Annotated in this window: 57 protein-coding genes, 1 tRNA gene and 6 pseudogenes (2 of these 64 cut by a window edge); 35 read left to right on the top strand and 29 right to left on the bottom strand. The window is 61.7% G+C overall.

The annotated features are described in order from the left end of the window. A protein-coding gene (locus NKH60_RS18695; RefSeq protein WP_352872894.1) for a DNA primase family protein crosses the window boundary here: on the top strand, window positions 1–1,627 show its 3' portion. 50 nt of this gene lie to the left of the window's left edge; 1,627 of the gene's 1,677 nt are visible here — the last part of the coding sequence; its start codon lies off the left edge, out of view; it ends in the stop codon at window positions 1,625–1,627. A 133-nt stretch (window positions 1,628–1,760) separates the two neighbouring features. On the opposite strand, the gene NKH60_RS18700 is transcribed toward NKH60_RS18695, so the two are convergent. Then, the gene (locus NKH60_RS18700; protein WP_352872896.1) at window positions 1,761–2,078 is read right to left on the bottom strand and encodes a hypothetical protein; all 318 of its coding nucleotides are present in this window, start codon (window positions 2,076–2,078) and stop codon (window positions 1,761–1,763) included. Window positions 2,079–2,266: 188 nt separating this feature from the next. On the opposite strand from NKH60_RS18700, the gene NKH60_RS18705 reads away from it, so the two are divergent. The 7 genes from NKH60_RS18705 (at window position 2,267) to NKH60_RS18735 (ending at window position 14,112) form a co-directional block, all read left to right on the top strand. Next, window positions 2,267–3,043, top strand: a complete 777-nt coding sequence (locus NKH60_RS18705; RefSeq protein ID WP_352872898.1) for a terminase small subunit — start codon at window positions 2,267–2,269, stop codon at window positions 3,041–3,043. Between the two features lie 15 nt (window positions 3,044–3,058). After that, window positions 3,059–3,319, top strand: a complete 261-nt coding sequence (locus tag NKH60_RS18710) for a hypothetical protein (RefSeq protein ID WP_352872900.1) — start codon at window positions 3,059–3,061, stop codon at window positions 3,317–3,319. Next, entirely contained in the window at window positions 3,320–3,904 is a 585-nt protein-coding gene (locus NKH60_RS18715; protein WP_352872902.1) for a hypothetical protein, read from the top strand. Further along, window positions 3,904–4,587 carry a hypothetical protein gene (locus NKH60_RS18720; RefSeq protein WP_352872904.1) on the top strand — a complete coding sequence of 228 codons (684 nt, stop codon included), beginning with the start codon at window positions 3,904–3,906 and terminating at the stop codon, window positions 4,585–4,587. The genes NKH60_RS18715 and NKH60_RS18720 overlap by 1 nt, the downstream gene beginning before the upstream one ends. Window positions 4,588–4,870: 283 nt before the next feature. Next, window positions 4,871–5,161 (top strand): hypothetical protein, encoded by a 291-nt coding sequence (locus tag NKH60_RS18725; protein ID WP_352872906.1) that lies wholly within the window; start codon window positions 4,871–4,873, stop codon window positions 5,159–5,161. 2 nt (window positions 5,162–5,163) lie between these two features. Further along, window positions 5,164–7,458 (top strand): D-alanyl-D-alanine carboxypeptidase family protein, encoded by a 2,295-nt coding sequence (locus NKH60_RS18730; RefSeq protein WP_352872908.1) that lies wholly within the window; start codon window positions 5,164–5,166, stop codon window positions 7,456–7,458. 63 nt (window positions 7,459–7,521) lie between these two features. Continuing rightward, complete coding sequence (locus NKH60_RS18735; RefSeq protein WP_352872910.1) at window positions 7,522–14,112, top strand: LPD22 domain-containing protein; 6,591 nt, start codon at window positions 7,522–7,524, stop codon at window positions 14,110–14,112. A gap of 45 nt (window positions 14,113–14,157) precedes the next feature. Here the strand turns inward: NKH60_RS18735 and NKH60_RS18740 are convergent, their stop codons facing one another. After that, the gene (locus NKH60_RS18740) at window positions 14,158–14,397 is read right to left on the bottom strand and encodes a helix-turn-helix domain-containing protein (protein ID WP_023720462.1); all 240 of its coding nucleotides are present in this window, start codon (window positions 14,395–14,397) and stop codon (window positions 14,158–14,160) included. A 145-nt stretch (window positions 14,398–14,542) separates the two neighbouring features. Here NKH60_RS18740 and NKH60_RS18745 point away from each other — a divergent pair, with 145 nt between their 5' ends. After that, window positions 14,543–14,830, top strand: a complete 288-nt coding sequence (locus NKH60_RS18745) for a hypothetical protein (RefSeq protein ID WP_352872912.1) — start codon at window positions 14,543–14,545, stop codon at window positions 14,828–14,830. A 143-nt stretch (window positions 14,831–14,973) separates the two neighbouring features. Beyond that, window positions 14,974–15,240 carry a pyocin activator PrtN family protein gene (locus NKH60_RS18750; protein ID WP_352872914.1) on the top strand — a complete coding sequence of 89 codons (267 nt, stop codon included), beginning with the start codon at window positions 14,974–14,976 and terminating at the stop codon, window positions 15,238–15,240. Between the two features lie 174 nt (window positions 15,241–15,414). Here the strand turns inward: NKH60_RS18750 and NKH60_RS18755 are convergent. From NKH60_RS18755 to NKH60_RS18765, 3 genes are all read right to left on the bottom strand, one after another. Continuing rightward, a tRNA-Glu gene (locus NKH60_RS18755) sits at window positions 15,415–15,489 on the bottom strand. A 90-nt stretch (window positions 15,490–15,579) separates the two neighbouring features. Beyond that, the gene (locus NKH60_RS18760; protein ID WP_352817759.1) at window positions 15,580–15,987 is read right to left on the bottom strand and encodes a VOC family protein; all 408 of its coding nucleotides are present in this window, start codon (window positions 15,985–15,987) and stop codon (window positions 15,580–15,582) included. Beyond that, window positions 15,984–16,367 (bottom strand): fimbrial protein, encoded by a 384-nt coding sequence (locus tag NKH60_RS18765; RefSeq protein WP_352540246.1) that lies wholly within the window; start codon window positions 16,365–16,367, stop codon window positions 15,984–15,986. The genes NKH60_RS18760 and NKH60_RS18765 overlap by 4 nt, the downstream gene beginning before the upstream one ends. 26 nt (window positions 16,368–16,393) lie before the next feature. Here NKH60_RS18765 and NKH60_RS18770 point away from each other — a divergent pair, with 26 nt between their 5' ends. From NKH60_RS18770 to NKH60_RS18780, 3 genes are all read left to right on the top strand, one after another. Then, window positions 16,394–17,434 carry an RluA family pseudouridine synthase gene (locus NKH60_RS18770; RefSeq protein ID WP_352540247.1) on the top strand — a complete coding sequence of 347 codons (1,041 nt, stop codon included), beginning with the start codon at window positions 16,394–16,396 and terminating at the stop codon, window positions 17,432–17,434. A 187-nt stretch (window positions 17,435–17,621) separates the two neighbouring features. Beyond that, window positions 17,622–18,533: an RNA polymerase sigma factor RpoH gene (rpoH, locus tag NKH60_RS18775; protein ID WP_023678514.1), complete on the top strand. Its 912-nt coding sequence runs from the start codon at window positions 17,622–17,624 to the stop codon at window positions 18,531–18,533. A gap of 413 nt (window positions 18,534–18,946) precedes the next feature. Then, window positions 18,947–19,480, top strand: a complete 534-nt coding sequence (locus NKH60_RS18780; protein WP_352831394.1) for a hypothetical protein — start codon at window positions 18,947–18,949, stop codon at window positions 19,478–19,480. 182 nt (window positions 19,481–19,662) lie between these two features. Here the strand turns inward: NKH60_RS18780 and NKH60_RS18785 are convergent, their stop codons facing one another. The 4 genes from NKH60_RS18785 to NKH60_RS18800 form a co-directional block, all read right to left on the bottom strand. After that, a complete protein-coding gene (locus NKH60_RS18785) occupies window positions 19,663–20,535 on the bottom strand; it encodes an MBL fold metallo-hydrolase (protein WP_352831393.1) in 873 nt (290 codons plus the stop codon). Window positions 20,536–20,685: 150 nt separating this feature from the next. Continuing rightward, complete coding sequence (locus NKH60_RS18790; protein WP_023678511.1) at window positions 20,686–21,345, bottom strand: peroxiredoxin; 660 nt, start codon at window positions 21,343–21,345, stop codon at window positions 20,686–20,688. Window positions 21,346–21,520: 175 nt separating this feature from the next. After that, complete coding sequence (locus tag NKH60_RS18795) at window positions 21,521–21,886, bottom strand: cell division protein ZapA (protein ID WP_254816554.1); 366 nt, start codon at window positions 21,884–21,886, stop codon at window positions 21,521–21,523. 4 nt (window positions 21,887–21,890) lie between these two features. Then, entirely contained in the window at window positions 21,891–22,163 is a 273-nt protein-coding gene (locus NKH60_RS18800; protein WP_006200774.1) for a DUF4164 domain-containing protein, read from the bottom strand. A gap of 260 nt (window positions 22,164–22,423) precedes the next feature. Here NKH60_RS18800 and tkt point away from each other — a divergent pair, with 260 nt between their 5' ends. From tkt to NKH60_RS18815, 3 genes are all read left to right on the top strand, one after another. Beyond that, the gene (gene tkt / locus NKH60_RS18805) at window positions 22,424–24,415 is read left to right on the top strand and encodes a transketolase (RefSeq protein WP_352613495.1); all 1,992 of its coding nucleotides are present in this window, start codon (window positions 22,424–22,426) and stop codon (window positions 24,413–24,415) included. A 158-nt stretch (window positions 24,416–24,573) separates the two neighbouring features. After that, window positions 24,574–25,584: a type I glyceraldehyde-3-phosphate dehydrogenase gene (gap, locus tag NKH60_RS18810; RefSeq protein ID WP_352831391.1), complete on the top strand. Its 1,011-nt coding sequence runs from the start codon at window positions 24,574–24,576 to the stop codon at window positions 25,582–25,584. Between the two features lie 219 nt (window positions 25,585–25,803). Continuing rightward, window positions 25,804–27,693, top strand: a complete 1,890-nt coding sequence (locus NKH60_RS18815) for a potassium/proton antiporter (RefSeq protein ID WP_352831389.1) — start codon at window positions 25,804–25,806, stop codon at window positions 27,691–27,693. Window positions 27,694–27,862: 169 nt separating this feature from the next. On the opposite strand, the gene NKH60_RS18820 is transcribed toward NKH60_RS18815, so the two are convergent. Beyond that, entirely contained in the window at window positions 27,863–28,780 is a 918-nt protein-coding gene (locus NKH60_RS18820; protein WP_352457948.1) for a polyprenyl synthetase family protein, read from the bottom strand. A 79-nt stretch (window positions 28,781–28,859) separates the two neighbouring features. On the opposite strand from NKH60_RS18820, the gene NKH60_RS18825 reads away from it, so the two are divergent. From NKH60_RS18825 to NKH60_RS18835, 3 genes are all read left to right on the top strand, one after another. After that, on the top strand, window positions 28,860–29,618 hold the full coding sequence (locus tag NKH60_RS18825) for a biosynthetic peptidoglycan transglycosylase (RefSeq protein WP_352817821.1): 759 nt from the start codon (window positions 28,860–28,862) through the stop codon (window positions 29,616–29,618). Window positions 29,619–29,757: 139 nt separating this feature from the next. Next, entirely contained in the window at window positions 29,758–29,940 is a 183-nt protein-coding gene (gene rpmF, locus NKH60_RS18830) for a 50S ribosomal protein L32 (RefSeq protein ID WP_006203806.1), read from the top strand. Between the two features lie 200 nt (window positions 29,941–30,140). Beyond that, window positions 30,141–30,542 carry a hypothetical protein gene (locus NKH60_RS18835; RefSeq protein WP_352500775.1) on the top strand — a complete coding sequence of 134 codons (402 nt, stop codon included), beginning with the start codon at window positions 30,141–30,143 and terminating at the stop codon, window positions 30,540–30,542. Between the two features lie 10 nt (window positions 30,543–30,552). Here the strand turns inward: NKH60_RS18835 and NKH60_RS18840 are convergent. The 3 genes and pseudogenes from NKH60_RS18840 to NKH60_RS18850 all read right to left on the bottom strand — a co-directional run bounded on the left by NKH60_RS18840 (window position 30,553) and on the right by NKH60_RS18850 (window position 31,894). Then, window positions 30,553–30,966: pseudogene (locus tag NKH60_RS18840) on the bottom strand (GlcG/HbpS family heme-binding protein). 97 nt (window positions 30,967–31,063) lie between these two features. Next, on the bottom strand, window positions 31,064–31,294 hold the full coding sequence (locus NKH60_RS18845) for a hypothetical protein (protein WP_023678501.1): 231 nt from the start codon (window positions 31,292–31,294) through the stop codon (window positions 31,064–31,066). Between the two features lie 75 nt (window positions 31,295–31,369). Further along, on the bottom strand, window positions 31,370–31,894 hold the full coding sequence (locus NKH60_RS18850) for a winged helix-turn-helix transcriptional regulator (protein ID WP_352451127.1): 525 nt from the start codon (window positions 31,892–31,894) through the stop codon (window positions 31,370–31,372). A gap of 97 nt (window positions 31,895–31,991) precedes the next feature. Here NKH60_RS18850 and NKH60_RS18855 point away from each other — a divergent pair, with 97 nt between their 5' ends. Further along, window positions 31,992–32,843: an alpha/beta fold hydrolase gene (locus tag NKH60_RS18855; protein WP_352613489.1), complete on the top strand. Its 852-nt coding sequence runs from the start codon at window positions 31,992–31,994 to the stop codon at window positions 32,841–32,843. A 61-nt stretch (window positions 32,844–32,904) separates the two neighbouring features. Continuing rightward, window positions 32,905–33,561: a glutathione S-transferase family protein gene (locus NKH60_RS18860; RefSeq protein ID WP_352613487.1), complete on the top strand. Its 657-nt coding sequence runs from the start codon at window positions 32,905–32,907 to the stop codon at window positions 33,559–33,561. A gap of 127 nt (window positions 33,562–33,688) precedes the next feature. Here NKH60_RS18860 and NKH60_RS18865 read toward each other — a convergent pair whose 3' ends face one another. The 3 genes from NKH60_RS18865 to NKH60_RS18875 all read right to left on the bottom strand — a co-directional run bounded on the left by NKH60_RS18865 (window position 33,689) and on the right by NKH60_RS18875 (window position 35,546). After that, window positions 33,689–33,976: an ArsR/SmtB family transcription factor gene (locus NKH60_RS18865; protein WP_023678497.1), complete on the bottom strand. Its 288-nt coding sequence runs from the start codon at window positions 33,974–33,976 to the stop codon at window positions 33,689–33,691. Window positions 33,977–34,007: 31 nt separating this feature from the next. After that, window positions 34,008–35,255 carry an MFS transporter gene (locus NKH60_RS18870; protein ID WP_352683429.1) on the bottom strand — a complete coding sequence of 416 codons (1,248 nt, stop codon included), beginning with the start codon at window positions 35,253–35,255 and terminating at the stop codon, window positions 34,008–34,010. A 96-nt stretch (window positions 35,256–35,351) separates the two neighbouring features. Continuing rightward, complete coding sequence (locus NKH60_RS18875) at window positions 35,352–35,546, bottom strand: DUF1192 domain-containing protein (RefSeq protein ID WP_023678495.1); 195 nt, start codon at window positions 35,544–35,546, stop codon at window positions 35,352–35,354. A 124-nt stretch (window positions 35,547–35,670) separates the two neighbouring features. Here NKH60_RS18875 and NKH60_RS18880 point away from each other — a divergent pair, with 124 nt between their 5' ends. The 3 genes from NKH60_RS18880 (at window position 35,671) to NKH60_RS18890 (ending at window position 38,004) form a co-directional block, all read left to right on the top strand. Continuing rightward, window positions 35,671–36,681 carry an NAD(P)H-quinone oxidoreductase gene (locus NKH60_RS18880; protein WP_352454845.1) on the top strand — a complete coding sequence of 337 codons (1,011 nt, stop codon included), beginning with the start codon at window positions 35,671–35,673 and terminating at the stop codon, window positions 36,679–36,681. A 132-nt stretch (window positions 36,682–36,813) separates the two neighbouring features. Then, window positions 36,814–36,954 (top strand): DUF1127 domain-containing protein, encoded by a 141-nt coding sequence (locus NKH60_RS18885; protein WP_023678493.1) that lies wholly within the window; start codon window positions 36,814–36,816, stop codon window positions 36,952–36,954. Between the two features lie 354 nt (window positions 36,955–37,308). Further along, window positions 37,309–38,004 carry a DUF1013 domain-containing protein gene (locus NKH60_RS18890; protein WP_023678492.1) on the top strand — a complete coding sequence of 232 codons (696 nt, stop codon included), beginning with the start codon at window positions 37,309–37,311 and terminating at the stop codon, window positions 38,002–38,004. Window positions 38,005–38,063: 59 nt separating this feature from the next. On the opposite strand, the gene NKH60_RS18895 is transcribed toward NKH60_RS18890, so the two are convergent. From NKH60_RS18895 to NKH60_RS18905, 3 genes are all read right to left on the bottom strand, one after another. Next, window positions 38,064–38,783 carry a helix-turn-helix transcriptional regulator gene (locus tag NKH60_RS18895; protein ID WP_023678491.1) on the bottom strand — a complete coding sequence of 240 codons (720 nt, stop codon included), beginning with the start codon at window positions 38,781–38,783 and terminating at the stop codon, window positions 38,064–38,066. A gap of 18 nt (window positions 38,784–38,801) precedes the next feature. Next, window positions 38,802–39,209, bottom strand: coding sequence for a hypothetical protein (locus NKH60_RS18900; RefSeq protein WP_352831387.1), 408 nt, complete (start codon window positions 39,207–39,209; stop codon window positions 38,802–38,804). A 141-nt stretch (window positions 39,210–39,350) separates the two neighbouring features. Next, window positions 39,351–39,518 carry a hypothetical protein gene (locus tag NKH60_RS18905; RefSeq protein ID WP_023678489.1) on the bottom strand — a complete coding sequence of 56 codons (168 nt, stop codon included), beginning with the start codon at window positions 39,516–39,518 and terminating at the stop codon, window positions 39,351–39,353. 202 nt (window positions 39,519–39,720) lie between these two features. Here NKH60_RS18905 and NKH60_RS18910 point away from each other — a divergent pair, with 202 nt between their 5' ends. Then, a complete protein-coding gene (locus tag NKH60_RS18910; protein ID WP_352540257.1) occupies window positions 39,721–39,882 on the top strand; it encodes a hypothetical protein in 162 nt (53 codons plus the stop codon). Window positions 39,883–39,999: 117 nt separating this feature from the next. On the opposite strand, the gene NKH60_RS18915 is transcribed toward NKH60_RS18910, so the two are convergent. The 7 genes from NKH60_RS18915 to NKH60_RS18945 all read right to left on the bottom strand — a co-directional run bounded on the left by NKH60_RS18915 (window position 40,000) and on the right by NKH60_RS18945 (window position 46,722). Beyond that, a complete protein-coding gene (locus tag NKH60_RS18915; protein ID WP_352767667.1) occupies window positions 40,000–40,731 on the bottom strand; it encodes an SGNH/GDSL hydrolase family protein in 732 nt (243 codons plus the stop codon). 82 nt (window positions 40,732–40,813) lie between these two features. Then, the gene (locus NKH60_RS18920; RefSeq protein WP_352831385.1) at window positions 40,814–41,554 is read right to left on the bottom strand and encodes a DUF899 domain-containing protein; all 741 of its coding nucleotides are present in this window, start codon (window positions 41,552–41,554) and stop codon (window positions 40,814–40,816) included. Between the two features lie 150 nt (window positions 41,555–41,704). Continuing rightward, entirely contained in the window at window positions 41,705–42,730 is a 1,026-nt protein-coding gene (locus tag NKH60_RS18925) for a class I fructose-bisphosphate aldolase (RefSeq protein WP_352831383.1), read from the bottom strand. A 140-nt stretch (window positions 42,731–42,870) separates the two neighbouring features. Further along, complete coding sequence (locus tag NKH60_RS18930; RefSeq protein ID WP_352540261.1) at window positions 42,871–44,067, bottom strand: phosphoglycerate kinase; 1,197 nt, start codon at window positions 44,065–44,067, stop codon at window positions 42,871–42,873. Window positions 44,068–44,229: 162 nt separating this feature from the next. Further along, window positions 44,230–45,084: a transglycosylase SLT domain-containing protein gene (locus tag NKH60_RS18935; RefSeq protein ID WP_352831381.1), complete on the bottom strand. Its 855-nt coding sequence runs from the start codon at window positions 45,082–45,084 to the stop codon at window positions 44,230–44,232. Between the two features lie 4 nt (window positions 45,085–45,088). Further along, window positions 45,089–46,342, bottom strand: coding sequence for a flavodoxin-dependent (E)-4-hydroxy-3-methylbut-2-enyl-diphosphate synthase (gene ispG / locus NKH60_RS18940; RefSeq protein ID WP_352831380.1), 1,254 nt, complete (start codon window positions 46,340–46,342; stop codon window positions 45,089–45,091). Between the two features lie 200 nt (window positions 46,343–46,542). After that, window positions 46,543–46,722 (bottom strand): YdcH family protein, encoded by a 180-nt coding sequence (locus NKH60_RS18945; protein ID WP_023678481.1) that lies wholly within the window; start codon window positions 46,720–46,722, stop codon window positions 46,543–46,545. Between the two features lie 240 nt (window positions 46,723–46,962). On the opposite strand from NKH60_RS18945, the gene NKH60_RS18950 reads away from it, so the two are divergent. Further along, window positions 46,963–47,166, top strand: a complete 204-nt coding sequence (locus tag NKH60_RS18950; protein WP_023678480.1) for a YdcH family protein — start codon at window positions 46,963–46,965, stop codon at window positions 47,164–47,166. 51 nt (window positions 47,167–47,217) lie between these two features. Here NKH60_RS18950 and NKH60_RS18955 read toward each other — a convergent pair whose 3' ends face one another. Beyond that, window positions 47,218–48,021, bottom strand: coding sequence for an IclR family transcriptional regulator (locus NKH60_RS18955; protein ID WP_352831378.1), 804 nt, complete (start codon window positions 48,019–48,021; stop codon window positions 47,218–47,220). Between the two features lie 128 nt (window positions 48,022–48,149). Between NKH60_RS18955 and NKH60_RS18960 the strand changes: the two genes are divergently transcribed. From NKH60_RS18960 to NKH60_RS18975, 4 genes and pseudogenes are all read left to right on the top strand, one after another. After that, window positions 48,150–49,031 carry a transporter substrate-binding protein gene (locus NKH60_RS18960; RefSeq protein ID WP_031212143.1) on the top strand — a complete coding sequence of 294 codons (882 nt, stop codon included), beginning with the start codon at window positions 48,150–48,152 and terminating at the stop codon, window positions 49,029–49,031. Between the two features lie 66 nt (window positions 49,032–49,097). Beyond that, on the top strand, window positions 49,098–49,763 hold the full coding sequence (locus tag NKH60_RS18965) for an amino acid ABC transporter permease (RefSeq protein ID WP_023678477.1): 666 nt from the start codon (window positions 49,098–49,100) through the stop codon (window positions 49,761–49,763). 1 nt (window position 49,764) lies between these two features. Further along, window positions 49,765–50,415, top strand: coding sequence for an amino acid ABC transporter permease (locus NKH60_RS18970; protein ID WP_352831376.1), 651 nt, complete (start codon window positions 49,765–49,767; stop codon window positions 50,413–50,415). A gap of 4 nt (window positions 50,416–50,419) precedes the next feature. Then, window positions 50,420–51,079, top strand: a pseudogene (locus NKH60_RS18975) (amino acid ABC transporter ATP-binding protein); the annotation flags it as partial. Here NKH60_RS18975 and NKH60_RS18980 read toward each other — a convergent pair. Further along, window positions 51,059–51,190: pseudogene (locus tag NKH60_RS18980) on the bottom strand (co-chaperone GroES); the annotation flags it as partial. The pseudogenes NKH60_RS18975 and NKH60_RS18980 overlap by 21 nt on opposite strands. A 400-nt stretch (window positions 51,191–51,590) precedes the next feature. Between NKH60_RS18980 and NKH60_RS18985 the strand changes: the two are divergent. The 4 genes and pseudogenes from NKH60_RS18985 to NKH60_RS19000 form a co-directional block, all read left to right on the top strand. After that, window positions 51,591–51,767 (top strand): annotated as a pseudogene (locus NKH60_RS18985) (transposase); the annotation flags it as partial. Window positions 51,768–51,772: 5 nt separating this feature from the next. Next, window positions 51,773–52,041 (top strand): annotated as a pseudogene (locus tag NKH60_RS18990) (hypothetical protein); the annotation flags it as partial. Between the two features lie 43 nt (window positions 52,042–52,084). Beyond that, complete coding sequence (locus NKH60_RS18995; RefSeq protein WP_352872925.1) at window positions 52,085–53,722, top strand: MFS transporter; 1,638 nt, start codon at window positions 52,085–52,087, stop codon at window positions 53,720–53,722. Window positions 53,723–54,095: 373 nt separating this feature from the next. After that, window positions 54,096–54,431, top strand: coding sequence for a PhzF family phenazine biosynthesis protein (locus NKH60_RS19000; RefSeq protein WP_352872932.1), 336 nt, complete (start codon window positions 54,096–54,098; stop codon window positions 54,429–54,431). Window positions 54,432–54,489: 58 nt separating this feature from the next. Here NKH60_RS19000 and NKH60_RS19005 read toward each other — a convergent pair. After that, window positions 54,490–55,033, bottom strand: a pseudogene (locus tag NKH60_RS19005) (sigma-54-dependent Fis family transcriptional regulator); the annotation flags it as partial. A 132-nt stretch (window positions 55,034–55,165) separates the two neighbouring features. On the opposite strand from NKH60_RS19005, the gene NKH60_RS19010 reads away from it, so the two are divergent. Beyond that, window positions 55,166–55,218, top strand: the 5' end (the start) of a protein-coding gene (locus tag NKH60_RS19010) for an IS110 family RNA-guided transposase (protein ID WP_352508243.1). It continues 979 nt past the right edge of the window; the window shows 53 of its 1,032 coding nt (coding positions 1–53); it begins with the start codon at window positions 55,166–55,168; its stop codon lies beyond the right edge, outside the window.

Here is a 55,218-nt window from a genome sequence, read left to right on the forward strand (position 1 = left end):
TAAGCATCCCAAAAAGGGCTGGGATTGCGCCGACGCGGTGGATGACGGCTGGTCGAAAGATCAGCTTGACGCCTTCATGCGCGCGACCGCAAGGCCATGGTCGCCACCGCAACAGAAACCGGCAGGCGAGCCCGCTGAGCGCGTCGAACCTGCCGCCGCTCCTTCGCAGCGCCCGAAGCCGGCATCGCCCGTGGCTGCGGCGCGCACAATCCGCCAAGATGCTGGCAAGGCTCTGATCCTTGATAGACGCGACCCATTGCCGTCCGCGCGCAAATTGTTGACGGCGTGCTATGCTGTAGCGGCTCTGCGCACTCTGCATCACCATCGCGGATCGTTCTACGAATGGAACGGATCGTGCTACCGGGAGGCCGATCATGACGCTATTCACGCTGCGATATGGGCATTTCTGGATCAGGCGCTATGCCACACACCAGAAAAGGAGCTTGGCCCTTTCCAGCCTAATCGCTCACGGGTTGGCGATGTGTTCGCGGCACTGTCGGCTGCATGCAATCTGCCGGCCAGTATCGAGACACCGGCTTGGTTGGCGTCTGGTGACATGCTTCCAGCGGGCGAACTGCTGGCCGTCGAAAATGGGCTGCTGCATCTGCCGACCGGAACGCTCCACGCGCCGACGCCTGCTTATTTCGGCCTGAACGCCGCCGATGTTTCGTTTGACCCGGACGCTCCAGAGCCGACCGAATGGCTGCGCTTCCTGGATCAAATATGGCCCGACGATCGCCAGTCCATCGAGACTCTGCAAGACCTGTTCGGCTATCTGCTTGCGCCCGATACGTCACAACAGAAAATAGCGCTCATCGTCGGGCCGAAGCGATCCGGCAAAGGCACAGTTGCACGTGTCCTCACTGGTTTGCTTGGCCACGGTAGCGTTGCGGCTCCAACATTGGCGAGCCTGGCGACGAATTTTGGCCTCGCACCGCTGATTGGGAAGCCGCTCGGCATCATAGGTGACGCTCGTCTCGGCTCGCGCGCGGATCAAGCCGCCATTGCAGAACGCCTGCTCTCAATCTCGGGCGAGGACAGTTTGACGATTGATCGCAAGTTCTTGCCGGCCTGGACTGGCAGGCTTCCGATCAGGTTCGTCATCATGACCAACGAACTGCCGCGTCTTGCCGATGCTTCGGGCGCGCTGGCCTCGCGGTTCGTCGTCCTGACGATGGAGAACTCGTTCTTCGGAAGGGAGGATCGCGGGCTTGGAAACAGGCTCCTGGGCGAGCTTCCCGGCATCCTCAATTGGGCGCGGGCCGGCTACATCAGACTTCGGCAACGCGGCTATTTCCTCCAGCCCGAGAGCGCGCGGGACGCGATAGACGAGCTTGAAGCGCTCGGCTCTCCTGTCGCGGCGTTCGTGAAACAGCGCTGCACCGTCGCACCCGGTCTGCAATGCCTGCCTGAACGCGTTTTCGAGGAATGGAAGGTTTGGTGCGAGGCAAATGGGAGGAAGGAAGCCGGAACCCTTCAATCGTTCGGGCGCGATCTGCGCGCTGTCGTATCGGGGCTAAAGGTAAGTCGACCGAGGGTCGAGGGTCAGCAAGTCAGGATTTACGAGGGTATCGACATCGCGGGCAGCAAAGCGATTGAACCGAAAGAGAGCATGGCTGATTGGTAGTTGAGACGCGCTGAGACGCGTCTCTGACCATTGCATGCGTGACTTTGGTATAGAGAGTTATAAAGTCGGGGATATAAATGAGTGTAGAGTGCAATGCGTTGAACCGCGTCTCAATGCGGCTCAGCGTGTAATTCTACTGCTCGACGCTGCATGAGCCGTTCAAGCGGCTATAGTGACCAAAGCCGCCAGCGATCTCATTTAGGGCTTTGCAAAGGCATTCGGCCTGGGCGGTCGCAAACTCGGCTCTGCGGCGTTGATCATCTGCTTGTTCGGCAAGGTAGTTCACGCATTCAATCGCCTCGTCAGGCGTCAGGCTTCCCTCGCAATGCGGATGGCCAAATGTCGCGAGTTGCGGACCAAGCTCTGGAACGCGGCATATCGTTTCGGCAATCGCAGAACATGGCGTTAGCGCCATCGCGCATAGCACGCCGATCCAGAACGACTTTGCCATAGAATATACCCCCCCGGATTCGGGCGCATCCTCTGCGCCAACTCGGTTTATGGCAAGGGCTGTCACGTCGCGCCGATCTCTGCCGGTACCTTGTGAGACTATGCCGATCACTGAGTGATGAGGCGAAAAAGTGCTAATTTGTGCAAGGCGGAAACTGCCAGCAACCATGCGCTGATACCCGTTGCCTTATGGCACTCACGCATCGTCAGCGGCGGTTCATTGAAGAGTATCTGGGGTCGGAAACCGCCACAGAAGCCGCGTTGCGCGCTGGGTATGCATCGTCTTCGGCGCATGCAATGGCATCTCGGCTCCTGGACGATCCTGAGATACTGGCTGCGATTGAGCAAGGACAGCAAAAGCGCCTTGATCGCGTCGGGGTCGATGCCGATTTCCTTCTCCGGCGGTTGCACGAGGAAGTCGAGGCCGATCTTGCAGACCTCTACGAGGAGGAGACGGGCAATCTTCTGCCGGTCCACGAATGGCCGGAAGTCTGGCGGCGTGGATTAGTTGCCGGTGTCGAGACTGAGGAATTGTTTGACGGTCGAGGTGAAGACCGGAAGCGGATCGGCGTAGCCAGAAAAGTTAAGCTCTCTGATCGCGTGCGCCGCCTGGAAGCGATTGGGCGGCACGTATCGGTCGCCGCATTCCGCGATACGCTGGAGGTTAAGGGCTTGGACGGCCTTGCCGATCGGCTTGCGCGCTTATCGCGCGCTCAAGCTGTCGATGTGGCGGCGACGACAGCGCCTCCTGCCAATCCCGTTCAAGCGCCAGAACCTACCCCAAAGCCGATGCCCGCGCCGCAGCCAGCAAGGCCAGCGACTTCGCCGACTGTCTCCGCCGATTGGGAAGCACCGAAGTCGCCGGCTTATCAACCGATCCTGCAATACCCGGAGCGGCAGGGCTTTGCTGACACAGACTACGACAACGCTGAGGACGGGTTTCTAAGCGCCCGCCGCAACACCTGAGAGAAAGGGAAAGCTATGGCTGACATAGCCACCAATATTGCGACTATCCAGGCGAAGGCCGCTGAGCTTGACACGCTGATCGGTCAGGTTCGCGCCGCCAAAGCCGTCATCGAAGCCTGTGAGGCCGCAATTAGGAAACAGCGGCTCGCTTCACCATCCCGCGCCTACCAAGAGCGCCTTGCGCTGGTGGCGTTGAACCAGATGGGCAAACCCTCGATCACTGGCGACAAGACCGTGACCGAACTCGCTGCATCGGCCTGGGCAGGAGTGGCATAGATGACCATCATCACGTCATCGCAAATCCTGGAGAAGATCGGCGCACTCGACATCCTTGTTGCTGATCTTGACGCCGAATTCGGCAAAGTTTCGACCGACGCCGTGGCCGGCGCACCCGAAGCTGGCAAGAAGGCCGCCGAGATAAACCAGCGCATCGAACGGTTGGCCGTCGATCGCCTGATACTCAATCGCGCATTGGCACGAGCGCAGCGGGCCGAAGCCGCCGCTCGCGAGGCCAAGGCGGAAGCTGAGCGCCGGAAACACTTCGACGCCGCGAAAGGCCATGCAAAGCGCCTCCTTGCCGCCACCAAGCGCATTGATGCGGCGGTTGCGCTAATAACCGCATCCTTGCCTGAGATCGCAGCCGAAGAACTGCTTATCCGGCAAAACCTGGGACGCGCGCAGGTCAATTTGTCGGTCGGACCCATGGGCCAGATGGGTCTCGCAGTAATGGCGATTGATAAGTTGATCCGCCTGGCTGATGGCCGTGCGCGGCTCTCCGGCCCGGGCAAGTCCGTGACAGAAATCGCGACTTCGGCATGGGTCATTTTGCTCGCAGCCGAAAACGAACAGGAGGCCGCGTGATGGCTGAAATGGACCCCGCCTACGTGCTTTTTCCTGGAGACGCGCCGTCAAAGCCTGCGCAGGCACCTGACTGGTATCAGGCCCAGCGCAGCGCCGCCGAACAGCGCCTTACTGGCACTCATGACAAGCCCGACGCTGCCGCTGCCGTGGTGTTCACAAGCGAGCGCAAGGCCGAAGCCCCGCCTCCTGCCGGTAAAGACGACGATGCCGCCGCGATACTCTTTCGGAATGACGCGCTGAAACCCGATGCCGCCATATCGGAAGCGCTGGCGGGCCGCATGGAGGGTTACGAGCTAGACGCGCGACTATCAGGCGAAGGTGAGCGAGCCGACGAATTGGCGTCCGCGATGTCGTCGCTCACAGCGGATTTCTCGAAGCACGGCACAAGCGAACATGACGTCAAGGACATGATGGAGCTACTCCATGATGGAAAAGCTCGCTTTGCACCTCCAACAGAAACCGAGGCGGGCGAGGCATACTCGCGCGGCATGGAAGTGCTGGCGAGTGAGTATGCGGACGAAGCCGCAATGCAGACTGATCTAGCAATTGCCAGACGCTTCGTTGCCGATCTTTCAACTGTGTCGCCAGGCGTGATTGAGACGCTCGAAGCATCCGGCATGGGCAGCGACCCACGAATGATCCGATTGGCAATTCGCGAAGCGAAGCGGAGGAATTACCGCTGATGCCACCTGTTGACGACCTCAAAGAGGGGCTTGGTGAGGCGGCTCTAAACTGGCCGCTTGATGACTACTTGGCCCACGTGAAACACATCGTATGGCTGCGCTCTACATTGCCAAAGCCGCCGCCAAAGCCTCAACGGTTAGAGGACGTGTTGCTTGCACACGCCCCGGAAATCCGTGAGGCCGCAGCGCGTCGGGCACGTGAAGCCGCAGCGCGCCGCCCTGGCCGGACGAAGGCGCTCCGGTGATCCTCTCTCCGATAGAATGCCCTTGCTGTCACCAGCTTGTGACCACGCCGAAGCTTGCCGACTTGATCGCTGAGCGCGGGATCACGGGACATGCCGCTGCCATTCTCGGCGCGGTCTGGCGCGGCAAGGGCATGTCCATAATGTCCGGGGCAATTTTCGACGCCATGTACTCCGACGATCCCGATGGGGGGCCGTCGCCGACGCGCATGTACGCCGCTTTGAAACGAGGGCTCGCAAGGCTCGAATGCCAACTTGATGGCTCCGGCGTCTCCGTTGTCGAAGCCGGCTATCGCTGCGGATATCGACTTACTCTCTCTGTTGTGAGCTAATCATGGTCAAGGTTCCCGAATACCAGTCTGATATTTCGACGCGCCCGATCTTTCAGCAAGACTTGGACGCCAACGCCACGCCAGAAGCATTCGGGGCGGGCGTCGGTCGCGGCATGCAGTCTGCGGCGCGCGGGCTCGACAATCTCGGAACTGCGGTCGCCCAGGTCAGGGCGCTTGAGGATGAAGCGGCAGTTCGCCGTGCGCGGAACCAATACATCACCGAGGCTGACGGTCTCAAATATGATCCGGATAGCGGGTTTTTGCAAAAGGATGGGCGGGCAGCGATTGACGCTTTCGACACATACAATCACGACATCCGCGACCTGAGGAAAAAGGTCGCTGCGTCTGCCAAGCTCACGCCTGTTCAACAGAACATGTTTGCGAAAACTATCGATCCTCTTGAGCAAGACAGCCGTCGCCAAGGGCTGATGCACAAGGGTGGGGCGCTGAAATCCTACATAGTTGATGACCTGAAAAGTAGCATTCAGACGTTTGGCGATCAGGCGATGAAGAACGCCAACAACCCGTCGATGGTCCAGAAATATATCGCGGCGGGCCAGCTGGAGCTGCGCCGGCAGGGTGAATTGCAGGGCTGGGGCGCAGACACTTTGAAGCTCCAGGAAGCTGATTTCGTGTCTGGCGTTCACAAGAACATCACTCTCAGGATCGCCCAGGATGATCCTGTTGCCGCCGAAAGCTACATGAAGGCGAACGCAAAGCAGATGACCGGCGCGGATCAGTACGCGTTGAGCACGTCGCTTGAAACCGAACTCGTCGCCGAAAAGTCCAAGCGCGAGGCTGAGGCGATCCTGTCGGGCGGTCGCGCCGCCGATGTGCCAGCGGCGTCATCTGCGGATAGAACCGTTCGCGAGACCGGCCCGACGAAGGCGCGCGGGTTTCTTTACGGTCGCTTGACGGGAGGTAAGGGCAAGGGAAGCGTCGACGGCCTGCGGGAGAGCTTCGCAACCAATCTGGCCGCGATGATGCAGGACGCCCCTCCAGGCATCCGTGAGGGCCTGGGCATCTATTCCGGCTATCGCTCGCCAGAGCACCAGGCGGAGCTATATGCATCGGCGGTCAAGCGGTACGGATCGCCCGCTGCGGCTCGCAAATGGGTCGCGCCTCCAGGCCATTCGCAGCACAATGAGGGCAACGCCGTCGATCTGTCTTACAACGGCGTCTCGCTGCGGAACGCGCCGAAAGATGTTGTCGATTGGGTGCATGAGAACGCCGGGAAATACGGTCTCTATTTCCCGATGAAACATGAGCCGTGGCACATCGAGCCGATGGGAACGCGCGGGTCAGCGGAGTTCGCCGGCACGGTCGCACCCAGGAACAACACCGTCGCATCGCGCGCAATCGCACCGTCCTATGACGACATCGAGACGAAGCTTGCCGCAATCTCCGATCCTGACGTGCGAGACGCCACGCGCAAGCGGCTCTATTCGGCGCTGGAGGCCCAAAGCAAGGCAGGAGAAGCCCGGGAGAAGCAAGCCAAGGCCGAACTGTGGAAATATATCGATCAGGGGCAGACGCCCGATCAGGTTCCCATGGAGGTTCGCCAAGCGGCGGGCATGGCGGCGGTATCGTCGGCCTGGGAATACATGAACAAGGCCGCGTCGGGCCGCGCCGTCGATAGCGATGAAGCGCTACTCTATGACATGCGCAAGTATGCCGCGACCAATCCGACCGACTTCGCCGCCATCGATTTGAACGATTATCGCGACCGACTGTCGAAAGAGGCGATCAAGGAACTCACGGGTACACAGACAACGGCGCTAACCGATCAGCGCAAGGCGCGCGAAGACGGGATGACGCTTACGACCGCGTTTTCCCAGGCGCAAAGCCAGCTTGAAGCCGTAGGCATTACAACGACCGGGAAAGAGGATAGCACGCGCGAGGATGCAGCCAAGCGCGTGGCGCAATTTCAGAACGCCCTGGCCGCGCAAATGGAAGAGTTTAAACGCTCAACCCAAAAATCGCCGAACCAGATGGAAATTCAGTCGATGATCAACCGCCTGCTCTTGCCGGTGGTGATCCGCGATCAAACTGAGCGATCGATCTGGAACCCGCTTAGGACGCCATGGTCTTTGAACGCGACGAGTGAGCGGAGCGGCTTTGCGTTCGAGGCGGGTCAGCGCTCGGACAGCGAGACCGTCGATGTCGTGGTGAAGTACGGCGATATCCCGATTGACCTGCGGCGCGGCATTTCAACCGATCTGGAGCGCGAGCTTGGCCGCAAGCCCAGCGAGGAAGAGGTTGTGCAACGCTACGAGGATTTCGTTCTCAATCGCTGAGCGCCTTCACGGCAACGCAGCCAACCTTCCAGAAAATCACACACCGACAGGACTGACCCTTCAATGGATACGATCGCAGACTACAATGCCTGGGAAGCCAAGAGGCAACAGAACGGCGTCGGTGCGGCGCAAGTCGTGCTTGGCTCGGTTAACGAGAAGCCCGACGAAATAGCCGGCGATCTGAACCTCGCAAACGAGTTCGGCAAGGCCACAGGCAACCCGGTTCCGCCGCTGCCAATGGTCCGCGAGTACAGGAACGTCTTTCAGCAAAAGATCGAAGAACAGAAGAACAAGACGATCCTATCATCAAAGCCGCGCCTGACGGAATGGCTGCGCAGCCCCGACAATGCGGCGCTCGCCCGCGACGATCTTCAAAACCTGTCCTGGTTCGAAGGCTTCGGGCGCGGCGCGGCGAACACGCTGTCACGCTCGGGTGATCGTCTTAGCCAGATGGGCAATCAATTCATGTTCGAACAGACGGCCGGCCGCGACCGCGACCGCTCCAAGCCGTTCGGGCAAATCCTCCAGGAAGAGAAAACCAGTTCCGGCTTGAAGGATATGCAGGGCAATCCGCTTGAGACATGGACGGGCGCGGAATACCTCGGCGCGTTTGGGCGCTGGGTAGATGCCCGCTACGCCGACATGATCGGCGCGGATGACAACGCGGCTGCGGTGCAATTCGCGGAAGGCGTGAAAGCCAGCCAAGACAGACTTGCAGCAACGCCAAAATCGGCGACCGCTCAGGCGTTCGAAAAGGCCGCAATGGTCAAGGACGCGACGGCCGGCCAAGCGATTGCCAATTTCGGGACCGCGTTCCTTCAAAACCCTGTCGGCGGTCTGTCGTGGGCTCTGGAGACGGCCGGCGAAAGCGCGCCGCAACTCGCGGCGGCGCTCGTTGCTAGCCGGTTCAACCCGGCGCTTGGCGTGGGCGTTCTCGGTGGCGGCTCCTACGCGACGGAGCGCTACACTGCGCCGGCCGACTTCCTCGCAGAAAAGGGGATCGACCTCGGCAAGCCTGAGGACGTGCAGCGCGTTCTGTCCGATCCGAAGCTTTTGGAGGAAGCGGCAAAGCGCGGCGTCATTCGCGGCGCAATCGTTGGCGCTTTCGATTTGCTGTCCGGTGGTCTCGCCGGCAAGGCCGCGTCTCACAATCCCATTGTCGAAGCGATAGCGCAAAGCGCTCAACAGGCGATCCTCGGCTCTGCCGGTGAGTACGGCGCGCGGGTTGCGGCTGGTCAGCCAGTCGACTGGAACGACATCATTGCGGAAGGTGTCGCAGAAATCGCCACTGCGCCCGTCGATATGGGTGTGGCTGGTCGCGAGTTTGCAGCCAATCGGCGCAAGGCCAAGACCGCTGAGGGAACAGTCTCCCAGGTTGGTGAGATATCCGCCAACGCCCAGGCGTCGGCGGTGCGCGCTCGCACGCCCGACAAGTTCCGCCAGTTTGTTGAGGCCGCGACCGCGAACGGGCCGGTTGAAAATGTCTATGTCCCGGCCGAACAGTTCTCAACGTATTTCCAAAGCCTCGGCGTCGATCCTTACGCCCTGGTCGATGAACTCGACGGCGTGAGCCGTGACGATCTCGACGTTGCGCTTGCGGGCGGCGGCGATCTGCAAATTCCGACTGCCACCTATGCGGCCAAGATCGCCGGCACCGAACACGACGCTTTCCTCATGGAAAACATGCGGTTCGATCCGAATGAGTTCACGGCACTGGAGGCCAAGGAATTCAACGAACGCGCGCAAGACGCGATGGATGAAGCATTCCAAGCCGCTGAGACCGCGCGCCTGGAGGATGAGGGCTCGCGGTCCTCCGAACAGCAAATCTATGACACGATGGTTTCGCGGTTGCGCGAGGCCGGCCGGTCGACCGATGTAGCCACGACTGAGGCCACGCTTTATCCGGCGTTCTATCGCACTATGGCCGAACGCTCGGGGCAGACGGTCGAAGACTTCATGGCCGCTTATCCGCTGCCACAGGTGAGCGGATCGATACCGGAAGGCATGCAGTTCCGCGACGTTGACGCGTTGAACAGGACGCTAGCGGAGGCGCGAGTTCGTCGCTCTGCCGGTCTCGACAAGCGGCAATCGCTGCTTGAGTTCATTTCCGATTACGGCGGCATCAATGACGTAGGCGGGAACTTGAAGGCTCGCGATGCTGCCGTGATCAAGCGCAAGGGCAAGAAGTCGCTCAAGCTGGCGCGCGGCGGCATTGTCGACGGCATGCGCGACATGTTCGGGCAGGCGAGCGGCAAGAAGCACGGCGTTGATGATGTGGCTCAGGCGGCGATTGAGGCCGGCTATCTGGCGAACGATCCGGTGGCGACCGAATACCGCAACGCGGTGAAGGAAGGGCGCGAGGTTCCGAACATCGGTAACGCGTTGCTCGATGCCATCGACCGCGAATTGCGCGGCGAAGCTGACTATGCGGTTCCCTCTGACCCAGCTGCGGCGGATCACTCCGCCCAGCTTGACCAAATCGAGGCGTATCTGTCGAGCCTGGGCGTCGGGTTGGATGATGACGACGCCGCGATCCGTGCTGCCGTTCAAGCCGATCAGGCGGATGAGGGGAAGAAGTACGGCCAATCCGGCGACGTGCGCGGGCCGCGGGGCTCGATCCAGTTCCCAGGCGGCGGCGTCGGTAACGGCGATACGGTTGTTCGCCTGTTCGAAGGCGCGGACCTGTCGACATTCCTGCATGAGAGCGGGCACTACTTCCTGACCGTGCTGCGCGATCTCGCGGGCAAGGGCGAGGCGACGGCATCCGGCGACATGGAAAGCGTCAAAGCATGGTGGGGCGAGAATGCCGACGCCGTGGCGAAAGACGGCATGCGCGTGATGCCTGATGTCACCCTGACCGCTGAGGACGTGAACGCGGCGCTCGCCAATGGAACGACCGGCGATCTGATGAAGGACGCTGCGGTTGATGTCGGCATGCAAGAGCAATGGGCGCGCGGGTTCGAAGCCTATTTGATGGAAGGCAAAGCGCCATCAATCGAGCTTCGCGGCGCATTCGAGAAATTCCGGTCTTGGCTGATCTCGGTCTATCGCCGGCTAGCCGGCCTAAACGTCACTGTGTCGGACGGCATTCGCGAGGTCTTCGACCGCATGGTTGCCTCGGATGATGAGATCGCCAAAGCCAAGGAGCAGGCCGGCGATCACGGGCCGGTCTTCGCCACGGCTGACGAAATGGGCCTGACGCCGGGCGAATTTGCCTCCTTCCTTAAGCTGCGCGATCAGGCGGAGGATGACGCCAAGGCGCGGCTGTTGCGCGAGGCGATGGCTCCGGTAAAGCGAGCGCAAGAGAAGTGGTTCAAGGATGAGCGCGCCAAGGTGCGCGAGGAAGTCGAGCGCCAAGTCAACACCTATCGCTATTATCGCGCATGGGAATGGATGGGCAATCGCCGTTGGTGGGACACCGAAACGAAGCCGGAAGGAATGCCCGATATCCGGCTGTCCAAGGAAATCCTTGTGCAGCGCTATGGTGAGGGCGTCTTGAAGACGCTGCCGCGCGGCATGCAAACCATTTACGCGGTCGAGGGCGGGATTGACCCTGACGACGCTGCCGGATGGTTCGGGTTCGATAGCGGCGATGAGCTTATCCAGGCTCTCGAAAAGGCTCCGCCGCGCAAGGAAGCAATTGAGGCTGAAACGGATAAGACGATGCGCGAGCGGCACGGCGACGTGCTCACTGACGGCTCAGTCGAGGCGGCGGCGCTCGATGCGCTGCACAGCGACAAGCGCGGCCAATGGATCGCGGCGGAACTCAAGGCCGTGGTCGAGGTCGCCGGAACCGGCATTGGCATGACCGCGAAAGAGGCTCGCGCGTCGGCTCGCGCGTCGATTGCCCGCATGCGCGTCCGCGATGCCATAAACTCCAGCCGGTTCCTCGCCGCCGAACGCAAGGCCGCTGATGAAGCTGCCAAGCTCGGCGCAATGCTGTCGCGAGAAAGCCTATGGATGCAGAACGCCCGTCGCCGGATTGCGACCAAGGCGCGCGCCGCCATGCGCGAGGCCGGCACTGTCGAGGCGGTTGCGCCTCAGATTGATCTGGCAAATGCGTCGACGGGGAATTACAACGAAACGGTTGCTCGGCTGATCGAGACCAAGCGCCGCCAACTGATCAATCACGCGCTGTATATGGAAGCGCGCAACGTCGCCGATGAAGTCGAGAAGGCGGAAAACTTCGTTGCCAAGCTCGGCAAGAAATCGACGCGCGAACGGATCGCTGGCGCTGGCCGGCGCGAGAACGCCCAGGTGGACTATCTCGGCGCTATCGATGAAATCCTTGAGCGTTACGACTTCCGCAAGCTGAGTGGGGCCGCTGAGGGGCGGCGCGGGGCGCTGAACGCGTTTGTCGCCGCAATGACGGCTGCGGGCCGGGAGAATGAGCTTGCCATTCCTGAGGCTGTCCTGAGTGACGCGGCGAGGCGTCCCTACAAAACCCTGCCGGTCGAAGAAATGCGCGGCGTGATCGACAGTCTCAAGAACCTGGAGCACATGGCGACACGATGGAACAAGCTGATCGACGCGCAAAAGCAGCGCGAGCTTGAGGCGGTCGTTGCCGATGTCGTCGCGGCCTTTGACGCCAACATGCCGAAGCGCCCGCCCGGTCGCGTCGGAACCAAGGGTGAAGCCTTGCGGCATTCGGTTCGCCAGTTCTTTGACCTGGTGCTGAATGCCGGCACGATCCTGCGCGAGATCGACGGGTTCAAGGACCTGGGCGCGGCCTATCGCAACATCAAGACGCCGATAGATGAGGCGATGGATCGGCTGACAGTGCGCAAGCTGAAAGCGGCGAGCGATCTCGAAAGTCTGTATGCCGTCTATGACAAGGCGGATCGCCGCCGCATGGCCGTCCGCGATCATATCCCCGAACTCGGCTATGCGCTTTCGAAGTGGGAGCGGATCGCCGTTGCGCTCAATCTCGGCAACGCTGGCAACCGGGCGAGGCTCACCGATCCAAAAGTTAGAGGATCCTTGTCTGAGGCTCAAATAGCTGCCGTGATCGCCACGCTCGACGCGAAAGACGCGGCTTTCGTGCAATCGGTGTGGGATTATGTCGGATCGTTCCGTGACGATATCGCCGCTCGCGAGCGCCGCGCCACGGGCGTTGAACCGGATTGGGTCGAGGCAGCGCCGGTCGAGATCGCCGGCAAGACCTTGAAGGGCGGCTATTACCCGCTCAAATACGATCCGCGCTTGTCGTCGCTCGCTCGCGATGATGAGGCGAACAACATCGCCCAGGCGCTCCAGGCCGGCCGGTTTGGCAAAGCGCAGACACGGCAAGGGCACCTCAAGGAGCGCGCGCGATCCTCGGGCCGCGATGTCGAGCTTGATATGTCGGTGCTGCACCGTCACGTCAATCAGGTGATATATGACCTAGAGCTTAGTGAGCCGGTCGCGAACTCCTGGCGCATTCTTCAGAATGGCGAGGTTCGTTCGGCGTTCATGGAAGCCGGAAAGCAGGCAGATTTTGACGCGCTTGAAATCTGGCTAAAGGACGTGGCGGAAGGTGAGTTGAAATCCGCCGATCTGGTCGGCCGCGCGGCCCGCACGCTGAAATCGAATTTCACCGCGGCTAAATTGGCCTTCAATATTTCGACGGTCGCAATGCAGGTGACTGGCCTGTCTCAGTCGATGGTTGTCGTCGGCAAGAAGGATATGGCTATTGGCATCATGCAGGCGGCGAAAAACCCGATCAGCATGGCGCGCGATATCGCGGCCAAGTCGCCGTTCATGGCGTCACGTCAGACCACGTTCAACAAGGATATCTTTGATTTCTATTCCGATCCGAAGACGGGGCCGGTTGCCTCGCGCTGGGGTGAAATCAAAGCTGAGATCGTGGGGACGCTGGCCTTCTGGCTGATGACCAAGGTGCAATGGTATCTCGCCGATGTGCCGACATGGCTGGCCGGCTATCGGCAGGGCTTGCGGCAGAACGGCAATGACGAGGCCAAGGCCGTCGCCCATGCTGATGCCGTAGTGAAGCGCGCCCAGGCGTCGGGCCTGTTTGCCGATCGCTCGGCGGTCGAGCGCGGTTCTGTCTCGCGCACCGCGCGGCAGAATGACGTTGTGCGGCTGTTTACGGCGCTCGGCTCGTACATGTTCGCTAAGTTTAACGTCGCCTATGAGCGCACGGCCAAGGCCAAGCGTTTAATCGGGCAAGACGGATTTTCAGCGCGCTCGGCGCAAGAGGCGCTGTCCTGGACGATGGATATGGCGTTCCTGTTCACGCTTGAGGCTGTGGTGGGCGCGGCGATCCGTGGCCGGCTACCCGACGACGAAGACGACAAGGATGATGAATGGGCGGCGTTCCTCGCCAAGCAAACAGCGTTTTCCGTCATGGGAACGCTGCCGTTCATCCGCGACAGCGTGAGCGCAATGCAGGGCTTTGAGGCGGGAGGAGCATACGGCAGCTTCGTCAAGGACGTGGTGCGCGGCGGCAAGGGCGTAGCTGATATTCTCACGGCCCCATTCCTAGAAGATGGGAAGGTCAATGCGTCTGATCTTAAGGCGGTGATCAACGCGACCTGCCTCGCTACCGGCCTGCCGGCTGTTCAGATCAATCGCTTTGTCGATGCTGCATGGCGACAAGCGGAGGGCAAGGACGTTTCGCCGCTTGAATACCTGCTCGGCCGGATTGGGGGCTAAGTTATCCCTCATCCTTGGCGGGGACGACTTCACGCAGTGGCGAGGTCATGCCCTCCTGTCCCTCCTGCGCACTCCAGCGCCTCCGCCGTTCTCCGGTATGAATGCAACCCCGCCAACCTCAAGGGCCGTCTGAACAGCATTCACCGTAGCGATTACACTTCGCTCGGTGCCTCGCGTTTCCATAAGCTTAATTGTCGGCGCGGACACTCCAGACTTTTCCGCGAGGTCGTCACGGGTCCAGTCGAGCAGCGCTCTGGCGGCGCGCATCTGTTCTGCATTGATCATTCTCGCATTCCCCTCGCGGTGTCTAAAAAAGATAATAGATTATCCGAAATGGCTTGACAACTGGTTTTGCATCATTGACCATAAGGGACAACGGAATATCTATAAAGGATACCGTTGACTGAACCAAAACGGAAGGACGGGCATCATGGACCGCAACGGCATTGTCTTCGAAGGCGAAATGAGTTTCCTCGGCATCCTGCTGCATCAGGCTATGACCTATTCCAAGGCGAAGATCGACGCGCTGCCCGACGACATCAGCGTTGATGAGGAGTTCACGGCGATCGACGCCGCAAGCGCGCCGGCCTTAGCCATTGCGGAAACAATCTCATCTCTGCCGGCACAGAGCGAAACGGAAATCCGGATAAAGGCCACAGCTGCCGCTTGGATCGACGGAACCTATTGGGTCAATGCTGATCCTGGCGCGTTGAACTGAAATCCCCTTTTGGGAAAGGGATAACGGGCGTTGCGATCGCAACGCCCGTTGTTGCTTTTATTGCAACTCTTGCGGATGCGGCCGAAAGCAAGGCAAAAGCTCTACCGGGCAGGGGCGAAACCTACTGGAGCGAGGCTTTTGATATGAACACCGCTTTCCTTCTGATGGCGCAATACAATGGCGCAGCGGTCATCCCTATCCACGCTGTTTGCCGAGACTATTTTCAGCACCTCACGCCGCAGATGCTCGCTCGCAAAACGACAGAGGGAGAGATCGATTTGCCCGTGGTTAGGATCGAGAGCAGCCAGAAGGCGGCAAAGGGCGTCTATCTCCTGGACCTTGCTGCCTGGATCGATAAGCGGAGGGCGGCAGCACAGAAGGAGTGCGACCAGTTGCAAGGACGGCGATGAGCGATGCGAATTTTCAGGGCTCTGGCCTGAGCTACTCCCTGCCATTCTCCAGGCAATACCCATCCGACCATCGACCGGCGTTCCAGTCCGCCATCATACGCGAACGTACGCAGTCGTTTATTCGATGAATATTCGACGCACGGTTACCCGAGGTAGCTAAGCAATTGAAATCCTTGGTACGCCCAAGGGGAATCGAACCCCTGTTCCCGCCGTGAGAGGGCGGTGTCCTGACCGCTAGACGATGGGCGCGTTCAAGAACCGGCGATATAGGCTGACGGCTGGCAAAAAGCAACTAGGCTTAAGGCTGCCGATCGCGCCGGTGAAGTATCCGCTGCAAGCCTAGCGTTTTGGCTCGATCAGGTCCCAGAGATTTCCATAGAGATCTGCGAAAACCGCCACAGTGCCATAGGTCTCGTGCCGGGGCGCCTCACGGAACTCAACGCCCTTTTCGAGCATCAGCGCATAGTCGCGGGCAAAATCGTCGGTTTCGAGGAACAGAAAGACCCGGCCGCCGGTCTGGTTGCCGATGGCGTGCCTTTGCGCATCGCCGGATGCCTCGGCGAGAAGCAGCCGCGCACCCTGTCCGTTGCACGGCGTGATCGTGACCCAGCGTTTGCCGCCGCCGAGATCGACATCTTCGGCGAGCACAAAACCCAGCCGGTCGACATACCACGAGATCGCCTCGTCATAATTTGCGACGACAAGCGCGACCGTGGCAATGCTGCGGTATTCGGCAAAACCGGTCATTTGTTCCTGATCGAAAAATGGCCAACGATGCGGCGCTCGGTGATGTCATAGACGAAGATGGCGCGGCTGCCGTCGGGCAGCTCTGCGTCGATCGACAGGTGATTGCCGGACAGCGATTGGCTGATCACCCTGGCGCCGACCGGCAGCACGATGTCGCCGTTGACCGTCTCGCCGATCGGCACCTGGATGTCGCTGCTTAGCGGAGGGGCGGCAGGCGGCGCGTTGCGCGCTTTGTAGACAAGTGCCGCGATCACCACCATAAGGGCGAGGAACAGCAGGCCGAGATTGATGGCGACGAAGCGGACGAGCTTCCTCCGCACCTTTTCGACCTCGGGGTCGAGCGGCTTTTCCTCGTCTTCGTCGGCAAGCGGCCGGGCCATGGCAGCAGATTCCGGAACTGTTTTCGATGAGCGCTCATAACGAAGTGGTCAGACAATTAATAGGGGCCGGACCGATCGTCCTGGAGGCGGGCGCTGATGCGGCCGGCCAGCGGCTCGACCAATGGCTGGCGGCCAGGCTCGGCCCCGACATGTCGCGCAGCCGGGTACAGATGCTGATAAAGCAGGGCGCCGTCAGGATCGGCGGCAAGCCAGCCAGCGAAACGAAGCGCAAGATGGCGCAAGGTGACAGCGTGTCGGTTGATATGCCGGAGCCGGAACCGGCGGCGCCGCAAGGCGAAGATATTGCGCTGGACGTCCTCTACGAGGACAGCGAGCTGATCGTCATCAACAAGCCGGCCGGGCTGGTCGTTCATCCCGGCGCCGGCAACTGGACCGGCACGCTGGTCAACGCGCTGATCCATCATTGCGGCGACAGCCTGTCTGGCATCGGCGGGGTGAGACGGCCGGGCATCGTCCATCGCCTCGACAAGGAGACCAGCGGCGTCATGGTCGTCGCCAAGACCGATCGCGCCCACAAGGCGTTGTCGGAGGCCTTTGCCGACCACGGCCTGACCGGCGATCTCGAGCGGGCCTATCTGGCGTTGGTCTGGGGCATACCGGCAAGGCCGACCGGGACCGTCGACGCGCCGCTCGGCCGCGCCGCCGACCGGGTACGCCGCGCCGTGGTGCCGCAAGGCCGCGACGATGCCCGCCACGCCGTCACGCATTTCACCGTCGTTGAGCGCTTTGGCGAGCAGCAGCAGGAATTCGCCATGGCGAGCCTGGTCGAATGCCGGCTGGAAACCGGTCGCACTCACCAGATACGCGTCCACATGGCCCATATCGGCCATCCGGTGATTGGCGACCCCGAATACGGTCAGGCTTTCCGCACCAAGGCCAATCGGTTGCCCGAGCCGCTAAGAAGCAAGGTAAAGGCGTTTCCGCGACAAGCTTTGCACGCCCGCCTCCTTGCATTTCGCCATCCCGATACCCATCTAACGATGAGGTTCGAAGCACCGATACCGTGGGACATGGAGGAACTCGTCGACGGCTTCCGCAAGCTCTGAACCAGCCACCTGAAAACCTGACCGGCGTTGTTCACTTCAACGTGACACACTGTTTCGTGTTGAACAAATGCCTGTCTTTCTGGTTTTGTTCCTATATATGTCGGTTGGCGCGAATGTGCCTTTGGCATTCGCGCCACATGCCCGCCGCGTTTCGGGGGCATCACTCCAATAGAGAGGGGGCGCTATCATGGCCCAGTCATTACCCAGTATCGTTTCCGGCGAAGGCGGTCTCAGCCGCTACCTGGAAGAAATCCGCCGCTTTCCGATGCTTCAGCCGCAGGAAGAGTACATGCTCGCCAAGCGCTACGCCGAGCATGAGGACACGACGGCTGCGCACAAGCTCGTCACCAGCCACCTTCGGCTCGTCGCCAAGATCGCCATGGGCTATCGCGGTTACGGCCTGCCGATCGGCGAGGTGATCTCGGAAGGCAATGTCGGCCTGATGCAGGCCGTCAAGAAATTCGAACCGGAGCGCGGCTTCCGTCTCGCCACCTATGCGATGTGGTGGATCAAGGCCTCGATCCAGGAATACATCCTGCGCTCGTGGAGCCTGGTCAAGATGGGCACCACCGCCAACCAGAAGCGCCTGTTCTTCAACCTGCGCAAGGTGAAGGGCAAGATCCAGGCGCTCGATGAAGGCGATTTGAAGCCGGACCAGATCACCGAGATTGCCACCCGGCTGAACGTCTCGGAAGCGGAAGTCGTGTCGATGAACCGCCGCCTGTCGGGCGACGCCTCGCTCAATGCGCCCATCCGGGCCAGTGAAGGCGAGTCCGGCGAATGGCAGGACTGGCTGGTCGACGACCACGAAAGCCAGGAAGAGATGCTGATCGAGCAGGACGAGCTGGAAAACCGGCGCGGCATGCTGTCGGGCGCTCTTGCCGTGCTCAACGACCGCGAACGCCGCATCTTCGAGGCGCGCCGCCTCGCCGATGAGCCGTTGACGCTTGAAGAGCTGTCGGCCGAGTTCGATATCAGCCGCGAGCGCGTGCGCCAGATCGAGGTGCGCGCCTTCGAGAAGGTGCAGGACGCGGTCAAGGCCGCAGCCAAGCGCCAGACGCAGGCGCTGCGCACCATCGAGGCGCAGCCGGCGGCGTAAGGCCTTCCGGTAGAAACAAATAACGGCGGCGTCAGGTAACTGGCGCCGCCGTTTTTTTCTAAAGCGCGTCGCGTTCGGGCCGGCCTTGTGCGGCGCGCTTTAGATTCTTGTTTTTATGCATGTCGTTATCGCAAAACCGCTGCACACTTTTGCACGACATGCATTAGCGGGTTGCCGGTTCCGCGGCGCCTTCGCGGATGTCCGATCCGTCGCCCTAACTGCTCAGTAGCCTTGCCAGGCGTCCCCAGACGATCTCATTGATAGCGGCATTGTCGCAATTTTCCCCAAGCCCTGAAAACCGCAAGGCTGCAAGCTGTGGCGGCAATGTTGCGGCGCCGACCGCGGCATTCCACAACCCGGCGCTTGCGGCAGGCGGGCGCGACAACGGTCCGTCGGGCAGTTGAGTTCGTCTATTGGAAACGAAAGGCAGTGTGATGATGACGATTTCTCCGTTTCTGGCCGCCCTCGGATCCGACGGTCCGCCAGCCGATCGAGCGAAAGACATGGCCCTGTATGGATGGCTAATTGGAAGCTGGGAGATGGACTCGGTCCACTACCTCGACGACGGCACAATCCAGAAATGGGATGGCGAATGCCATTTTGGCTGGGTGCTCGAAGGCCGCGCGATTCAGGACGTTTGGATCAGGCCCAAGCGCCCTGCTCCGTCCGCGATGTATGGCACAACCTTGCGCATCTTCGACCCTGGGATCGATGGCTGGCATATCATATGGAACGACCCGCTCAACCGGGATCACTCGCGCCAGATCGGGCGGGCCGAGGGTAAGGACATTGTCCAGCTCGGCAATGACTCGCGCGGTCTGCAAACTCGATGGCGTTTCACCGAGATCACTGCCACCAGCTTCCATTGGATCGGCGAGGAAAGATCTTCCGAGAGCGATCCTTGGCAAATCATGTATGAACATTTAGCCCGCCGAACAAAACCCTGACGCTCGACTGGCTGGCGTCTGCGCTGCTCCTCATCCGGCTGCCGCCACCGTCGTCCCGCATAGACCTATCGGATTCAAACATCGCAAAAATCGAATCAGGATCAATAGCTTGGATGACCATCGCAGAACGATGAGGGCGGCGCCGAGTCTGAATGGCATTGTAGTGCCAGCGACCCATCCTCTCACAGGCAATCGAGCGGAAACTTCAGATAGCGCTGCCCGTTGGATTCCGGTTCCGGCAGGCGTCCGCCATTCATATTGACCTGCAGCGCGTGCAGGATCAGCCGCGGCATCGGCAACGTCCTGTCGCGGGCTTGGCGGAGCGCGACGAAGTCGGCTTCCGTCTTGCAGCCGGCAACATGGATGTTGCCGGCTTTCTGCTCCGCGACCGTGCTTTCCCACCGCGCTTCGCGACCGCCCGGCTGGTAGTCGTGACCGACGAACAGACGTGTCTCGTCCGGCAGCGCCAGGATGTCCTCGATCGAACGCCAGAGCCGCTCGGCACTGCCGCCCGGAAAGTCTGTCCTTGCGGTGCCGCTGTCCGGCATGAACAGCGTGTCGTGGATGAAGGCGGCGTCGCCAATGACGTAAGTGATCGAGGCCAGTGTGTGGCCCGGCGAGAACAGCACTCTTGCCGCAATGCCGCCGACCGAAAAAGTTGCGCCGTTGGCGAACAGCCTGTCCCATTGCGAACCGTCGGCGGGGAATTCCGGCCAGTTGTAGATCACCTTCCACAATTTCTGGACGTTGATGACCTTCTCGCCGATTGCCGTCGGCGCTCCGGTTCTCCCCCTCAGATAATGGGCGGCGGAGAAATGATCCGCATGCGGATGCGTGTCGAGGATCCACTCGACCTCCAGCCCGCTTTCCCTGACGAAGTCGAGCAGGGCGTCGGCGTTTTTCGTTGCCGTTGCACCGGACCTTTCGTCGAAGTCGAGCACCGGATCGATGATAGCGCATTTGCGGGTCGCCATGTCGGCGACCACATACTGGACGGACCCGCTCGGCTTGTCATAGAAGCCGGTGACCTGCGACCTGGCCGATAATGCGTCCAATCCAGCCTCCTTCGCCCCTCACCACGGCAGGAAGGATTTTCTCTGCCACGGCAAATTAAAGGCATGGTTGTCCGTCAACCAGGCATCGTCAAGCACCCCATGCTCACACGGCCAGGAAAACCGAAAACTCTCTGTGCCGCCTCTGCCTGCTCAGGCGGAAGGCTGCTTGGTTTTCCTGAGATATGGCAGGATCGTCTCATAGGCGCCGAAGCGCTTGATGGCATCCTCATTCGAGACGGCAGCGGTGATGATGACGTCCTCGCCCTGCTTCCAGTTCGCCGGCGTCGCCACCTGGTGCTTGGCGGTCAGCTGCATGGAATCGATGGCGCGCAGGATTTCGTCGAAGTTGCGGCCCGTCGTCATCGGGTAGGTGAGAACCAGCTTGATCTTCTTGTCGGGCCCGATGACGTAAACCGAACGCACCGTGGCATTGTCGGCGGGCGTGCGGCCTTCCGAGCTCTCGCCGGCACCCGCCGGCAGCATCTCGTAAAGCTTGGCGACCTTGAGATCCTTGTCGCCGATCAGCGGGTAGTTCACCGAATGACCGGTCGCGGTCTTGATGTCGTTCTGCCACTTTTCATGGCTTTGGACGGGATCGACCGAGATGCCGATGATCTTGACGTTGCGCTTCCTGAACTCGCCTTCGAGCCCGGCCATTGTGCCGAGTTCGGTCGTGCAAACCGGCGTAAAGTTCTTCGGATGGCTGAACAATACCGCCCAGCCGTCGCCGATCCATTCATGGAAGCTGATCGGTCCTTGCGTGGTCTCAGCGGTGAAGTCCGGTGCGATATCGTTGATGCGAAGGCTCATGACGTGTCCCTTACCCTGTGCGTGCAGATCGCAGCCGGCGTTGCCCGGCGCTGCTTTTGCCTTTCTATCACTCCGGCGTCATCCTTCAAACGCCTGTTGCGCCGGCATCAAGGCCGGCGGCGAAATATTTTCATTGCTTCTCGGCAAATGCAGCAGGAATTTTCGCTGCGCTGGTTCAGGCCTTGTTCACTGCCAGCGTCGTCGCCAGGTCTTCCATGCGCTGGGCCAGTGCGCCGAGCGCCCCGGTCAGCACGGAATCGTTCTTGTCGGCCTTGGTCAGTGCGTCGTCGCGCGTCTTGCGCAGCGTCAGCACTTCGCTTTCCATGCCCTTGACCCGCTTCTGCAGTTCCGAAAGCTCGTCCATGACCATGATGCCGGCCATCACGGTCAGCCGCTGGTCGCCGATCTCGCCAAAAGAATCCTTCAGATGCGAGACATAGCGGTCGAAGCGCTCGGCAAGATCGATCAGATGCTCTTCCTGGCCCTCGTCGCAGGCCATCCGATACTGCTTGCCGTCGATGGAAACCGTGACTTGTGCCATTGGCCTACCTGTCCAGTACCGCGCGGATGGTTTCCATAGCTGTCACCAGCCTTCGCGACACTTCCTTGTTGGCATCTTCCAGCCGTTCGGCGCGGGCCTCGGAATTGTCGAGCTCCTGCGCCAGCCGCGAGCGGTCGGCGTTCATCCGCTGCACTTCGGCCTCGGCTTCCGAATAGTCCCGCTCATGCTCAAGCTTGGCCGCGACGGCGTTTTCCAGCCCTTCGATGGCCTTACCCAGCCTGGCAATGACTTCCTTGAGGGTCGTTTCCCCGGTCATGGCTTTCGTCCTGCGCCCTGCCCATCACCGAATCATCCACGTTCAGAACGCGTTATCCCTGAAACATTACGCGTCGTGTGAACCGCACGTCAATAAAGCTGTCGCGACTGTCCCCTGCTAACGCTAATGTAAGTCGCGCACGGCCATCACAAGACCGGCAAAAGCACACCGATTTGTTGACTAAAAGGCCGCGCCTGCTATGTGTCGCGCACCCTTTTCAAGGGCTTTCCCAAGGCCCAAACCCCCATTTTGGAGGAAGCATGACCTCGCGCGAACAACATGACCGGATGGCCAATGCGATCCGTTTTCTCGCCATGGACGCCGTCGAGAAGGCAAATTCCGGCCACCCCGGACTGCCCATGGGCTGCGCCGACATCGCCACGGTGCTGTTCACCCGCTTTCTCAAATACGATCCGAAAAACCCGCATTGGCCGGACCGCGACCGCTTTATCCTGTCGGCCGGCCACGGATCGATGCTGCTTTACTCGCTGCTCTATCTGACCGGCTACGAAGACATCACCATCGACCAGATCAAGCAGTTCCGCCAATTGGGGTCGAGGACGGCGGGCCACCCGGAATACGGCCATGCCGCGGGCATTGAGACGACGACCGGCCCACTCGGCCAGGGCCTTGCCAATTCGGTCGGCTTCGCGCTCGGCGAGCGCATCATGAATGCCGCTTTCGGCAAAGATCTCGTCGACCACTACACCTATGTGCTGGCCGGCGACGGCTGCCTGATGGAAGGCGTATCCCAGGAAGCCATCGCGCTTGCCGGGCATCTGAAACTGAACAAGCTGATCGTCTTCTGGGACAACAACAACATCTCGATCGATGGCCCGGTGTCGCTCGCCGATAACACCGATCAGGTCGCCCGCTTCCAGGCGTCCGGCTGGAATGCCAGCCATATCGACGGCCAGGACCCGGAAGCGATCGCCTATGCCATCGAAGCGGCCCGCCACTCCGACAAGCCGACGATGATCGCCTGCAAGACGACCATCGGCTTCGGCGCGCCGACCAAGGCCGGCACCAACAAGGCGCATGGCTCGCCGCTCGGCGCCGAGGAAATCGCTGGCGCCAGAAAATTCTTCGGCTGGGATTATCCGCCCTTCGAGGTTCCGGCCGATATCCTCGACGCATGGCGTACCGCCGGGCGGACAGGCGTCAAGGCGCGCACTGACTGGGAAAGCCGCCTTGCCAAGGCTGATGCCAAATTGCGCAGCGAGTTCGAACGCCGCATCAGTGGCACGCTGCCGGCCAACTTCGACGCCGTCATTGGCGATTACAAGAAGAAGCTCGCCGCCGACAAGCCGAAGGTCGCCACCCGTAAGTCATCGGAAATGGCGCTGGAGGTCATCAACGGCGCCGTGCCCGAAACCATCGGCGGCTCGGCCGATTTGACCGGCTCCAACAACACCAAGACCAGCCAGACCAAGAACATCACCGCCGACGATTACGGCCAGCGCTACGTTCATTACGGCGTTCGCGAGCACGGCATGGCGGCCGCGCTCAACGGGCTGACATTGCATGGCGGCATTATCGCCTATGGCGGCACTTTCATGTGCTTTTCCGACTATGCCCGTCCGGCGATGCGGCTTGCTTCGCTGATGGGCATCCGCTCGATCTTCGTCATGACCCATGATTCCATCGGCCTTGGCGAAGACGGCCCGACCCATCAGCCGGTCGAGCATCTGGCAGCACTTCGCGCCATTCCGAACCACAATGTCTTCCGCCCCGCCGATGCGGTGGAAACCGCGGAATGCTGGCAGTTGGCCATTGAGTCGGAAAAGACGCCTTCGACATTGGCGCTGACCCGGCAGAACCTGCCGACGGTACGCAACGACTTCGTTGCGGAAAACCTCTCCAGCCGCGGCGCCTATGAACTTGCCGCCGCCAGTGGCGAGGCGGCGGTGACGATCTTCGCGTCGGGCTCCGAGGTCGAGATCGCGCTGGCCGCCCGCGAGGCCTTGGAAAAGCACGGCCACGCGACCCGCGTCGTCTCGGTGCCGTGTTTCGAATTGTTCGACAAGCAGAGCGCCGACTATCGCAGCAGGACGATCGGCAATGCGCCGCTCAAGATTGCCATCGAAGCCGGCATCCGTCAGGGCTGGGATCACTTCATCGGCACCGACGGCATCTTTGTCGGCATGACCGGCTTCGGCGCCTCCGGCACCATCGAACAGCTCTACCCGCATTTCGGCATCACAGCCGAGGCAACGGTGAAGGCGGCGGAAGCCCGTCTGCATGGCAAATGAAAGTGAGCCCCGCCCGGCAAAGGCTGGCATAGCGGTTTTGCCGGGCGGTGGAACACTAATCGATTTAAATCCACGCCTCGGCGGCTGGATTCTTTGCCCGTCCGCCGTTATGAAGCTGCGGACTTGATCTTCGGCCTCCAACTCCCAGGGAGAGAACAATGACCGTCAGAGTTGCCATCAACGGATTCGGCCGCATCGGCCGCAACATCCTGCGCGCCATCCATGAATCCGGCCGCAAGGACATCGACGTCGTCGCCGTCAACGACCTCGGTCCTGTCGAGACCAACGCGCATCTCTTGCGCTACGACAGCGTGCATGGCCGCTTCCCGCATGAAGTGACGGTCTCCGGCGACCAGATCACCGTCGGCAAGGAAAAATTCAAGGTCACCGCGATCAAGGATCCGACGCAGCTGCCGTGGAAGGAACTCGGCATCGACATCGCGCTCGAATGCACCGGCATCTTCACCGCGCGCGACAAGGCCGCCGCGCACCTGACTGCCGGCGCCAAGCGCGTCGTCGTCTCGGCGCCGGCCGAGGGCGCCGACCTCACTGTCGTCTATGGCATCAACCACGACAAGCTGACCAAGGACCACATCGTCATCTCCAACGCGTCCTGCACCACCAACTGCCTGGCGCCGCTGGCGGCCGTGCTGCACGACGCCGTCGGCATCGAAAAGGGCATGATGACTACGATCCACTCCTACACCGGCGACCAGCCGACGCTGGACACCATGCACAAGGATCTCTACCGCGCCCGTGCCGCGGCCCTGTCGCAGATCCCGACCTCGACCGGTGCGGCCAAGGCGATCGGGCTGGTGCTGCCCGACCTCAAGGGCAAGCTCGACGGCATCTCGATCCGCGTGCCGACCCCCAACGTGTCGGTCGTCGACTTCAAATTCATCGCCAAGCGTTCGACCACCGTGCAGGAAATCAACGAGGCGGTGATCGCCGCTTCCAACGGCAAGCTGAAGGGCATTCTCGGCGTCACTCACCATCCGAATGTCTCGATCGACTTCAACCACGATCCGCGTTCCTCGGTCATGGCGCTCGACCAAACCAAGGTCATGGATGGCAACTTCGTTTCGGTCCTGTCCTGGTACGACAATGAATGGGGCTTCTCCAACCGCATGGGCGACACAGCGGTCGCCTTCGGCAAGACCATCGCCTGATCTTCCCCATCGCGACCTGAAACGCCCGGCTTCGTCCGGGCGTTTTTGTTGGAGCAGGACCGCCCCACGCTTTGGTCGGCGCGATTGCGCTCCGGGCGTCAAAACCTGCGAAAATCAGCGGCATAGACCAAAAAGCCACCCTCCCGCCTTGCACTGGTCACGTCTTCGCCTCACTCTCCCGCAATTCGAGAGGGACACGAATGTGAGGGGCAAATTCGGATGGAGCATGCGATCTATCTCGTAACGCTGGTCGGCACCGCGCTCGTCGTTGCCGCCGCGTTTTCGAGCCTGATCGCCTTCCGCTTCGGCGCCCCTCTCCTGCTGCTGTTTTTGTGCATCGGCCTCGCCACCGGAACCGACGGCCTCGGCATCGAGTTCGACAATGCGCGGCTGGCTTATTTTGCCGGCTCATTGGCGCTGGCCGTCATCCTGTTCGATTCCGGTTTCGGCACGCCGCTCAACGCCTTGCGGCAGGCGGCAGCACCGGCGCTGTCGCTGGCAACCTTCGGCGTGTTGCTGACCACCGGCCTGTTCGGTGCCGCCGCCCACTATTTTCTCGATCTCACCTGGCTGGAATCCTTCCTGCTGGGTGCTGCCGTCGCCTCGACCGACGCGGCAGCGGTCTTCTTCCTGCTGCGCGCCGGCGAGATCAATCTGCGCGAGCGTGTGCGCTCCACGCTCGAAGTGGAGTCCGGCACCAATGATCCGATCGCCATCTTCCTGACCATCACCCTGGTCGAGATCATCGCGGCTCACGCCAACCCTGAAGCCAAGATGCTGGTTACCGACCTTTTCCTCGGCTTCCTCATCAGTATGGGGCTTGGCGCCGTTGTCGGCGTGCTCGGCGGCCTCGCCATCGTGCGCCTCGTCGACCGGCTCAATCTCGATCACGGCCTGCTGCCGATCTTCGTGCTGACCTTGTCGCTGATGGTGTTCGCCGCCGCCGGCGCCATTGGCGGCTCCGGCTTCCTGGCGGTCTATCTCGCCGGCCTGGTTGCCGGCAATTCCGACATCCGCGCCGTCACCATCCTCAAGCGCTTTCAGGACGGCATGTCGTGGCTGGCGCAGATCATCATGTTCCTGATCCTCGGCCTGTTCGCCACGCCGTCACAATTTCCGGCGCTCCTGGTGCCGGCGGTGCTGCTCGGCCTGTTCCTGATCTTCGTCGCGCGGCCGATCGCCGTCTGGCTCTGCCTGATCCCGTTTCGCCTGCCGCGCCCCGAGATCGCCTTCATCTCCTGGGTCGGCCTGCGCGGCGCCGTGTCGATCCTGCTCGCCATCACCCCGATGCTCGGCGGCCTGGAGAACGGCCGCTTCATCTTCAACATCGCCTTCATCGTCGTGCTGGTCTCGCTGGTCGTGCAGGGATGGACCGTCGGCCCGCTGGCGCGCCGCCTCGGCCTGATCGTGCCGGCCCGCCTCGGGCCGCTGGACAAGGTCGAACTCGAACTGCCGGGTTCCGCCCATCACGAGCTGCTTGCCTACCGCGTGGCGCCCGGCAGCCCGGTGGCGCGCGGCGAGCGCATTCCGCGCTGGGCGCGGCCCTCGCTGGTGCTGCGCGACGGACGCTCGATGCGCTTCCAGGACATGGGCAGGCTGACCGCCGGCGACCATGTCTACATCTTCGTGCCGGACCGCTATCCGCGCCTGCTCGACAAGCTGTTCGCTAGCCGTGCCGTGGTCGATCCCGAGGACGCTGATTTCTTCGGCGCCTTCGCCGTCGATCCGTCACGCCCCGCCGAGGAACTGGAGACCGCCTACGCGCCGGGCCTGACCGAAGCGGAACGCAAGCTCAGCATTGGCGACCTGGTCACTACCCGGCTCGGCGGCCACGCCGAATACGCCGACCGCGTGCTGCTCGGTCCGATCGAGCTGATCGTCCGCGACGTCGACGACAAGGGCAGGATCACCGGCCTTGGCCTGTCCTTTGAGCCGACCGCGCCGGTGGCGCGCGTTCCGGTGTTTCTCAGCGCCGGCGAAATCCGCGACCGCATCGCCGCCTTCATCCGCAACCGGCGCAAGCCGGCCGAGGCGCGGGCGGTCGAGGCGGCGGCCGAGATGGAACCGGTTCCGCAGCCCGTGGTGGAAAAGACAACTGGCGAAGGCTGACCGCTGTCCACCCGAGCCGCGGAACCCTGCCGCGAGGCTGAAGAATGGCTCGGCAACTGGTGTGGCGGGTCCATGTGGTCCGACATCGCCGGAAATGATCCCGATCGGCCGGTTGCGAGGACGTTCGGCCGATCAGTCGCCAATTCTCCGGCGCGCCATAGGGGCGCGCTTAATTGTTGCGGGCCGCTACGAACTGCGCCGCTTGTTTCAGAAGCGCAGCTTGCTCGCCAAAAGGTTCGAGCAACGCATGAGCCTGGTCAACGAGGCCATGGAGCTGGCCCCGCGCCCAGTCCGGTCCGTGCAGCGCGACCAGCGTCGCCTTGCCGGCCGCGGCATCCTTGCCGGTCGCCTTGCCCATCTGATGCGCGTCGGCGGTCAGGTCGAGCAGATCGTCGGCAAGCTGAAAGGCAAGCCCGATCGCCGAGCCGAACTCGGCCAGCCTTTCGCGGTCGCCCGACGGCGCGCCGGCAAGGATAGCGCCCGCTTCGCAGGCAAAGCGGATCAGCGCACCGGTTTTCATCGCCTGAAGCCGGATGATGCCGGCCTCGTCCGGCCGGCTTTGTTCGGCTTCGAGATCGAGCATCTGGCCGCCGACCATGCTTCCCGCCCCGGCGGCGCGGGCCAGTGCCAGCACCAGCGTTGCCCTGCGCTCGGCCGGCAGCATTGTCGCCTCGTCGGCAAGGATGTCGAAGGCAAGTGTCAGCAAGGCGTCGCCCGCAAGAATGGCGGTCGCCTCATCGAAAGCCCTGTGCACGGTCGGCTGGCCGCGGCGCAAATCGTCGTCGTCCATGGCCGGCAGATCGTCATGGATGAGCGAATAGCAGTGCACGCATTCGAGCGCCGCCGCGACGCGCAGCGCCGCCTCGCCGTCGGCTGAAAACAGTGCAGCACTTTCCATGACCAGGAAGGGACGCAGTCGTTTGCCGCCGTTCAGCACGCCATGTCGCATTGCCGCCATCAGGCGTTCGGGCCGCGCGACCTCGCCCGAAAGCGTCCGTCCGTCGAGCAACCGCCTCAGCAGCGCCTCGAGCGGAACTGCCCGGGCAATAAGTGCAGCTTCGAACGCCATTTGGTCGTCTTTCGTCATGGTCGGGAGCGGTAGCCGACACTCAGACATTGCGCAAGAAGCCAAGCGCCATTATGCCGGGGGCAGGGAGTAGCGCGGACTGGGTGGCTTGGCGGAACCGATCGTCGATCACGAAACCGAAGGGTTGGACATGGCGAGACCGAGACGCGGCAGCCGCATCGGTCTTCAACGCTGGGTCCGGCGCGGCATTGCCGTCGCCGTCGTGCTGGCGTTGGTGCCGGTGGTGCTGACCTTCCTGTATCTGCCGTCATTCGTGCATCCGGTGTCGACATTGATGCTGAAGGACCTGGCGACGTTTTCCGGCTACGATCGGCGCTGGGTTTCCATCGACGATGTCGCGCCGGTGCTGGCATATTCGATAATCATGTCGGAGGACGGGCAGTTCTGTTTCCATCGCGGCGTCGATCTGGGCGAGTTGCGCGGCGTCGTCGACGATGCGCTCGCCGGCGAGATGACACGTGGCGCCTCGACCATCACCATGCAGACGGTAAAGAATCTTTATCTATGGTCGCGGCCGTTGGGCTCGGTCCGTAAGGTCGTCGAACTGCCGCTGGCCGTCTATTTCGATGCGGTGCTGTCGAAACGGCGGATCATGGAGATCTACCTCAACATCGCCGAATGGGGACCGGGCATCTACGGCATCGAGGCCGCCGCCCAGCATCATTTCGGCGTCTCGGCTAAACAGCTGTCGCGCCGGCAGGCAGCGCTGCTTGCCGTCACCTTGCCGAATCCGATCGTGCGCAATCCGGCGAAGCCCGGGCCGGGACTGAGGCGGCTTGCCGCGTTGATCGAACGGCGCGCCGGCCGCGCCGGCGCCTATGTCGGTTGCCTGCGATAGTGTCAAAAAAAAACACGGCGACGCTGGCCAAAACGCCGTCGGGCGTGTATAGGCACCCGACTTTCTCAGATTCCGGCCCCTGATGTGGCCCTTTCACGAGGGCCGCCGGGGCGTTTTGACCATGTAGTGGAGCATATCCATGGCCGTTCCGAAACGAAAAACCTCTCCGTCGAAGCGCGGCATGCGCCGTTCTGCCGACGCACTGAAGGCCCCGACCTATGTCGAGGACAAGAACTCCGGCGAGATGCGCCGTCCGCACCATATCGACCTGAAGACCGGCATGTATCGCGGTCGCCAGGTTCTGGAGCCGAAGGAAAGCTGATAGAGCTTTCGACGGTTTATTGGGTTGCGAAGCGACCGGCCATTGGCCGGTCTTTTTGCGTTTGCGACAACTGATCGTATCAGCCGGGCCTGACATTGTTGTTTCACGCCGTCTTTGTCCGTGTTTATCGGCCGCACGAAAATTCTTGACGGCGAACGCCGGGCGCACTCTACAAAGATCAGTCCAACCGGAGCCGCCACATGTTCGGTGCCATCCCGCTGCTGATCGTGCCTTTCATCCTCTACAATCTTGGGCTTCTGGGAATATTCGGCAGCGGCGACGATCCGTGGGCCACCGAAATGTTTTCGGTCCGGATGATGTCGGGTGGCGTGTTCTCGATGACCCTCGGCGACCTCATCGTGCTGATCGCACTGATCTTCTTGTTCGTCGAAGTGGTGAAGTCGACGCGCACGACAAGTGCCTCGATCATGGACCATCTTTTGTCGACCTTCGTCTTTGTGGCCTATCTGGTCGAGTTCCTGCTGGTGAAGGGCGCCGCCCATTCCGTCTTCTTCACACTGATGGTCATAGCGCTGATCGACGTGCTGGCCGGCTTTTCGGTGTCGATGCGGTCGGCCACCCGCGACATCAATATGAATTAAGGATCCCGGCTCAGCCCGGGTCAGCGGTGAAGCCAGCCGCCTCGAGCCGGCGATGGCTGCCGTTTCATCATTGTCGAACGTGTCGCCGGAAATACCGATGGCGCCGATGATCGTGCCGGCGTTGTCGCGGATCAGCACGCCGCGCGCGCGCCCGACACGTCGGAGATGTCGGCGATCAGATGCGGGCGCTCCTTGGCGAAAGCTTCCACCCGGCGCGGGCCCATGCCGATAGCGAGCGCGCCATAGGCCTTGCCGGCCGACATTTGCGGACGCAGGAACGAGGCGCCGTCCTGACGCTGGAACGCGACCAGATGGGCGCCGGCGTCGAGCACCGAGACGCCAAGCGCCTGAGCTTGAGCTAGGCACCCTTGGCAAAGGCGGCGGCGTTGATTTCAAGGGCTTTGTCGAGCGTCAGTGCGGTCATGGCCGTCTCCTGAACGCGCCAGTTATCAGCCGTCAGAACAGACTCCGAGTGAACTGTTTCGCGTGCGGAAGGAAGCATGGATTCTGGGAGCGCCGGCCTATTTCTTCTTGGCGCGAGGCTTCTTCACCGGGGCCGGAGGCGCATTGGCCAGGTCTTCCGCTTCCTTGGCGAGGCGCAGCGCCCGCAGCTTGTTGGTCTTGGCTTGGCGAGCGTCGCTCTCGGCGACATATTCCGCCATCGCCTTCTGGCGAACCGTGGCTGCCTCTTCCTGTTTCTTGAAACGCAAATCGGCCCGCGCACGGGCAGTGTCCTTAGAGTTCTCGACCAAGAGCGTTATCCAATCCGTAAATTATCTTCAGTCCCTTGATAGCAGAGCCAGCCCGCAATTGGGAAAATAAGTTGGTCATGGCGCCGGATCGCAGCCAACTCGCTCCGCCTTGCGGGCGACTACCGCATCGTATCCGGCCTGCAAAGTCGCGCGGACGGTGGGTCCAGATGGGGCGGGAGACGCACCCAGATGCTCGTGGCGCAACTCGTTCATGAACTTATCCCACATCGGCGGGCCGCCTTTTTCCAGAAGCTCGGCACGGATAGAGAGCTCTTCGCTGACCGGCAGCCAGACGCGGCCCCAGGCGCCGAGATGCGCCAGGATCGGCACCAGCGTAATCGCCATTTCGGTCAGGCTGTAGATCGCCTTTTGCTTGTGGGAGGGATCGTCCGCCTTGGTCAGCATGCCGAGCTCCATCAGCCGCTTCAGCCGGTCGGCGAGGATGTTGGAGGCGATGCCCTCCATCGAGCCGTTGAGCAGTTCGCGAAAGTGGCGTCTGCCGCCGAAGATGATGTCGCGAAGGATGATCAGGCTCCACCGGTCACCGAACACTTCGAGCGACAGGTTGATGGGGCATCCGGACCGACGATCGATGTTCATGCGAATCTCCAAAAACCGGTTGCATTATCGTATCGGTTTTAATATCGTGCAACTGATTGCAAAATGCAATCGGATTGGAAGCCCAAGGAGGAAAGCCATGAAAAACGCCGAACACCCCGAAATCGCATCCCAGACGTTCGGCGATCCGGCCCATCCGGCGGTGTTGTTGATCATGGGCGCGATGGCTTCCATGCTTTGGTGGCCCGAAGCGTTTTGCCGGAAGCTGGCCGGCGAGGGTCGCTTCGTGATCCGCTATGACAATCGCGATACCGGCCGTTCGACCAAATACGCGCCGGGCGAGCCGCCTTATACATTCGACGACATGGTGGACGATGCCGTCCGCGTCCTTGACGACCAGGGAATCCGAAAGGCGCACGTGGTCGGCATGTCGATGGGCGGCATGATCGCGCAGCTCGTTGCGTTGAAATACCCGTCGCGTGTCACTTCGCTGACGGTGATCAGCAGCTCGCCCTTGGGCATCGATACGTCGCATTTGCCCGGAACCACCGAGGCCTATAGGAAACATTCGGCCGAAGGCGCGAAGGTCGACTGGTCTGACCGTGGCCAAGCGGTCGATTTCATGGTCAAAAACGCGCGTGCGCTCGCCGGCACCGCGCATCCGTTCGATGAGGCGCGGACGAGAGCGTTCGTGGAACAGGACTACGACCGGTCCGGCGGCTTTCTCAGCGCGACCAATCACTTCATGCTCAAGGGCGGCGAAGATCGGAGCGGCGAGGACTGGACGGGGCGGCTGCACGAGATGAAGATTCCGCTCCTCGTTGTCCACGGCACCGACGATCCGATCTTTCCAGCCGAGCATGGCGCCGCTCTTGCCGACGCGGTCGCCGGTGCAAGACTGGTCCGGATCGAGGGCGGCGGCCACGAGCTGCATCCCGACGATTGGGCCGCGATCATCGATGCGATCGTCGCCCACAGCCGGGCCACGTAGCAGCGGGCCGAACCTTGACACCGGATGCCCGCGAGACGAAGCACCAAAGATAGGAGCAAAAATGTCCCTGACGATGCATCTTCATCCGCTGGCCTCCTTCTGCTGGAAACCGCTGATCGCGCTCTATGAGAACGGCACGCCATTCACATCGGTCGTTGTCGATCTCGGCAATGAACAGTCGCGCGCGGCGTTTCTGAAATTGTGGCCGCTCGGCAAGATGCCGGTGCTGCGCGATGAAGCGCTGGACCGGACCGTGCCGGAATCGACGATCGTCATCGAATATCTCAACGCGTATTATCCTGGGCCGGTCGAACTGATCCCCGCCGATCTCGATCTCGCTCGCCAGACCCGGCTTGCCGACCGCTTCTATGACTTCTATGTCCAGGAACCGATGCAGAAGATCGTTGGTGACCGGCTGCGGCCGGAGGGCAAGACCGATCCGTTCGGCGTCGAGCAGGCCCGCGCCCAGCTGCGCAGCTCCTACGCCATCATTGAACAGGACATGCAGTCGACGACATGGGCGGTGGGTGCGAGCTTCACCATGGCCGACTGCGCTGCCGCCCCCGCGCTGTTCTACGCCAACAAGGTCGAGCCGTTCGGAGACGAATATCCTGCGGTCAGGCGCTATCACGACCGGTTGCTGCAACGCCCCTCGGTTGCCCGTGTGATCGAGGAAGCGCAGCCGTATTTCAAGCTCTTCCCCTACAACAATGGCTAGAGTGGTTCATCATCCTCGCAAACGCACTACTCAGGGACAATCGGACCTGGACACCATCTCTCCCTTGACCAACACGGATACTCTAGGCCCGATGCTGCATAGTTGCTCGACGCGCTGACGATGCCTCTCAGCTTCCGGGTGAACCGAGCTGCTCCGCATCCCAGAACTGGTCAAGCCAGATGTTGAGCTTCAGGAAGCCGGCATTGCTGACCGTATAGACGCGCCTGGTGCCTTCCGGCTTGGCGTTGACCAACCCCGCATCAAGCAGCACCTTCAGGTGCTGCGAAACGGCCGGGCGGGACACCGGCAAGCCGGATGCCAATTCGTTGACGGTCTTCGGTCCGCGCCGGAGCTCTTCCAAGAGATGGCGCCGGTTGGGATCGGCAATCGCCATGAAGGCGTCGGAAAGCATCATGCCTTATTTGTGGGGCAAAGCGCCTCGAATCTCAACTGTCGGCTTCAGCTTTTCTGCGCGGGTCGAGCCGCAACGCTTCCGGCGTCACCGAGCGATCGGCGGGCTGGGTCTTGAAGGCATCGCGGCCTTCGATCGGCACCGGCGCGCGACGGCTGATGCGCAGCAGCGTATAGCCAGCCAGGCTGAGATGCGCGAGCGCAGTGGCCAGGAACAGCCCCTCAGGGCGCATCCAGCCCATCAGGCCGGCGGCCACCAGCGGACCGATCATCGTGCCGAAGCCATAAAGCAGCAGCAGGCCGCCCGACACTTTGACGAAGTCCTCCGATCGCGCATGGTCATTGGCATGCGCCACCGCGATCGAATAGAGCGTGTAGGCGAAGGCGCCGTAGGCGGCGGTGCAGACGATGACGAAGACGCCGGAGCGCGGTTCGAACAGGAAGATGGCGATGGCAAACAGCGCAGCGCCGCAGGCCGCGCCCGCCAGCACGAAACGACGGTCCGTCGTGTCGGAGAGCCGCCCGGCCGGAAGCTGCATGGCAGCGCCGGCGATGACCACGAGGCTCATCATCAGCGCGATCTCGGCTGTCGAGATGCCGATGCGCGCTCCATAGACGGCACCAAGTGTACCCCAGGCGCCGTTGGCGATGCCGATCAGCACGCAAGCGATCGCCGACACCGGCGAATTGACGTAGAGCCCCTTGACGTCAAGCGACACGTCCTGCAGCGGCTTGGGGTGAGACGCCGTCGAGACCGCTGTCGGGATCAGCGACAGGCAGAACAGAATGCCGGTGATCATGAACAGCGACGCCGATCTCACATCGCCGCCGGCAACGATCATCTGACCGCCCATGATCGAGGCATAGGTGACCATCATGTAGAGGCCGAAGACGGTGCCGCGGTTTTCGTTGGTGGCCTTCTCGTTGAGCCAGCTTTCGATGACCATGAAGGCGCCGGCCATGGTGAAGCCGGTGAAGGCGCGCAGCAGGATCCAGGTATATTCGTCGATGATCAGGCCGGTGAGCAGTGCGACGATCGCTCCCGATGCGGCAAAGGCGCCGAAAGCCCTGACATGACCGGCGCGGCGCACGATGCGTGGCGCAAAGAAGCAGCCGGTGACGAAGCCGCCGGCCCAAGCCGTGCCCATCAGGCCGAGCGATGCCGTCGAGAAGCCCTCCACCTGGCCGCGCAGCGGCAACAGCAGACCGTGCAGTCCAGATGCCGCCAACAGGAACGCGGTGCCGCGCAGCAGCGAGAGGATCGGTCTGTAGCTTGCGAACATTTTTCAATCCGGCTGGGGTTTTGGGCACAAGTCTGGAGACAGCGGCATTCGGGCTTTTCGGCGGCGTGCCCGAGCTTTTGGAATTACCCGCAGTAACTACCCGCGGCGAAACAGCGCCTCTGCCGCCGACTTGGTCGAGCCCTTGGTCTTGAGCTCGGCTTCCAGCCGGGCGATCTCGTCGCGCAGGATGCCGATCCGTTCGGACAATTCATCGACGGAAAGCAGCGACAGATCCTGCCCGATCTCGTGCGGGCGCGCTTTCTTCTTGGGTTCGTCGTCGAAGATCGCCATCGTCGCTCCTCCGTGATTGCCCATTTGCCTGATTTGCCAATGAGCATACATAGGGCAAGGGTATGGATGCAAATGGCGGGCAAGAGCTGGCACGAGAAACCGGCGGAGCACGACGGGAAAATTCATGGCGAACGCACAGAAAATTCCGGCGAAGATGATGGCGATCGCCATATCGGAACCGGGCGGGCCGCGGGTGCTGAAACCGGAAACCCGCGACGTACCGGTTCCCGGTCCCGGCGAGATCCTGATCCGGGTGCGGGCCGCCGGCGTCAACCGGCCGGACGTGCAACAGCGCAAGGGCGCCTATCCGCCACCGCCGGGAGCGTCGGATCTGCCGGGGCTGGAAGCAGCAGGCGAAGTCGCTGCCCTTGGTGACGAGATATCGCGCTGGCGCGTCGGCGACCGGGTCTGTGCGCTGACGGCGGGCGGCGGCTATGCCGAATATGTCAGAGTGCACGCCGGCAGCGTGCTGCCGCTGCCCGCCGGCTTTACCTACACCGAAGCGGCGGCGCTGCCGGAAAACTACTTCACTGTTTGGCACAATGTCTTCGAGCGCGGCGGCCTGAAGAGCGGCGAGACACTGCTCGTGCATGGCGGCTCGTCGGGTATCGGCACCACGGCGATCCAGCTTGCTGCTGCTTTCGGCGCCTATGTCGTCACCACCGCCGGCAGCAAGGAGAAATGCGACGCCTGCCTCAAGCTCGGCGCCGACCGGGCGATCAACTACCGCGAGGAGGACTTCGTCGCCGCAGTCAAGGAGGCAACCGGCGGCAAGGGTGCCAATGTCATCCTCGACATGGTCGGCGGCGACTATGTGGCGCGAAACTATGAGGCTGCAGCCATGGAAGGCCGCATCGTCCAGATCGCGACGCAGGGCGGGGCAGTGGCGAGCGCCGATTTCTTCAAGATCATGGCCAAGCGGCTCGTGCACACAGGATCGCTGCTCAGGCCACGCACCGTGGAGTTCAAGGCGGCAGTTGCGGCTGCGCTCGAGGCGCAGGTTTGGCCGCTGCTCGGCACGCGCAAGGTTGCGCCGGTGATGGATACGATCTTCCCGCTCAAGGAAGCGTGGCGGGCGCATGAGCGGATGGAGGAGGGTGAGCACATCGGCAAGATTGTGCTCGATGTCGCCTGACGGCCCGCAAACAGGCTGAACGAAAGCTTAATGGTGCAATGCAACAAACGCATTGCGGCCATGCAAAAGCGTCTGTTCAATTTTTCATCGCCGATGCCTATTTACGCGGCATCAAAACGATGGAGGACTATCATGAACCCGATCCGCGCTTTCCGTAACTGGCGCATGTACAACGAAACCGTGCGCGAACTGAACCGGCTGAATGCTCGTCAGCTCAACGACCTCGGCATCAACCGCGGCGACATCGAGAGAATCGCCCGCAAAGGGCTTTGATCTCGAGCACGATCCCGCTCGAAGACCGGGCGCCGCTTTTCGGCAACGCCGAGCCGCGGTTCGGGATCAAGCTTTAGAAGCCAGAGCCGCAGCAGACGGATTTCCGTCGCCGGTTCCGAGCCCGCCCGACCTTGGTCTGGCGGGCTTTGTCTTTTTGAAGGTTTCGACTGCATGGCGTCATCTGCCGACCCTTCGCGGTCTGCTGGTCGCGCTGCCGTGCCGTCCTTGACGCGCGCCTGCCAAAAACATTGCGAAACGGCGAGCGAGCGGTTATATAGACCGCGATTTTCCCATTTTGGTGGCTCTAAACCACCGCCCGCGCGGGAACGCGGGCGAACGAGAAGGATTTTTGTAATGGCCAATACGCTGCTGATGCCAAAGGCGACCGCCGTCTGGCTGGTTGACAACACAGCGCTTTCCTTCGAGCAGATCGCGCAGTTCTGCGGACTGCATCCGCTTGAGGTCAAGGCGATCGCCGACGGCGAGTCGGCGCAAGGCATCAAGGGCATGGACCCGATCATGACCGGCCAGCTCACTCGCGACGAGATCGCGCGCGCCGAGAAGGACGCCAACCACCGGCTGAAGCTCTCCGATCCCAAGGTGCGGGTGCCGGAATCCAAACGCAAGGGTCCGCGCTACACACCGCTGTCGAAGCGCCAGGACCGGCCCAACGCCATCCTCTGGCTGGTGCGCAACCATCCCGAGCTCAAGGATGCGCAGATTGCCCGCCTTGTCGGCACAACGAAGTCGACGATCGACCAGATCCGCGACAGAAAGCACTGGAACTCCGCCAATCTCCAGCCGATGGATCCGGTGACGCTCGGCCTGACGTCGCAGATCGACCTCGATATGGAAATCAACCGCGCCTCGCGCGGCCGCGAGCAGGCGCAGCCGGTCGGCGATACGCTGCTGCCGGCCGCCTTGACCGAACGGCTGGTGCCGGCGCCCGAAAAGCCGAAGGACGAGGACCGCGAACTTGACGCCAACGCCGTCTTCGCCAAGCTTTCGGCGCTGAAGTCGAAGGACAAGGACGCCGACGAAGAGGAATAGGTCTGGCATCCAAAACTAAAAGCCCGCTTTCAAGCGGGCTTTTTTTGTGATCTTCCGTGTCAGCTTCGCGCCGCCCGGTCCGGCGCCATGCCGTAATCCTCGCTGCGCTCCACCGCGCGATAGAAATCAGCGAGCTGCTTGCCGCGCTCCGGCTTGAAGGTGCGGCCGGCGATGACCACCGAGGCGATGCGGTCGATGCGGAAGGCGCGGAAATCGCCGCGCATCTCACACCAGGCGACCAAGGTCCACACCTTGCCCCAGAACCACAGGCCGAGCGGGCGGATGTCGCGCGCGGTGCTGCGGCCGGCCTCATCCGAATAGTCGATGGTCAGCACCTGACGTTTCTCGATGGACCGCTCGATCAGGTCGATGGCTTCGCGGGCGGCATCGCTTACCACCCACATCGGCGTGTGGATCTCGGTACGGGCGATGCGGTCCTTTTCGGCGTCGGGCAACACGGCGCCTATCTTGACCAGCGCCTCGTCGGCGGCTCGCGCCATGGCCGCGCCGCCAAAGGCGCGCACCATGCGGGCGCCGGCGACCAGCGCGACGATCTCGTCACGCGTGAACATCAGCGGCGGAAGATCGAAACCCTCCCTCATCATGTAGCCGACACCGGCCTCGCCGTCGATCGGCACGCCGGTCGACTGCAGGTCTGCGATGTCGCGATAGATCGTCCGCTCGGAAACCTCGAGCCACGTGCCCAGCTTCTGGGCGGTGACCAGACGACCACCACGCAGATGCTGCACGATCTGGAAGAGCCTGTCGGCGCGGCGCATCGTATGGTCCCTCGGCGTCTATCGTTCCAGCCCTTCGCGCTTGCGCTGCGCGGCGACGAAGGCCGCGCCGAAGGACAGTTTACTCGTTGTCGGCGGGTTTGCGCCGACCACCCGCCAGAACGGCGCAACGTCGCCCAGCGCCATACCACCCTCAAGATCCTCGTTGGCGGCCTCGGCGACGGTGCGCAGATGATAGCCGATGGTGACCGGACATGTCATCTCGGCACCGTGCTCGATGGCGAGAGCGGTGCGCAAAGCGCGGACATTCATGTCCATGCCTTCGGGGATGGAGCGGATGAATGCATGGACCTGGCGAGCTGTAGGAACCAGCATCGGCTGGCCTTCGATGACGTCGCCGATGGTGCGTGGCGACGGTGTTATGCCGTTGATGCCAGGCGTGTTCAGCCTGTCGTTCCAGCTTTTCATCGATCGTCCTCTCGGCCATCCGGCTCCGGCGGCCATCGCACTATGGCACGAGCCTCCTGACACCATACTGTCAGGAGGCTTCAGCATGCCCATTTCAGCTCGTCGCCAGGTCGCATCCAAACGCCACGCAGAAAGCTTGCCTCAATTGCCGCCATTGCGGCGGTCGCCATACATGTCCGGCCAACCAATATCCTTGCGGATGTCCGCAGGCAGGGTGTTCATGAATCGCTGGGTGCGGATCTCATTGCGGATCGTCCGGATCTTGCCGACATAGTGCTGCACGCTACGCAGAATGGTAATACCGTTCATGGCTGGTCTCCTCTCTTTCGATGCAGGCACTATCGCACACCCCTGCTGACAGCAGTCTGTCAGGAGGGTGCGGCTCTCATGACCGGCGTTCCGATTTATCCATCGAAGTGACAAGGCAGTGCTGAAAAGAGGCTTGCCGCAGTGGAAGCCGGCGATCCCGGAGCCGCTTTGACAGCCAGCCGCGATGCTGATCAAAGGCTGCATGTCGAAACTTCTCGCGCTCGTCATCATCTTCATGATGGTCATCCAGCTCATCAAGCCGCTCGGCTGGCCCGGGCTGAAGCGGCGCAGCGATTTCTGGAAGCTGGCGCTGCTGGCGATGGCGGCGATTTCGATTACGGCGGTGCTCGGGCACTGGACGTAATGCATGTCGCGCAAAAGTGTGCAGCGGTTTTGCGACAACGACATGCATAAAAACAAGAACCTGAAGCGCGTCGGATGAGGCCAATCGAATGCGACGCGCTTTAGTGCGGGCGGCCCGCTACGCGACGCCCGGTTCGTTGGCGAGCACCAGGCTGACCAGATGTTCCGCCCAGGCTCGGTAGCCGGCTTCCGAAGCGTGAAATCCATCCGATGCGAAGCCGGCATCGGCATCCGTGATCGGCAGCCGGGGCGCCGGTATGGCGCCGCGTTCGAGGCAAAGGCGCTCGCCCATCCGGTTCACCTCGACGGCGCGGATTTCGAGGATCTTGCCGAGCAATGGCGGCATTGCCGGAGCCCGGGTGAACTCCAGCACCGGCGACCACACCACGCGCGCTTCCGGCCATTTGGCGCGCAGCGCGTAGAGCAGGCCGCCAAACTCGCGCTTGAAGCGCGGTACCGAATGAAAATTCTTGGTGTCGTTGGTACCGACGGCCAGCACGATATGCGTCCACGGATCGGCCGATAGATTGGGCAGCACATGATCGCGGATCTGGCCAGAGGTTGCCGAGTTGAAGCCGGCCGCCCGCCAGCGCACGGTGCGGCCGGTGCGTTGCGCAATCAGAACTGCCAGTTGCGCGGCCAATCCGTTTTCGGAATTGCCGATGCCGACCGAGGCGGCGGAGGAATCGCCAAGCACCAGAACCGAGATTGCTGGCGCCAGGCCAGATATCTCGTGCATGACCGGACCTTGTGCCGGCAGCATGCGGGCGGTGCGGCGACGCACGCCAAGTCCTTGCCAGACATAAACCGGAAAGGCGAGCCAGGTGAGAAGGGTCGGAAAGCGCCGCATGGCAAGTCCCTTTTAGGGCATAGCGAACAGCACTTAGCGCATGTCGGGCCGAAGGCGAAAGACCTTGGGTGACCGCCCGTCGTCAATGGCAGCAGCTGTCCTGCATCTCGGGCGTATCCGCATATTCGTCGTGCAGCCGCACCCAGTCCACCAGGCTATGGTGGGGACCGGTTTCGTTGCGACCCTTCGGCGTCAGGTCGAGATAGTGATAGGCGCCGATCAGCGGATCGCCGCCTCTGGAGCGCGAGATAAAAGTCAGGAAGATGTCGCCTTTCTCGTCGCGATAGAACACGCTGGTGCCGGGAAGATCCTTCGATTGCCGCGCGCGCCGCTCGAAATTGTAGGTCGTGTCGCCGGCCGCGATCTGCTTGTCGGTGAATGACACCTGCATGTCGAAGTTGAAGTCCGAAGCGTACGACGACACCCAGTCGAATTTCCAGCCCATGCGCTGCTTGTAGGGCAGAAGCTCGGCCAGCGGCGCCCGCGCAACCACCACGAGCGAGACGTCGTGGTGCCTGAGATGCTGGTTGGCACCGTCGATGTGGTCGGCAAGGAACGAGCAGCCCTCGCAACGATAGTCGGCACCGGGGCCGAACATGAAATGGTAGATGATCAGCTGGCTGTTGCCGCCAAACAGGTCAGGCAGTTTCTTTGGCCCCTGCTCGGTCTCGAAGACGTAGTCCTTGCGGATCTTCAGCCACGGCAGTTCGCGGCGTTCGGCGGCGACGCGGTCGCGAAAGCGCGTCAATTCCTTTTCGCGCGCCAGATGCGCCTTGTGCGCCTGAAACCATTTTTCCTGCGATACGGTCTTGTTGTTTGGCATAGGTCTGCTCCTCTTTTCACGGAGGACGATCGGCAGCGAGGAATGCCGACACAGAGCTGCATTTTTAGTTGCAGGAAATCGCAGACCTTGCTGCTTTCAAACAAACCCGGGCACATGGCCCGGGTCGGAGGGAACGCAACCTGAATTCCGTCAGGCGGCTTGCTCCAGCGTCGGCTGCCATTGTCCAAGCGCTGCCAGATGGTTCATGTGGGCGCGATGGGCGAAGGCGGCCTGTGCGGCGGCGACGTTCGCCGGCTTGCCGCTCCAGGCCTTCTGCGGAGCGGCCTGCAAGGCGCGGCCGTAGGAGAAGGTCAGCTTCCACGGATGCGGGCCGATAGCGTTGATGGCATTGAGGTTGGCGGTCGCCTGCTCGTCCGTTTGTCCGCCTGACAGGAAGGCGATGCCTCCGATCGCGGCCGGCACCGTCTCGCGGAACAGTTTTATGGTCTTTTCGGCGACTTCCTCGGGGCTGCTGACCTTGCCCGATTTCTTGCCGGCAAGGACCATGTTCGGTTTCAGGATGGTGCCTTCGAGCACGACGCGGGCCGCATAGAGCTCGGTGTACAACTTTGTCAGTGTCGCCTTGCTGATCTCGTAGCAGGTGTCGATGTCGTGGGCGCCGTCCATCAGCACCTCCGGCTCGACGATCGGCACGATGCCGGCCTCCTGGCAAAGCGCGGCGTAACGGGCGAGCGCATGGGCGTTCGAGCCGATCGACGTGGCGGAAGGCACGCCCTTGGCAACATCGATGTCGATCACCGCGCGCCATTTGGCAAAGCGGGCGCCGAGCTTGTAATAGTCGGCAAGGCGTTCGCGCAGGCCGTCGAGGCCCTCGGTGATGGTGTCGCCGGGAAAGCCGGCCAGCGGCTTGGCGCCGGCGTCGACCTTGATGCCGGGGATAGCGCCTGATGCCTTGATGATGTCGACCAGCGGTGTGCCGTCGGCGGCCTTCTGGTGAATGGTCTCGTCGTAGAGGATGACGCCGGAAATGTACTTGGTCATTGCATCGCTGGCGCGGAACATCATCTCGCGATAGTCGCGGCGACTGTCGGCGGTCGACTCGACACCGATGACGTCGAAGCGCTTCTTGATGGTGCCGGAGCTCTCGTCGGCAGCCAGCAGGCCTTTGCCATTGGCCACCATCGCGGCAGCAATGTCCTCGAGACGTTCGCTCATCGTGCTTCTCCTGAAAGAATTGATCCGTGCCCAGCAGACCACCAGAGCAACGCAGGTTCAAGTCGAACAATTTCACCGGGTAGGCGCGAATCGATTGAAAGTCGCGGGCGCCCTCTTTCGCGCTGTTATTGCTGCCGCGCTCAGCGCTTCAAGATGTCGACGCCGGGCAAGGGCTTGCCTTCCATCCACTCCAGGAAAGCGCCGCCAGCCGTCGAGACATAGGTGAAGTCGTCGGCTACGCCGGCATGGTTGAGCGCCGCCACCGTATCGCCGCCGCCGGCGACCGAGATCAGTCTGCCGGCCCTGGTGCGCGCTGCCGCGTGCCTGGCCGTCGCCACCGTTGCGTGGTCGAATGGCTCGATCTCGAAGGCGCCGAGCGGCCCGTTCCAGACCAGCGTCGCGGCGCGGTCGATCCATTCGGCAATGGTTTTCACGGTCTTTGCGCCGACGTCGAGGATCATGCCGTCGGCCGGCACGTCTGCTATGGCGACGGTCTCGCTGGCGGCGCCGGCCTTGAACTCCCTGGCGACAACGCCGTCGGCGGGCAGGATGATGGCGCAGCCGGCCTCGGCCGCCTCGATCATGATCTGCTTGGCGGTGGTCGCGAGATCACGCTCGCACAAGGATTTCCCGACGTCGGTGCCGCGTGCCGCGAGAAACGTGTTGGCCATGCCGCCGCCGATGACCAGCGCGTCGACCTTCTTCACCAGGTTCATCAACAGGTCGATCTTGGTCGAGACCTTGGCCCCGCCGACGATGGCGACAACCGGACGGACGGGATTGCCAAGACCCTTTTCCAACGCGTCGAGCTCGGCCTGCATGGTGCGGCCGGCGAAGGAAGGCTGCACATGCGCCAACCCTTCCGTCGACGAGTGGGCGCGGTGCGCAGCAGAGAAGGCGTCGTTGACGAAAATGTCGCCGTTGGCGGCGAGCTTTTCGGTGAAGGCCGGATCGTTCTGCTCCTCGCCCTTATGGAAGCGGGTGTTCTCGAGCAGCAGCACGTCGCCATTATTCATGGCAGCAATGGCATTTCCCGCCTTGTCGCCGATGCAGTCGGCGGCAAAGCCAACCGGGCGGCCGAGCACTTCCGCCGTCGCCTTGGCGATCGGCTCGAGCGAGAATTCCGCCGCCGGTCCATCCTTCGGCCGGCCGAAATGGGCAAGCAGGATGACCTTGGCGCCCTTGCCGGAGAGCTCGGCAATGGTCGGCGCAATGCGCTCGATGCGGGTGGCGTCGGTGACCTTGCCCTCGGCGACGGGAACGTTGAGGTCGACACGCACCAGCACACGCTTGCCGCTGATATTGCCGATGTCGTCCAGTGTCTTGAAGCCGGCCATGCTGATCCCTTTCGCGAAAAATCGCGGGGACCTTACCCCGCATCGACGACGATGCAAGACCTGCCTAACGGTTCACCGAAAATATGATTCACGTATCGAGGACGAAGTGCCCACGGGGAGCGAGATGGGCAGCAATGGCGCAAAACGCACCGACATATGGCTTTACCGGTTGCGCACCACGATGCAGGCGCCGCCGACGCTTTGCAGCTTGTCGCAGATCGTGTCGGCCTTGGCTCTGCTATCGGCGCCGATCCGCACGGCATAGATGCCGCGCCTGCCGATCGGTGTGCGGACCCGGCTGACCACCGGATCGTGGCCGGCAAGCAGTGCCGGGAACCGGCTTTTCACTCTCAGCCACTGGTTGAGCGCCGCGGCGCGGCGAAAATTGCCGGCCACCTGCACGCCCCACGGCTTGATGTTGATCGACGACATCGGCACGGTTCTGGACATGATCACCGGCAGCTCGCGGCAAGCGGCAGCGAAACTCGCCTTCTTGTCGAGCGGCCGGATGACGCCGGCGTAGGCGGTATTGGTGAAGTTGTCGGCCGGCTCGCCCATGACGTCCAGAACGTAGCTTTCGGTCTCCATCGGCAAGAAGCCGCCGGAATTCAGCCAGCGCGTCACCCGGCTCTCGCCGGCATTGTAGGCGGCGGCGGCGAGGCCGAGATTGCCGAAACCGGATTTCATTTCGGCGAGGTATTTTGCCGAGGCCGGGATCGCCTGTTCGATGTCGAAGGAATTGGCGAGCCCGCGCATCCTGGCGGTGCCCGGCATGAATTGGGCGATACCCTCGGCGCCGACGGGGCTGACCGCATTGGGATCGAAACGGCTTTCCTTCCAGATCAGCCGGGCAAAGAAATCCCGGGGCAGGCCATTCTGGTCGGCATGCGTCTCGATAAGATCGCAAACTCGATCAATCAGCTTCTGCTTGGCGGGCCGCGGCGGATCGGCCTGGACGGCTGTCGCCCAGCCCAGCCCGCAAATGACAACCAGCGTCGCCCCAAGCAAACGCCGCATCGAACTACTCCGCCGCGGCTTTGCCGTGTTGCCCAAACCGCCGTTCGATGTAGTCGGAAACCATTTTTTCGAAATCCGCGGCGATCGACGGGCCGCGCAGGGTCGCCGCCTTCTTGCCGTCGACGAACACCGGGGCGGTCGGTGTCTCACCGGTGCCGGGCAGCGAAATGCCGATATCGGCATGTTTGGATTCGCCCGGACCGTTGACGATGCAACCCATCACCGCGACCTTGAGGTTCTCGACGCCGGGATATTGTTCGCGCCACACAGGCATGTTCTTGCGCAGGTCGGCCTGGATGTTCTGGGCAAGCTCCTGGAACACGGTCGAGGTTGTGCGGCCGCAGCCCGGGCAGGCGGCGACGATCGGCACGAACTGCCGGAAGCCCATGGTCTGCAACAGTTCCTGCGACACCTGCACCTCGCGCGTGCGGTCGCCGTTCGGCTCCGGCGTCAGCGAAATGCGGATGGTGTCGCCAATGCCTTGCTGGAGCAGGATGCCCATGGCAGCGGACGAGGCGACGATGCCTTTCGAGCCCATGCCGGCCTCTGTCAGGCCGAGGTGCAGCGCATGGTCGGATCGGGTGGCAAGCTCGGTGTAGACGGCGATCAGATCCTGCACGCCGCTGACCTTGGCCGACAGGATGATTTTCTCGCGCGCAAGGCCGATCTCTTCGGCCATTCCGGCCGACAGGATCGCCGATTGCACGATTGCCTCGCGCGTCACTTCCTGCGCCGTCAGCGGAAAGCCCTGGGCCTGGTTGTCGTCCATCAGCCGGGTCAGCAGCTCCTGGTCAAGCGAACCCCAATTGACGCCGATGCGCACCGGTTTGTCGTATTTGATCGCCATCTCGACGATCGCCGCGAACTGCCGGTCTTTCTTGTCCTTGAAGCCGACATTGCCGGGATTGATACGGTATTTGGCCAGTGCCTCGGCACAGGCCGGGTGGTCGGCCAGGAGCTTGTGGCCGATATAGTGGAAATCGCCGACCAGCGGCACGTCGATGCCGAGCCGTTCCAGCCGCTCGCGGATAGCCGGTAGGGCCGCAGCGCTTTCGTCGCGATCGACGGTTATGCGCACGATCTCGGAGCCGGCACGATGCAGCGCCGCCACTTGCGCGACCGTCTGGTCGACATCGGCCGTATCGGTGTTGGTCATTGACTGGACGACGACCGGCGCACCGCCGCCGACCATCACGCCGCCGACATCGACACCGACCGACCTGCGGCGTGGGAAGGGTGAGGAAAAATATCCGGTCATGCCGGCTGCCTTTAATCTTGAAGGTCCGGGCATGAGGTGGAGGAGCAAAGATGGCTTGTCAATGGCGACTGGCGCGCAGGCCCAGCAAATCGGAAATGACAAGACGGCAGCTTGCCGCAAATCCACGAACGTTTCCGGTAGCATAGCGATGCCACCGGAAAGATCGCGCGCCGGGCGGCGCTTCTAGTCCTGGAAGGGCTTCAGTGCGTCGTCGGTTTCGCCTTCAGTTTTTCAATCTCGTCCTTGAGCGCCAGCTTGCGCCGCTTGAGATTCACGATTTCGAGGTCGTCTACCGATGGATGGGTCATCGCATCATCGATTTCGCGTTCGATGTCGCCGTGTTTCCGCTGCAGCTCATCAAGATGGGATGCAAGAGACATGATTGGTTCTCCCTTTCATGGTTTCCTCGGATTGCAGCCGTCATGGCACGTCCACCGCAGGCTCGCTTCTATGACGGCATAATGACAGTGTGCCACCATCGCGCACCGATGTCGAATGCTGCGTGGTAGCATTCCACGCCAATATGAAATGTGATATGGGCTGCGCGCCGGTGCAAGAAGGCCCGGTCCCGCCCAATCAGGCCCATAGTTTGGGCGCCGCAGACGTGCAGACGGTAAAAAATGTCCGATCAGGAACAGGCAGATATCCGCCTCGAATATTCCCGGCTGAAGCAGGAACACGCCGATTTCGACGCGGCCATCAATGCGATGATCGCCATGAATTGCGACCCGCTGCAAATCCAGCGCATGAAGAAAAAGAAGCTTTTCCTGAAGGACAGGCTGATGGCGCTGGAAGACAAGATCATTCCAGATATTATTGCTTGAACGAACGCCATTGCTTGAACGAACGCCGGCGCCGGCTTGCTGGAAAAGCGGTTATGCCGCGATCGAAAGCCGTGCGGCGCGCTCGCGCAACAACGCTATCAGGTCGTCGGTCTTTTCGGTCGAGGTATCGATCGGAACCACCAGGCACATCGTCGCCTCGACCCTGCCCGGCGCTGAGAAGACCGGCGCGGCCAGGCATTTGGTGTAGGCATCGACAAGGCCGGAGGTGACGCAGTAGCCGGCCGACTTGGCGACGGCGATGTCGTCTATGAAATCGTCGAGTTGCAATCTGCGGCCGTCGGGCAGCACGAGATCGTCCTCGGAGACCATATCCTCGATCGCTGCCCTGTCGAAGCCGGCGAGGAGCAGTCGCCCGGAAGCTGTCCAGGGGAGCGGTATTTGCAGACCGGTCGCCGAGCTGATCCGGAATGGCCTCGTCCCCGGGCTTGAATGGACGATGGTGTAGCGGCCGCTTTGCAGCATGCACAACTCCGAGGTCTCGCCGGTCTCGCGTGACAGATGGTCGACTTCTTGGCGCCCTCGCCTGAGCAGGTCGTTGCCCCGCACATAGTCCATTCCGTAGAGATAGAGCTTCTTTCCGAAATAAACCCGATTGCCGTCTCCGGCCATTTCCAGCAGACCTGCGTCGACCAGCGAGCGCACAAGCGTATAAGTCGTCGAACGCGGCGCGTTTACCCCCTTGGCAAGATCGCCGATGCCGATCGCGCGCTGGGTCGCGTGAAGAAACTCCAAAATCTGGAGGACCCGGTTGAGGCCCTTCTCCCGAGAAGCCGAGTTCTTGTCTTCGTCCAGACCGGCGTCCGGTCGAGCGGCCAAGGCATTACCTTCTTGCATTATCGATCCCTGATGTTAATCTGTCTTGTACAGAGTACAGGCGTCTCTTGTAAGGGACAATGACGTCAGTTGCAACCGATGCCTGTACTGCTGCTCCAAAGGGGAACACAACACGAAAGGAGGTCGCCGTGAACGACACATCCAAAAGGCGTGAATTTCTGAAACTGGGAATGGCCGGGCTTGCAACGGCCGGAGTGATGAGCGCCGCTACCGCGGTCGACGTTCAGAAAGCGGCGGCCCAGGCAGCGCCGGACAGCCTGCTGCGCACCGTCCTCGAGCGCGGCAAGGTGATCGTCGGCACCGGCAGCACCAATGCGCCCTGGCATTTCGAGAACGACGCCGGCGAACTGGTGGGCATGGACATCACCATGGGTCGCATTCTCGCCAAGGGGCTTTTCGACGATCCGACCAAAGTGGAATTCGTCATGCAGGATCCGGCTCAGCGCATTCCGAACGTGACCACCAACAAGGTCGACATCACCATCCAGTTCATGACCATGACCGCCCAGCGCTCGCAGCTGATCCACTTCTCCCGACCCTACTACGTCGAAGGCATCGCCTTGCTGACCCTTCCGAACGCCGAAAACAAGACCTTCGACAAGCTGCTTGCCGGCGGTTCGGCGACGCGGATTTCCATCCTGCAAAATGTCGATGCCGAGGCTAACGTGCATATCGTCCTGCCGGAGTCGCAGGTGATGCAGATAGACACGCAGGCCAACGTGCTGCAGGCCCTGGAATCGAAGCGCGTCGACGCCGCCGCGGTCGATCTGTCAACGGTGCGCTGGCTCGCCTCGCGCAATCCGGACAAATACTTCGATGCCGGCAAGAGCTGGTTCTCAATGCTTTATGGTGCCGCGCTTCGGCAGGGCGACCTCGACTGGCTGACCTTCGTCAACCAGACCTTCACCATCGCCATGTTCGGTCATGAAACGGCACTCTACGACGCTGCGTTCAAGGATTATTTCGGACAGGAGCCGCCGGCGCGCCATCCCGGTTTCCCAGTCATTTGATGCAAGCGGGCGGAAGGACAACGTCCTTCCGCCTTCTCTCATCACAGCCCTCCATGACGAGGACGCATGGGTTATACTCTCAACTTCAACCTTATCTGGCGGCATTTCGACAAGCTCTGGGGCGGACTGCTGCTAAGCCTCGAACTGGCCGTCATCTCGATCGCGATCGGCATCGTCATCGGGCTCGTTCTGGCGGTCTGGTACGTGTCGGCCGGACGTGCGGTGCGGACCATCATCGCGGGGTATGTCGAGTTCATCCGCAACGTGCCGCTGATCCTGCTCGTCTATCTGGTCTTCTACGGCTTGCCGACGGTGGTCGACATTGCCTACAGCGCGCAAACCTCATTCATTGCCACGCTGTCGCTCTACAGCGGCGCCTACCTGGTCGAGGTGTTTCGCTCGGGGCTCGAGGCGGTGCCGCGCGGTCAGCTCGACGCCGGCAAGGCAATCGGCCTGACACCATGGCAAAGGCTGCTCGATGTGCGCCTGCCGACGATGCTGCGCATAACCCTGCCGGCGCTTTCCAACACATTCATATCGCTCTTCAAGGATACGTCCGTGGCGTCGGTCATCTCGGTACCCGAACTCACCTATGGCGCCCAGTGGATCAACTTCAACACGTTCCGCATTGTCGAAGTCTATCTGGTGGTGACGGCAATGTACCTGTTGACCGGCTACACGCTGCTTTTCGCGCTGCGGCTCGTCGAGCGCCGGTTCAAGGCGGCGCGCTGACATGCTGAGCCAGATCATCTACGCCTTGCCGTTCCTCGCCGAAGGCTTTGCCGTAACCTTGTGGGTGTCGCTGCTGGTCGTGGTGTTATCGCTCATCGCCGGCGTGCTGATGGGTGTCGGCCTTGTCTATGGTCCTTCTCCGCTGCGCTGGGCAGTGCGCATCTTCAGCGACACCATCCGCGGCATTCCGATCCTGGTGCTGATCTTCTTCGTCTATTACGGCCTGCCCGCGGTGGGGCTGCATCTGGAATCCTTTTGGGCGGCCGTGTTCGCCCTCACCCTCTTCAAGACCGCACAAGTGGTCGAGTATCTCAGGGGCGCTGTCGGCTCGATTCCCAAGGGTCAGTCCGAGGCGGCGCTGGCGATCGGACTGACCTTTCGCCAGCGGCTGGCCTACGTCATTTTTCCGCAGGCGTTCAGGCGTTTCCTGCCACCCTGGATCAATGGCGTCACCGACGCGGTAAAGGGTAGCGCGCTGGTCTCGCTGCTCGGCATCACCGACCTCATGCAGGCTATCAACCAGGTCATCGGCCGCACCTATGAGGCGATGCCGCTCTACATTCTCGGTGCGCTCGTCTACTTCGCCGTCAACTACGCCCTCTCCTTGGCCAGCCGGCGCCTGGAGCGGCGTTTCTCCTTCATCCGGGAATAGCACGATGTCCAATGCCTCGCAGCAGAATCCGGCACTTCTCGATGTCACCGAGGTTTCCAAAGCCTTTGGATCCGTCGAGGTCCTGCGCTCCGTCAGCCTGCAAGTGACACGCGGCGAGGTCGTGACTATCATCGGCCCCTCCGGCAGCGGCAAGACCACGCTACTGCGCTGCGTCAACTTCCTGGAGAGCTACGACAGCGGCTCGATCCGTATCGACGGCAAAGAAGTCGGCTATCGCGAGACGGGAACACGCCAGCGACGCAGCGAGCGCGACCTGGCGGCGATGCGAGCCGAGACCGGAATGGTGTTCCAGAGCTTCAATCTGTTTCCGCATTTGACTGCGGCCGGCAACATCATGCTTGGCCTGCGCAAGGTGCGCGGCAAGAGCAATGCCGAGGCCCGCACCATTGCCGAGCACTGGCTCAGCCGCGTAGGCCTCGCCCACAAAGCCGACAGTCTGCCGGCCGAGCTTTCCGGCGGCCAGCAGCAGCGCGTCGGCATCGCCCGCGCCGTGGCGATGGAGCCGAAGATATTGCTTCTCGACGAGATAACCTCGGCGCTCGACCCCGAACTGGTTGGCGAGGTGCTCGAGGTCGTGCGCAGCCTCGCCGAAGACGGCATGACGATGCTGATGGTCACACATGATGATCTCGCCTTCCTGCGGCTTTTCCTTCGCCGTATCGGGGATGATGATCCCGCCGGCGGTCTTCGCTTCGGACTCGACGCGGCGAACGACCACGCGGTCATGCAGCGGCCGGAAATTCGACTTTGCCATTTTTGGATTTCCCTGGTGCGGATGTTGAACGGTTCTCCGTTGCCGGAGCGTGGTTAGCACTCACCAGAAGCGAGTGCTAACGCGGCAGTGAGATAGGCCGTAGGCTCCTGCTAGTCAAGACGGAAGAGGGACGGGCGAAGAGCAAGATTTTAGAACGGCGCGGAAGCACCGGGCTCCTTCACGTGAGGAGTAAGCTCTTTCTGCATCTTTGCTGCCACTCGCTCGTCCCCTCCGGCTCAAGACCATCTCCGGCAGCGGCGCCTGCCTGGTGTGGCCGGAGGAGAAGGGCCTGAATGGCAGTTCGCCCAGTGACTTTTCGGCGAAGAGCGCCGCGCGGATATCCTCCGGGTCGGCGCGCATCAGGAAGCAGATCATGCTGCTCTGACCCCTGAAAACTGGACTGTTCGAAAGTGGAGCTTTCCGCGGTAGCGTCCCTTGGCGGGGAGGAGCGGAGAAGGCATCGAAGTCTTCGGACGCGCAGAAGGCGTTTATTTTGAAGTAGGGAGCGGACGGGATTCCTGTCGCGGAGATCTGTCGGCGGGCGGGAATCAGCCAGACGACCTACTTCAACTGGCGAGGTTGGCCGGACACGCCGCAGCCGGGGCGCGCGGCCGCAAAGGAGGCAGGAAATTCGCGCTCGCCAAGACGGATATTCGCCCCGCGCAGTCTGCTATGTGGCTCAATGCGACACTTCCGACCCCGATCTCTGCTAAGAACTCGGGATTGAGCGCGTCATCTTAAACCGATATGTCGGGCCCAAGGGTGAACTTAGAGCATGCGGAAGCGAGTGCTCGGTCATGCCTGAAAGTACTGACGCATTGCTCAACATCGTAAAGACTAAAAGGCAATAGTGGCAGCCGTGTTAAACAATCGGCTCCTCGAAGGTAAAAAAACGTGCAGCACGAAAATCCTCATCCGTCCGTTCCAACGACGCTCGCCCCGCTTCGGAACCAGGTATTTCGTTCGATCTGGATATCTACACAGATATCCAGCCTGGGATGGCTCGTGCAAACAGTCGCCATCAGTTGGCTCATGGTCACCATTTCGGCTTCGGATCTGTTGGTCGCGCTCGTGCAGGCCGCATCCACATTACCGGTATTCTTCCTCTCAATCCTCGCGGGAGCCATCGCCGACAACTTCAGCCGCCGATGGGTGATGTTTGCGGGGCACTGCTTGATAGCATTGGCATCAACGACGCTGATGGTTTCAGTGGGTCTGGGATTTGTCCATCCTTGGCTGATACTCGGATTGGGTTTCCTGGCTGGCTGCGGCTTCGCGTTAACTGATCCGGCCTGGCATGCGTCCGTGGGCGATATCCTCCACAAGCGCGACATTCCGGCTGCTGTGACACTTATGTCTGTCGGATACAACATTGTGCGCAGCGTTGGTCCGGCTTTGGGGGGCGTGATCCTGGCCTTCTTTGGACCGCTGGCCGCTTTCGCTTTGGCCGCGCTGAGTGATGTGGCGCCTCTAAGCGCAATATGGCGCACCAAATGGCAAGTTCGCTCTTCGCCTCTCCCTCGTGAGAGAATGACGATGGCGATTCATGACGGAGTGCGCTTCACGGTGATCTCCCTGGAGATCAGGTCGGCGATCGCCCGTGCAGCCCTTTTCGGCTTGGCAAGCATGTCCATCCTCGCGCTGCTGCCTCTCGTCGTCCGGGACAAGCTGGCAAGCGGGCCGATCGTCTACGGTATTCTGTTGGCCGGCTTCGGCATAGGCGCTTTCATCGCGGGCATGAGCAACGGCTTCCTGAGGCGGATCACGTCTCAAAACAGGCTGGTGGCGTTCGCCTCTGTCGCTTGCGCAGCATGTTGCCTACTGGCACTGACCTCGTCGGTCGCTGTGGCAGCAATTTTTATGGCGCTCGGGGGCGCGGGTTGGCTGATCACCTGGACGGGCATTGACGTGTCGGTGCAGTTGGCAAGCCCAAGGTGGGTAGTCGGCCGCACGCTCTCGATCTACTACGCCTTGAGCGCTGGCGGTATGGCCGCCGGCAGCTGGATCTGGGGGTCCGTCGCGCAGAACTACTCCTTGACCTGGGCTTTGGAGGGTGCCGCGGGGGCTCTGTTGCTGGTTGCAGCAGCGGGGATACTGTTGCCGATACGTCCATGGGAAGAAACGGATCAGGAAAGTTCGGATTTTCCCGCACCCGAGCTGGCACTCGATCTGAAGCCAAGGAGTGGCCCGATCGTTGCCAAGGTCGACTATTTCATATCCGAGAAGAATATCGACGCCTTTCTCGGCTGCATGCGCACAAAGCGGCACGCTCTTAGCCGTGCCGGCGCACGAAACTGGACGCTCCAACGAAACATTCAAACGCCTTCGGTTTGGACAGAGACATTCCGCACGCCCACCTGGATGGACTTTCTGCGTCTGAACCATCGGCTCACGGCCGCGGATAAGGAAGCAGACGAACATCTTCTCGCGCTGCATGATGGCGAACTTCCTCCGCACACAGTGCTTTCGATCGAACGAACGACCGAGGCAGCTCGTACCCGCTCAACAGTCTTTTCTCGTCCTCCGAGGTGACGTCGTGATGAGCTGTTAGCCGATGAACAGACGCGATCACCCCTGGTGCCTGAACGCGCGCCAGTGAGCGTGACACGCACTAACGTTTGATCTCGAGCGTTGCTGGCGGGCTCATCTCGAACCTGCCCTGTTGGGCCGACCTCGCTGAAGCGAGGCAGGGCCATAACCGCGAGCTTCCCAGTATTTGAGTTCGTGTTGAAATGGTGCGCGTTCGACGGCTGGGCCTGCTTTGTCGGCGAAATGTCTGATTTGACTGGCTTAAGCCAATGCCGCTCGTACCACACAAAGGCTGTGGGAGAGGCCCTTGTTGCTGACCTATCAAATCGTTGATGTTTTCACGCGAACGCGGTTCGGCGGCAATCCGCTAGCAGTGGTGCTCGGTTCGGACAACTTGACAACTGATCAGATGCAGGCGGTTGCACCGGAGTTCAACTCCTCCGAGACGAGCTTTGTCTTGCAGCCGGCCGATGCGCACCACACGGCTCAGGTGCGTATCTTCACGCCGACGCTGGAGGTGCCGTTTGCGGGTCATCCGACTATCAGCGGGGCTTTCGTGCTGGCCGGTGCGGGCAACGGCGCCAAGGGGAAGAGTTTGTGTCCGAGGAGAAAGCCGGCTGGTTCATGTAGGCATCGTATGGGACGGTGTTCGCCAGCTGAAGACAGCCGAGGACCTGGTCGCCGAGAGCAGGGGTGCATCGTTGTGTCTTGACATACGCGGCCAAATGCATCGCCGCCAACGCCTCGATCCGGGTGTTGCGGCGCACGGGACGGGAAAAGCGCAGCACCCAATCGGAGTGCGTCTGCGCCATCAGATTGGCAAGCTCGATGCTTCGCGCGGAGGCCGTCACCAGATGCAGCGCCAGGTTCTGGCTGACCTTCGGTTGCGGGGAGCGAAGCAGGGAAATGTCCAGCACGGCAGCCAATCCGCCATTGGTGTCGAAGATCGGCGCGGCAGTGCAGGAGAGCGGCGTATGGGTCGTATCGAAATGGCCAGTCTGATGGATGGTCATCGCCTCGCCGGTGCTGATGCAGGAGCCGACGCCGCATGTTCCGGTGCGGCTTTCCGACCACTCGGAGCCGAGATAGAGCCCCGCCGAGCGCAATTGTCCATGAAGAGCGGATCGCCGAGGAAGTCGACGGTTACGCCCTTTGCGTTTGCCAGGAGCAATACAATACATAGTTCTGGCCCGCCACCTGCTTGAAAAGCGTTTCCAGGCCGCTACGGGCGATCGCGATCAGTCTTTCGGACTGCTCGCGATGTTCGCGAAGCTGTGTTTCGGGAACGATATAGGCTTCCGCGGGCCGGGCTGGGCCAGCCACGCGTCCTCCTCCCAGACAAGGCCTACTCGGCCCGAAGCTGATGAGGTGGAACGGCCCTTCTCAAACGGCATCGAATGCCTAACGTGGTCGTGTTGAAACGCCACAAAAAGGAAGGACCGCTCCATGGAGAAGATTACCACAGTCGGGCTTGATCTGGCCAAATCCGTTTTTCAAGT

This window comes from Mesorhizobium sp. M1006, assembly GCF_040318825.1.
Lineage (GTDB): Bacteria > Pseudomonadota > Alphaproteobacteria > Rhizobiales > Rhizobiaceae > Mesorhizobium.

Coding starts and splice junctions, on each gene's coding strand:
- NKH60_RS18700 (WP_352872896.1), bottom strand. CDS start 2,078: ATGGCAAAGTCGTTCTGGATCGGCGTGCTATGCGCGATGGCGCTAACG.
- NKH60_RS18705 (WP_352872898.1), top strand. CDS start 2,267: ATGGCACTCACGCATCGTCAGCGGCGGTTCATTGAAGAGTATCTGGGG.
- NKH60_RS18710 (WP_352872900.1), top strand. CDS start 3,059: ATGGCTGACATAGCCACCAATATTGCGACTATCCAGGCGAAGGCCGCT.
- NKH60_RS18715 (WP_352872902.1), top strand. CDS start 3,320: ATGACCATCATCACGTCATCGCAAATCCTGGAGAAGATCGGCGCACTC.
- NKH60_RS18720 (WP_352872904.1), top strand. CDS start 3,904: ATGGCTGAAATGGACCCCGCCTACGTGCTTTTTCCTGGAGACGCGCCG.
- NKH60_RS18730 (WP_352872908.1), top strand. CDS start 5,164: ATGGTCAAGGTTCCCGAATACCAGTCTGATATTTCGACGCGCCCGATC.
- NKH60_RS18735 (WP_352872910.1), top strand. CDS start 7,522: ATGGATACGATCGCAGACTACAATGCCTGGGAAGCCAAGAGGCAACAG.
- NKH60_RS18740 (WP_023720462.1), bottom strand. CDS start 14,397: ATGATCAATGCAGAACAGATGCGCGCCGCCAGAGCGCTGCTCGACTGG.
- NKH60_RS18745 (WP_352872912.1), top strand. CDS start 14,543: ATGGACCGCAACGGCATTGTCTTCGAAGGCGAAATGAGTTTCCTCGGC.
- NKH60_RS18750 (WP_352872914.1), top strand. CDS start 14,974: ATGAACACCGCTTTCCTTCTGATGGCGCAATACAATGGCGCAGCGGTC.
- NKH60_RS18760 (WP_352817759.1), bottom strand. CDS start 15,987: ATGACCGGTTTTGCCGAATACCGCAGCATTGCCACGGTCGCGCTTGTC.
- NKH60_RS18765 (WP_352540246.1), bottom strand. CDS start 16,367: ATGGCCCGGCCGCTTGCCGACGAAGACGAGGAAAAGCCGCTCGACCCC.
- NKH60_RS18770 (WP_352540247.1), top strand. CDS start 16,394: ATGAGCGCTCATAACGAAGTGGTCAGACAATTAATAGGGGCCGGACCG.
- rpoH (WP_023678514.1), top strand. CDS start 17,622: ATGGCCCAGTCATTACCCAGTATCGTTTCCGGCGAAGGCGGTCTCAGC.
- NKH60_RS18790 (WP_023678511.1), bottom strand. CDS start 21,345: ATGAGCCTTCGCATCAACGATATCGCACCGGACTTCACCGCTGAGACC.
- NKH60_RS18795 (WP_254816554.1), bottom strand. CDS start 21,886: ATGGCACAAGTCACGGTTTCCATCGACGGCAAGCAGTATCGGATGGCC.
- NKH60_RS18800 (WP_006200774.1), bottom strand. CDS start 22,163: ATGACCGGGGAAACGACCCTCAAGGAAGTCATTGCCAGGCTGGGTAAG.
- tkt (WP_352613495.1), top strand. CDS start 22,424: ATGACCTCGCGCGAACAACATGACCGGATGGCCAATGCGATCCGTTTT.
- gap (WP_352831391.1), top strand. CDS start 24,574: ATGACCGTCAGAGTTGCCATCAACGGATTCGGCCGCATCGGCCGCAAC.
- NKH60_RS18815 (WP_352831389.1), top strand. CDS start 25,804: ATGGAGCATGCGATCTATCTCGTAACGCTGGTCGGCACCGCGCTCGTC.
- NKH60_RS18820 (WP_352457948.1), bottom strand. CDS start 28,780: ATGACGAAAGACGACCAAATGGCGTTCGAAGCTGCACTTATTGCCCGG.
- rpmF (WP_006203806.1), top strand. CDS start 29,758: ATGGCCGTTCCGAAACGAAAAACCTCTCCGTCGAAGCGCGGCATGCGC.
- NKH60_RS18835 (WP_352500775.1), top strand. CDS start 30,141: ATGTTCGGTGCCATCCCGCTGCTGATCGTGCCTTTCATCCTCTACAAT.
- NKH60_RS18850 (WP_352451127.1), bottom strand. CDS start 31,894: ATGAACATCGATCGTCGGTCCGGATGCCCCATCAACCTGTCGCTCGAA.
- NKH60_RS18855 (WP_352613489.1), top strand. CDS start 31,992: ATGAAAAACGCCGAACACCCCGAAATCGCATCCCAGACGTTCGGCGAT.
- NKH60_RS18860 (WP_352613487.1), top strand. CDS start 32,905: ATGTCCCTGACGATGCATCTTCATCCGCTGGCCTCCTTCTGCTGGAAA.
- NKH60_RS18865 (WP_023678497.1), bottom strand. CDS start 33,976: ATGATGCTTTCCGACGCCTTCATGGCGATTGCCGATCCCAACCGGCGC.
- NKH60_RS18870 (WP_352683429.1), bottom strand. CDS start 35,255: ATGTTCGCAAGCTACAGACCGATCCTCTCGCTGCTGCGCGGCACCGCG.
- NKH60_RS18875 (WP_023678495.1), bottom strand. CDS start 35,546: ATGGCGATCTTCGACGACGAACCCAAGAAGAAAGCGCGCCCGCACGAG.
- NKH60_RS18880 (WP_352454845.1), top strand. CDS start 35,671: ATGGCGAACGCACAGAAAATTCCGGCGAAGATGATGGCGATCGCCATA.
- NKH60_RS18885 (WP_023678493.1), top strand. CDS start 36,814: ATGAACCCGATCCGCGCTTTCCGTAACTGGCGCATGTACAACGAAACC.
- NKH60_RS18890 (WP_023678492.1), top strand. CDS start 37,309: ATGGCCAATACGCTGCTGATGCCAAAGGCGACCGCCGTCTGGCTGGTT.
- NKH60_RS18895 (WP_023678491.1), bottom strand. CDS start 38,783: ATGCGCCGCGCCGACAGGCTCTTCCAGATCGTGCAGCATCTGCGTGGT.
- NKH60_RS18900 (WP_352831387.1), bottom strand. CDS start 39,209: ATGAAAAGCTGGAACGACAGGCTGAACACGCCTGGCATCAACGGCATA.
- NKH60_RS18905 (WP_023678489.1), bottom strand. CDS start 39,518: ATGAACGGTATTACCATTCTGCGTAGCGTGCAGCACTATGTCGGCAAG.
- NKH60_RS18910 (WP_352540257.1), top strand. CDS start 39,721: ATGTCGAAACTTCTCGCGCTCGTCATCATCTTCATGATGGTCATCCAG.
- NKH60_RS18915 (WP_352767667.1), bottom strand. CDS start 40,731: ATGCGGCGCTTTCCGACCCTTCTCACCTGGCTCGCCTTTCCGGTTTAT.
- NKH60_RS18920 (WP_352831385.1), bottom strand. CDS start 41,554: ATGCCAAACAACAAGACCGTATCGCAGGAAAAATGGTTTCAGGCGCAC.
- NKH60_RS18925 (WP_352831383.1), bottom strand. CDS start 42,730: ATGAGCGAACGTCTCGAGGACATTGCTGCCGCGATGGTGGCCAATGGC.
- NKH60_RS18930 (WP_352540261.1), bottom strand. CDS start 44,067: ATGGCCGGCTTCAAGACACTGGACGACATCGGCAATATCAGCGGCAAG.
- NKH60_RS18935 (WP_352831381.1), bottom strand. CDS start 45,084: ATGCGGCGTTTGCTTGGGGCGACGCTGGTTGTCATTTGCGGGCTGGGC.
- ispG (WP_352831380.1), bottom strand. CDS start 46,342: ATGACCGGATATTTTTCCTCACCCTTCCCACGCCGCAGGTCGGTCGGT.
- NKH60_RS18945 (WP_023678481.1), bottom strand. CDS start 46,722: ATGTCTCTTGCATCCCATCTTGATGAGCTGCAGCGGAAACACGGCGAC.
- NKH60_RS18950 (WP_023678480.1), top strand. CDS start 46,963: ATGTCCGATCAGGAACAGGCAGATATCCGCCTCGAATATTCCCGGCTG.
- NKH60_RS18955 (WP_352831378.1), bottom strand. CDS start 48,021: ATGCAAGAAGGTAATGCCTTGGCCGCTCGACCGGACGCCGGTCTGGAC.
- NKH60_RS18965 (WP_023678477.1), top strand. CDS start 49,098: ATGGGTTATACTCTCAACTTCAACCTTATCTGGCGGCATTTCGACAAG.
- NKH60_RS18970 (WP_352831376.1), top strand. CDS start 49,765: ATGCTGAGCCAGATCATCTACGCCTTGCCGTTCCTCGCCGAAGGCTTT.